Here is a 57,671-nt window from a genome sequence, read left to right as displayed (position 1 = left end):
GTACATTGGCGACCGCGTCGTAAACGACGTTGCTCCTAAAGACCGCGACATCGCAATGGTGTTCCAGTCCTACGCCTTGTATCCTCATATGAGCGTATATCAGAACATGGCATTCGGTCTGAAACTGCGCAAAGTGAAGAAAGAAGAAATCGACAAGAAGGTTCGCGAAGCTGCGAGAATTCTGGATATCGAACATCTGCTTGAGCGTAAGCCTAAAGCCCTCTCCGGTGGTCAACGCCAACGTGTCGCTCTGGGCCGCGCTATCGTCCGTGATCCACAAGTCTTCCTGATGGACGAACCGCTTTCCAACTTGGACGCCAAACTTCGTGGTCAAATGCGCGCCGAAATCACTAAACTGGTGAAACGCCTTGAAACCACTTGTATCTATGTAACGCATGACCAGACAGAAGCCATGACCATGGGCGACCGTATCGTAGTAATGTACGACGGTATCATCCAGCAGGCTGCTTCTCCTGAAGAGCTGTACAATGAGCCTACCAACCTGTTCGTAGCCGGATTTATCGGATCCCCTACAATGAACTTTATCAACGGTACTCTTTCTGAAGTGAACGGAGCCGTACGCTTCCGCGCTCAGAACCTTGATGTAGAAATTCCAGGCGGCAAAGCAACCATCCTGCGCAACAAAGGCTACATCGGTAAAGAAGTCATCATGGGTCTTCGTCCGGAAGACGTCCATGAAGAGCCGGTATTCCTGGAAGCTTCTCCGAACACGATCTTCACTTCCCTGGTAGACGTAACTGAAAACCTGGGTCATGAAATGCTGCTCTACCTGAGCGGAGTAGGCACTGGAACAGTAATCGCCCGTGTAGACGGCCGTTCCACTACCCGTGAAGGCAGCAAGCCGAAGCTGGCGATCGACATGAACAAGATCCACATCTTCGACAAAGAAACCGAACTGAACGTATTCCTGGGCTAAGATAGCCGTATTTCCCCGCTTGAAGAAGCCGCCTGAAAGGGCGGCTTTTTTGGTATTTGAGATGAAAGTACGTAGTATGGATATAGGAGTCCCCGCAAAGTATCCCGGTAAGTTCTGTAGAGATGCTTCTATATAGGGGCGCATTAAGATTGCATTCACAGACGTTATCCTTTAAGATAGCAGGAGAATTACCTGTGTCTGGAAAGGAATTATGCCGCAAACAGACGTGGTGGAAACGGATTATACCCGCGTTGACGAAAGGACGAATACACATATGCCTAAGAAGGTAAAAGTAGCGGAGCTTGTGCAACACTTTCAACTCGAAGTAATTTCTGGAAAAGAAGGCCTGAAACGGCCGATTACTGTGGATGATTTGAACCGTCCGGGTCTGGAGATGGCCGGGTATTTTGAATATTATCCCGAGGACCGCGTTCAGCTGCTCGGCAAAACGGAGTTGGCTTTCTTCTCGATGCTGCCGGAGGAGGAACGCAAGAACCGGATTCGCGGAATTTGTAATGAGAATACCCCATGCATTGTAATTACCAGAGGCTTGGAAGTGCCGCAGGAAATTATTGATGTGAGCAACGAGAAGGGGTTGCCGGTACTGCGCAGCGCCCTGGCAACAACCATCTTCTCCAGCCGGTTGACGAGCTTTCTGGAGGGCAAGCTGGCTCCGACGGCAACGATTCACGGCGTTCTCTGTGATGTGTACGGCGTAGGAATGCTGATTACAGGCAGCAGCGGCATCGGCAAGAGCGAAACTGCGCTGGAGCTGGTAAAGCGTGGACACCGCCTGATCGCCGACGATGCTGTGGAAATCCGCCAAACCTCCGATAATCAACTGCACGGAACGGCACCTGAACTGATCCGTCACCTGCTGGAAATCCGCGGTGTCGGTATCATCAATGTGATGACCCTTTTCGGGGCAGGGGCTATCCGCAACCACAAACGGATTACACTGGTCGTCCGTCTGGAGGCTTGGCAGCAAGATAAACAGTATGACCGGCTTGGCCTTGATGAAGAGACGACACGCATTATTGATACCGATGTGCCGCTGGTAACCATTCCGGTACGTCCCGGGCGAAACCTTGCCGTCATTATTGAGGTTGCCGCAATGAACTACCGACTGAAGCAGATGGGCTTTAATGCCGCACTGCAGTTTACCAACAAACTTACAGCCACCATTTCTGAAGACATGGATGATCTGGATTAGGAGAGTGGGAGCATGTTCTATCCATTAGCAATCGATCCGGTGTTCTTCTCCATCGGATCGCTGCCTGTCCACTGGTATGGGCTGATTATCGGCCTGGGCGCGCTGGTCGGCCTGCTGCTGGCGATCAGGGAAGGCAAGCGTTTCAATATTCCGCAGGAATTCTTTATGGATCTGCTGCTGCTTGGAGTCCCTTCGGCCATTATCGGCGCCCGTATTTATTATGTAGCCTTTATGTGGGACGATTATAAGGATAATCTGCTGGATGTGTTCAAGATTTGGAACGGCGGGATCGCCATCTATGGCGCCCTGATTGGGGCGATTATCTGCGCCTTCTTCTATTTCCGCTATAAGGGATATCCGTTCTGGCGTATCGTTGATATTTGCGCACCCAGCCTGCTGGCGGGACAGATGATTGGCCGCTGGGGCAATTTCGTCAATCAGGAAGCTTACGGCGGTGTGATAGAGGAGTCGTTCCTGCGCGATAAGCTGCACCTTCCCGATTTTATCGTCAACCAAATGTACATAGACGGTGCCTTTCATCACCCGACGTTCCTGTATGAATCGCTCTGGAGCCTCTTGGGCATTATTCTGCTGATGGTACTTCGCCGGCAGAGATTTGTACGTGCAGGTGAGATCTTCCTGTCCTATTTCATCTGGTATTCGATCGGCCGCTTCTTTATTGAAGCGCTTCGTACAGACAGCCTCGGCTTTCACGGAGCGGGTGGAGTCGCCTCGTTCATCAATGCGCTTTGGACGCCTATGGAATGGCTTGGCTTTGAACAGGGAAGCTTCAGTGCCGATTATGGCAATATCCGCAGTTCCCAGCTGCTTGCGCTGCTGCTCATTGTGGCCGCTGTCATCCTGATCATTGTCCGCCGGGTGACCGGACAGGCCAGCGAGCGTTATTCCGACCCTATTGTCAGCACGAAGCCGGCTGCAGCCGATTCGGTCATTCCGGATACGGCTACCCCGGTCATTAACTCTCAGGACAAACCGGCAGTTACGCCGAGATCCGGAGAAGAGGAACCAAAGGAGTAAGCAACCTCAATGATAGAATGCGTTCTTTTTGATTTGGACGGAACAATTGTGAACACTAATGAATTGATCCTTAGCTCGTTCATGCATGCTTTGCAAGAGAACAACCTGCCACTGATGACCCGGGAAGAGATGATTCCCCATATGGGGACTACGCTGCATCAGCAGCTGAGTGCTTTTTCCGGCTTGATCGATACGGCTGTGCTGGAGCGTTCCTACCGTTCCTACAACAACACACATCATGATGAACTGGTCGCCGCTTTTCCGCATGTGAATGAAACGATGCAGCAGCTGCAGCAGCGCGGGATCCGCATGGGCATTGTAACCACCAAAATCCGTCCATCCACGATGAAAACGCTGGAGATGTTCGATATGCTGCAATATATGGATACGATTGTAACAGTCAACGACGTGACTCATCCAAAGCCGCATCCGGAGCCGGTGCTTACAGCGGTACAGGCGCTCGGCGTGCGGCCGGAGCGGACACTGATGGTGGGGGACAGTCCCGTGGATATCCAGTCTGCCAAGGCGGCAGGGGTGCTTGCAGCAGGTGTGGCCTGGTCGCTAAAAGGGGAAGAGACTCTCCGTCAGTATGGACCGGATTTTATTATTCATGACATGACAGATTTACTTGAAATGCTTGGGTAGGGGACGATCCGAACGTGAGAAACATTACCCGATATCCTGTAGAGGAGCATAATTCTCTCTGGCACATCTACCGGACGGTCAGTCCGTTCAAAGGTGTGCGAAACTTTATATTTATCCAGCTCGCCCGTTATTGTCCTTATCTGCCGCTGAAGAACTGGATTTACCGGCGGATTCTCGGCATGAAGGTAGGGAAGCACACGGCATTTGGACTCATGGTGATGGTGGATGTGTTTTTTCCGGAAAAGATCACGGTAGGCGAAAACTCGGTCATCGGCTATAACACCACGATCCTGGCCCACGAGTATCTGATTAAAGAGTACCGGCTGGGAGAAGTGATTATCGGGGAGAACGTCATGATCGGCGCCAACTCGACGATTCTTCCCGGTGTAACGATCGGGGATGGCGCCGTCGTAGCGGCGGGCTCCGTTGTGCATAAGCATGTGGCAGCCGGCTCCATGGTGGGGGGCAACCCGCTGCGCGTGTTGCGTCCGGCGGCAGAATAACCGGAAGCTGAATAGACCAGGCAAGTGAAGCCTGCAGGTTCATATTGCGTATTCTTGCGCGAGGGTCTGCAGGCTTTCGTATCTGAACTGACTCCATGACAAGGCCCCACTTTGTGGGGTTATTTGATAGGGCCTTTAGAAAGCCTTTAGAATTGTTTAAGCAAGCTTTAAGTACCGGGAATAGAGCGTACGGGTTATACTTATTAAGAGGCGAGCCCAAACCCTCGCACAGGGATGCCGCGGCATCATATCAGAATGGACAATCAGCAGGGACAGGCTTCCTGATATACGGCTTAGGCTTTCCGCCTGATTTCTCAGTAACGGACTAACATTGCAGAGAAGAGGAATCTATTGTGGTGAATGCAGCCAAACAGCAACGCCTGCCCCAGCTGGATATTTTCCGCGCCTTGGCAATTATCGGGGTACTTCACGTCCATGCCTCATCCTTCGCAGCCGGAGAGCTTGCACTCTCTTCGCCGTATTATTACTGGCTGAACTGGATGAATATTTTCTTTAAATTCGGTACGCCTTCCTTTATTTTTCTGAGCAGCTTCGTGCTGTTCTACAATTATTACGGACGTCCGGTAACGCGAGGTCTGATCGGCAGCTTTTACCGGCGCAGGCTGAAGTATATTCTGCTTCCTTATTTGCTGGCATCGGCGGGATATTACGCCTTGACCCTGTATATCAACGGGGAGCTGCTGCAGCATCCGTCAGAGAATATACTGAGCTTTTTGCGCGCCTTGTTTACAGGCTCAGCCTATGCGCATCTGTATTTCGTATTTATCAGCATTCAATTCTATGTACTCTTTCCGCTGCTCCTTAAACTGCTGCAAAGCTCGCGGCAGTGGGTACGCTGGTCGTTTCCGCTCGGGCTGGCGCTGCAGTGGGGGTTCATCTTCTGGAATAAATACCAGCTGCACATCGTGGAAAAGGGAAGTCTCGCGATTTCCTATCTGGCGTACTACATGCTGGGGGCGTTCATTGCCGTACATTTTGCTGAGATTAAGAAGTGGTTTACAGGCCCACGGATCCAAAAGTCTGCTGTGCAAAAAAGATGCATCCTGCTTCTGCTCATCCTGTGGCTAGCTGCCGCCTTTGCTCATGTCCAATTGTGGTACAAAGCGCGTCATTACGGGGACTGGGTAGACTCGCTGTGGTATGAGCTGCTCTGGAATGTGCATACGCTGCTCTCAGCCCTGGTCCTGCTGGTTGCCGCCTTCTGGATCTACCGGAAAGCGCCGCAGCGGTTGGTTGCCTGGTTGACGCGGCTGGGTGAGCTTTCGTTCGCCGTTTATTTGATCCACCCGCTGTTCCTGGCCGTCTACCGGCTGCTGCAGAGTAAGCTTCAGACGGATTCCCTGCTCTATGTCGGATACGTATATGGCGGGCTGGTCATTGCGCTGGCAGTAAGCTGGCTGATTACACAGTGGACGTTCCGGCATATCCGGATCAGTTGGGTGGCGCTGGGCAATGTGCCGCGTTCGCTCGCACCTGGCGGGAAGCCGGCTCTGGGCGGCATGGGCAGCCGTGTCCGCGAGGAAGCGCAGGAAAGCGGGGTATAGCGGCTTACTGCATACGGGAACGTGAAATTTTATAGAGGGAAGCATCGCGGGATGCGGAAATGACCAGGAGGATAGCTATGGGACAAAAAGAAAGAATTCCGCAGCTCGATATTTTTCGGGCGCTGGCGATTTTTGCGGTGCTGGCGATTCACGCCACTTCGCGTACGATTGCCGAGACGCAAGGCAGCAATTTGTTTCATCCGTTTCTGTTTATCAATAAATTCAGCCAGTTTGCAGTGCCATCATTTGTGTTCTTGAGCGGATTCGTGCTGTTCTACAATTATATCGACCGCCCGCTGACCGGCAAGACGCTCGGCAAATTCTACAGCAGAAGGCTGCTCTACATTATAGTGCCTTATTTCGTGTTCTCGGTGCTGTATTTCATCCTCAAGATGAATGCGGGCAATACCTGGGGCATGCCCCTGGAGGAAATGGCGCGGAAGATGACCAAGTATCTGCTGACCGGAACGGCATATACGCATCTGTATTACATCATTATTATTATCCAGTTCTATGTGCTGTTTCCGCTCTTGCTCTGGTGCCTGCAAAAGGTGCGCCGGCTTGCCGCCTGGGCGCCGGTCATTGGCCTCGCGCTGCAATGGGGATTCGTTCTGCTGAACAAATATATGGCGAACCACGGGTATTGGCAGCTGTCCAAGGGCAGCCTGGCCATTACGTATTTCTCCTATTTCTTGCTTGGCGCAGCCATTGCGGTGTATTACAGCTCTCTAAAAAAATGGCTTGTACCTTCGCGGGAGGGATTCCGGTCCGCCAAAGGGCTGTCCTGGGTGCTGCTCTGGCTTCTCTGGCTCGCCGCCGGTGCCGTGCATGTCGAGCTGTGGTATAACAGCTATGTCCACAAGACAGTCATCAACAGCCTGTGGTACGAAGGGTTCGCCAATCTGCATGCATTGCTGTCCTGTCTGGTGCTGCTGCAGCTCTCCTTCCTGCTGTACGGAGCGGGACGCAGCCTGCTGACCCGGATGCTGGTCTCCATCGGCGCTTGCTCCTTCGGCATCTATCTGCTGCATCCGGCGCTGCTCTTCTATTACCGGAAGCTGGACTTCCACGGCGGAACGCTCGCCTACACGGCAGCAATCTTCGGCGGCTGGCTGGTCGCGCTGCTGGGCTCATGGCTGGTGGTGGCGCTGGTCTTCCGCTACGTGAAGCCGGGCTGGGTGCTGTTCGGGTCCGCGCCGCGAAAGCCTGAACGTAAAACAAAAGCATAATATAGTGAACGCCGGCACAACTGCTACTAGCAGATGCGCCGGCGTTTTTGTGTATTCCGGAGGAATGCTCCGGAGCTACAAGGCAAGCATTCCCCGCGGGTGAACGGGTAAATGTATATTGGGTTAGGTGAACTACACTTCACCGGCATGTTCGCGCTGAAAATCGGCAATCGCCGTGTACTGGCTTTCCAGACTGCGGAAGACAGAAATATAGATGGGCAGCAGCCGCTTATAGACCTTGGCATGCTCGGTGACCGGCCGGTGACGGTGCGTGGAGCCGATCATCCCGTGTACGGCATCCAGGGAGTCGATGCGGCCCAGGGCATACAGCCCGAGGACAACCGCACCGAGACAGGAGCTCTCGAAGCTCTCCGGCACCACTACTTCCTCGTCGAAAATATCGGCCATCATCTGCCGCCACAGCGAGGAGCGGGCGAAGCCGCCCGTGGCCAGAATGCGGCTGGGCCGGCCGATGTTCTCCTCCATGGCCAGCAGCACCGTATACATGTTGAAAATGACGCCCTCCAGCACCGCACGGATCATATGCTCCTTGCGGTGATTCATCGACAGGCCGAAGAAGGAGCCGCGGGCGTCCGGGTTCCACAGCGGTGCGCGCTCTCCGGTCAGGTACGGGTGAAAGAGCAGGCCGCCGCTGCCCGGAGGCACCTGCTCGGCGATCCGGGTCAGCACCTCGTACGGATCGATGCCCAGACGTTTGGCGGTCTCTACCTCTGAGGCGGCAAACTCATCGCGCACCCAGCGGAAGAGCATGCCGCCGTTGTTGACCGGACCGCCGATTACCCAGTGGTGCTCTGTCAGGGCATAACAGAAGATACGGCCCTTCGGGTCGGTCAGCGGACGGTCGACGACCGTGCGGATGGCACCGCTGGTCCCGATTGTGGCGGCAATCACTCCCCGCTCCAAGGCGCCTACGCCAAGATTGGAGAGTACGCCGTCGCTGGCGCCTACAATAAACGGTGTGTCCGGCAGCAGCCCCAGGCTCGCTGCCTCTTCGGCGGAAATTCCCGTCATGCGCTGTGTGGTAGGAACAGGCCGGGACAGCCGCTCCGCAGTAATTCCAGCCGTGCGCAGTGCCTCTTCGTCCCAATCCAGGTTCTCCAGATTGAACATACCGGTGGCTGAAGCGATAGAATGGTCAACCATATACTCCCCAAACCACTGGAAGAACAGATATTCTTTGATGGAGATAAACTTATGCGCCTGACGGAACAGCTCCGGGTGCTCGGCTCCAAGCCACATCAGCTTCGTAATCGGTGACATGGGATGGATCGGCGTGCCCGTCCGCAGATACAGCTCATGGCCGCCGGGCTCGTCCTTCAGGCGGGCCGCGTAGGGCGCACTGCGGTTGTCCGCCCAGGTGATGCAGGCGGTAAGCGGCCGCCCCTCACGGTCGACAGCGATGACGCTGTGCATCGCCGAGCTGAACGATACGAGCAGGACCGCTTCAGCCGGAACGCGGCTGTCCCGCATTACAGCGGTAATCGTGCTGCGGACTGCCTCTACGATAAGTTTGGGATCCTGTTCGGCGACGGACGGCGAGGGCTGATGAAGCGGATAGCCCTGGTTGGCCTGGGCGACAATGGCGCCGTTCTCTGCAAAGAGGACAGCCTTCGTGCTGGTGGTTCCAATATCAACGCCGATCATATAGGATGTACTCAAGTGGATGTCCTTCTTTCTGCCGGGAAATAGATTGCTGGAAGATGGAAGACAATAAACGTAATCTAAAGTATATCTAATTATAGTATCCGCAGGACACGGAGGCAAAGCGGGGGGCCGGAGAACAGGACGTTTCTGCTCTAGCCCTGTTCTATGTTAATGTAAGGCTTTATTGACGGAAAAGCCGGGTCCGTGATACGATATTGCCACTACTTTAATTTACTACCACTGTACCATAGTAAAGTGTTTTGATTAATACTCTGTATGATTGAATCGACGAGGTGAGCCTATACATGTCCAAGCCAAAAGGTTTTGAGAAGCCGGCGGGTGTGCGCGACTATCTGCCGCGTGCGGTAGCCAAGCTGCGCAAGATCGAGAAGGATGTTCTGTACTGCATGAGTCGCTGGGGCTATCAGCAGATGATTACCCCTACGCTGGAATATTACGACACGGTCGGTGTGGCCAGCTCCACCTCCGACCAGAAGCTGTATAAATTGCTGAACAACCGCGGGCAGGCGCTGGTGCTGCGCTCGGAGATGACCGCTCCGGTGGCGCGGGTAGTCTCCTCGCTGCTGAAGGATGAGCCGCTGCCGCTCCGGCTGTCTTATCACGCCAACGTGTTCCGGGCGATTGAAGAGGAAGCGGGAAGGGAAGCGGAATTCTTCCAGACCGGCGTGGAGCTGGTGGGAGACGACTCGCCGGAAGCTGATGCTGAGGTGGTGGCGCTGGCTATCGCTTCGCTCCAGGCGGCAGGTGTGAAGTCCTTCAAGATTGCAATAGGGCATGTCGGGTTCCTGGACGGCGTGTTTCAGGATGCTGTGGAAGGCCTTCCGCAAGCCCAGGAGGAGCTGAAGAATCATCTGCTGGGCCGCGATTACGTCGCTTTCCGGGAGACTTTGCAGCGTCTTGAGCTTCCAGAAGCGCAGAAGAGCGAGCTTGACGGATTATTGCGTCTGCGCGGCGGCAAGGAAATCTGCGGACAAGCGCTGGAGATCAGCAGCCATCCGCTGGCCCGCGCTTCCATTGAGCATCTGTGCAAGGTATGGGAGGTGCTGGTGGCATACGGCGTCTCCGAGCATGTGCTGATCGATCTGACCATGGTCGGAGACTTCTCTTACTATACGGGTATGACGTTTGAAGGCTATGCCGCCGAGCTCGGCTTTCCGGTGTGCAGCGGGGGAAGATACGACAATCTGCTGCAGCAGTTTGGCCGTCCCGTCCCGTCTACCGGCTTCTCGCTGAAGACGAACCGCATTCTGGATGGGGTAACCGGCAATCCGGAGGCGGAAGAGCTCCCGGTTCTGATTCAGTATGACGCGCTGCGGCGCAGGGAAGGGCTGGAGGAAGCCGCGCGGCTGCGCACCGAAGGGCAGGTCGTAGTGACCCGGCTCGTCGCAGGGCCGGAAGAGCTTGAGCAGGTAGAGCGGGTGGATGCGCAGACGGTTGAGGCTGCCGGTGTGCAATACGGCGGAATTTATACCTTTGTGTCTTTTGTCAGTGAGCATGGATGAGGATGGCCGCAGCGTGGAGAGGCAGCCGGCATTTCTAGTTTGATTTGGTAACATACTGCATACTGATTGAAACGGAGGGCTACAGCAATGGCACAAATACTGAAGGTGGCAATGCCGAAGGGCCGTATATACAAAAAAGCCGCCGAAATGTTCCGCGCAGCAGGCTTGCCGATTCCGCCGGACGGCGAGGAGTCACGGAAGCTGGTCGTTTCCTTGCCTGAGGCAGGCATGGAATTTATTCTGGCCAAGCCGGTTGATGTGCCCACCTATGTGGAGTACGGTGTGGCGGACATCGGGATCGTCGGCAAGGATGTGCTGCTGGAAGAGAACCGCGATGTCTACGAGCTGCTTGATCTCGGCATCGCCCGCTGCCGGATGTCAATTATCGGTCTGCCTGACTGGCAGCCGGGCATCCAGCAGCGGGTGGCTACGAAATACCCGAATGTCGCTTCGCGGTATTTCAAGGAGCAAGGCCAGCAGGTCGAGGTCGTGAAGCTGAACGGTTCCATTGAGCTGGCCCCGCTGATCGGGCTGGCCGACCGGATCGTCGATATGGTGGAGACCGGCCAGACGCTGAGAGACAACGGGCTGGTGGAGCTTCAGAGCATTTTTGATATAACTAGCCGGCTGGTGGCCAACCGGGTCAGCTACCGGATGAAGAACGCGGAGATTCAGCAGCTCTGCGACCGGCTGCAGACCGTGATTGCTGCGCCGGGAGTGGCTGCAGGAAACGGTAAGCGTTAAGGACGGATAAGGGGGAGAAACGGTGAAGATACAGTCGAGCAAAGATTTTAGGCTGCAGCGCGAGGTGGAATACGGTACACCGGAGCAGAACAAGGCGGTCAAGGAAATTGTGGAGGCGGTCAAAGAAGAGGGTGATACAGCGCTCCTCCGCTGCACGGAACAGTTCGATGGAGCGGCGTTGACACCGGAGCAGCTGCGGGTAACGGAAGAAGAGCTTCAGGCAGCCTACGGGCAGGTGGAGGAGTCATTTGTCGCCGCCATCCGTGCGGCAGCGGACAATATCCGGGCCTTCCATGCCCGGCAGAAGCGCAGCTCCTGGATGGATCTGCAGCCGGACGGCACTATCCTCGGCCAGATTATCCGCCCGCTGAAGCGTGTGGGCGTATACGTGCCGGGCGGCAAGGCTGCTTATCCGTCGAGCGTGCTGATGAATGTGATTCCGGCCCAGATCGCCGGGGTGCCGGAGATTGTGATGGTTACTCCGCCATCCACGGGCGGCAAGGAAGGCATTGATCCCTATATTCTCGTGGCCGCTGCGGAAGCGGGCGTACACGAGATTTACCGCGTGGGCGGCGCGCAGGCCGTCGCCGCGCTGGCTTACGGCACGGCGAGCATCGCGCCGGTCGACAAGATCTGCGGGCCGGGCAACATTTATGTAGCCCTGGCCAAGCGCGAGGTCTACGGCGTGGTCGATATCGACAGCATCGCCGGGCCGAGCGAGATCGTCGTGCTCGCCGACGATACGGCAGAGCCGGCCTACGTCGCGGCCGACTTGCTCTCCCAGGCCGAGCATGACGAGATGGCCTCGGCCATTCTGGTGACGCCGTCGCGCAGCCTGGCGGATGCGGTGGCTGCCGAGGTGGAGCGGCAGCTGCAGGAGCTTCCGCGCGAGGCCATTGCCCGCGCTTCCGTAGAGAACTTCGGCGCGATCATCGTGGTTGAGTCGCTGAAGGAAGGAATCGCGGTGGTCAACCGGCTGGCGCCGGAGCACCTGGAGATCGTAACTGCGGACCCGATGGGTCTGCTCGGTTCCATCGAGAATGCTGGGGCCATTTTCCTCGGGACCTACAGCTCCGAGCCGGTGGGCGATTATTTTGCCGGTCCCAACCATATCATCCCGACCAACGGCACGGCAAGGTTCTCTTCGCCGGTCGATGTTGACGATTTTATTAAGAAATCCAGCTTGATCTACTACAGCAAGGAAGCCTTCCTGCGCGACGGGGAGACAATTATGGAGCTGGCCCGGCGCGAAGGGCTCGAAGGGCATGCGAGAGCGATCGAGATCAGACTTACTACCGAAGGAAAAGGCGGGGACGGGAATGGACAATAATAGCGCAGAAAATGCACGTAAGGCAGGGTTAAGCCGCAAGACCAACGAGACGGATATCGCGCTCTCGCTGGCGGTGGACGGCAGCGGCGTGTCCGAGCTGGAGACGGATGTACCTTTTTTGAATCATATGCTCGATCTGTTTACAAAGCACGGCCAGTTCGACCTCTCCGTTCAGGCCAAAGGGGATATCGAAATCGATGATCACCACACGGTGGAGGATATCGGTATATGCCTCGGGCAGGCGCTGCGCGAAGCGCTGGGCGACAAGAAGGGCATCAAGCGTTACGCTAATGTCTTCATTCCGATGGATGAAGCGCTGGCCCAGGTGGTGATCGACATCAGCAACCGGCCGCATTTTGAATACCGGGCGCAGTATCCGTCGCAGCAGGTCGGCAGTTTCTCAACGGAGCTGGTGCATGAATTTCTGTGGAAATTCGCTTTGGAAGCCCGCATCACGCTGCATGTCATCGTACACTACGGCTCTAACACCCATCATATGATCGAGGCGGTGTTCAAGGCGCTGGGGCGGGCGCTGGATGAAGCTACGATGATTGATCCGCGCGTGAAAGGCGTGCCGTCAACGAAGGGAGTGCTGTAGATGACTGTAGCCATTGTGGATTACGGTATGGGCAACCTGCACAGTGTGAGCAAAGCGGTGGAACGCCTCGGCTATGAAAGCCTGGTTACCGGCGACCGTGGGCAGATTCTTGCTGCAGACAGCGTCATCTTGCCGGGTGTCGGGGCCTTCGGGGATGCCATGGCGCATCTGCGGGAGAGCGGTCTTGACCTGGTCGTCAAGGAGGCCGCCGCCGGCGGGCAGCCGCTGCTGGGCATTTGCCTCGGGATGCAGCTGCTGTTCACCGGCAGTGAAGAGCACGGTGTTCACGACGGCCTGGATTTGCTGCCCGGCTCTGTTGTGCGTTTTGCGCCTAGAGACGGCTACAAGGTGCCGCATATGGGCTGGAACAGGCTGAGCTTCCGGCAGCCGCAGAACCCGCTGCTGTCCGGTCTGGAGGAGGGACATGTGTATTTCGTCCATTCCTACCATGCGCTGGCGGAGCAGGAGGGCGATGTGCTGGCCGTTACGGATTACGGCCACCCGGTAACTGCCGTAGTAGGGCGGGACAATGTGTACGGGATGCAGTTTCACCCGGAAAAGAGCGGGGAGCTGGGCATCATGCTGCTGGGCAATTTCTTAAAGCTGCAGGAAGAGCGGGCGTAGGCCCGCTATCACTATATTGTGTCGAAAGCGGGGAGCGGAATGTCTTCTTTTGTAATCTATCCGGCCATTGATATCCGGGACGGAAAATGCGTAAGGCTGAAGCAGGGCGACTACGCCCAGGAAACGATTTATAACGAGAATCCCGTACAGGTAGCGAAGTCTTGGGAGGAGCAGGGGGGACAGTTCATTCATCTTGTCGATCTGGACGGCGCCAAGGCCGGTCATCCGGTCAATGATGCCCTGATCGGCGAGATTGCCCGCAGTGTTCAAGTACCGGTGCAGGTCGGCGGCGGCCTGCGCAGTCTGGCCGATGTGGAGAAGCTGCTCGGTCTCGGAGTTAGCCGGGTAATTATCGGCACTGCAGCGATCAGCGACCAGGCGTTCACCGAAGCGGTGCTAGCCCGGTATGGCGACAAGGTGGCTATTGGCATCGATGCCCGGAACGGCTTCGTGGCTACGCACGGCTGGCTGAATACGTCGGAGGTCCGTGCGGAAGAGCTGGCCAAGGAACTGGCTGGTAAAGGCGCGGAGACGTTCATCTATACCGACATCTCCCGCGACGGTATGATGCAGGGCCCGAACGTGGAGGGCATCCTGTCCATGGCGCAGGCCAGCGGCCGCACCGTCATCGCCTCCGGCGGCGTGACGAAGCTGGACGATCTGCTGCGTCTCAGCTCGCACAGCTGCAGCGGGATCGGCGGCGCCATTGTCGGCAAGGCGCTGTATACCGGCGACATCAAGCTGCCGGAGGCGCTTGCGGCGCTGAAGTAGGAGGAGCTCAGCATGGTGCACGCATCATGCGGCATGCAGTACCGAGTATGCAGTAAGCATATCGCATGGGGTGTGACCGGCCACTAATTAGATCAGGCGCCCATCCTCATGCTATACGGACCATACAGACCCTATCCGCCGAAAAACAAAATCTACCCGGGGATCGAAAAGCTTTCATATCATTATCAAATTTTCTATAGAGACCGGAATTTAAAAGGGGGGACCCCTAATGTTGGCCAAACGTATTATTCCCTGCCTGGACGTCAAGGACGGGCGGGTTGTCAAAGGCGTAAACTTCGTCAATCTGCGCGATGCCGGAGACCCGGTGGAGCTGGCGGCGCTGTATGACCGCGAGGGTGCGGACGAGCTGGTATTTCTCGATATCTCCGCGTCCGTGGAAGGCCGGGCCACCATGGTCGAGGTCGTGCGGCAGACGGCGGGCGAGATCGCCATTCCGTTTACAGTGGGCGGCGGCATCTCCACCGTTGAAGATATGAAACGCATCCTGCGCGCAGGCGCAGACAAGATCGGCATCAACACAGCCGCTGTTAATAACCCGCAGCTTATTGCCGAGGGCGCGCGCCGGTTCGGCTCGCAGTGCATTGTAGTGGCAATCGACGCCAAATATAATGAAAGCTGGGGCGAGTGGGAGGTCTACACACACGGCGGGCGGAAGCCCACGGGCATCCGGGCGGTGAGCTGGGCCCGCGAGGCGGAGCAGCTGGGGGCGGGCGAGATTCTGCTCACAAGCATGGACGCCGACGGGACCAAGGACGGCTTCGATCTTAAGCTGACCGCCGCTGTCAGCGACGCGCTCAGTATTCCTGTTATTGCCTCCGGGGGTGCAGGAAGAATCGGGGACTTTTACGATGTATTTACGGAAGGAAAGGCGGATGCCGGACTGGCGGCTACGATTTTTCATTACAAGGAAATCGCCATTTCCGACCTGAAGGCCGATTTGAAGCAAAAAGGGGTAGAGATCCGATGAGCAATGAACCAGAGAATAACAGCCTGAACGGGATAGATATCCGCTGGAACGAAGCCGGGCTGGTGCCGGCCGTCGTACAGGATGCGAATAGCCTGGAAGTGCTGATGGTTGCCTATATGAACGAAGAGTCGCTGCAGAAATCGCTGGAGAGTGGACAGACCTGGTTCTGGAGCCGTTCGCGCAGCGAGCTGTGGCATAAGGGCGGTACTTCGGGCAATACCCAGGCCATCACCTCCATCCATTATGACTGCGACAGCGATACGCTGCTGGTAAAGGTGGTGCCGGAAGGCCCGGCTTGCCATACCGGGGAGAACAGCTGCTTCTACCGTGAGATTCCGCTCAAGGAGCCGGCTGCTGTGCCGGTCAACGCCCAGAAGGCGTCCGAACGGTTCGCCGTGCTAGGCGAGCTGGAGCGGGTTATTGCCGAGCGTGAAATTGAGCGTCCTGAGGGCGCGTATACTACCTATCTGTTCGATAAGGGCGTCGATAAGATTTTGAAAAAGGTGGGCGAAGAAGCCTCCGAAACCATCATCGCCGCCAAAAATAAAGATAACGCCGAGCTGCGCCTGGAGGTCAGCGATCTGATCTACCATCTGCTCGTGCTGCTGCAGGAGCGCAAGCTGCCGCTCGATGAGATCATGGCCGAGCTGAGCGCCCGCCACGAACGTCCGCGCCGCGATTAGAAGGAGGCCCGAAGCATGCGTATTGATTACCACACCCACCATGAACGCTGTGGCCATGCGGTCGGCAAGCTGGAGGAGTATGTGCAGCGCGGTATAGAGCTTGGGCTGCAGCAGCTTGGCCTGTCGGACCATTTGCCGCTGATTCATGTGGACCCGGCTGAGTACTATCCCGAAATGGCGATGCCGCTGGAGGAGCTGCCGCGTTATGTGGAGGAATGTCTGTCGCTTAAAGAGCGTTACCGCGGCGTTATTGACCTCAGGGTGGGGCTGGAGGCCGATTATATTGAAGGATACGAGGGCCCTATCCGGGAACTGCTGGCCCCATACCCTTGGGACTATCTGATCGGGTCGGTGCATTTTCTCGGGGAATGGGATATTACCGATTTCCGGCAGGTGCACGGCTGGGAAGGCCGCAAGGTGATGGATGTATACCGGAAATATTATGCGGCGGTGCAGAAGTCCGCAGCTGCGGGTTTATATGATATTATAGGACATATGGACGTGATCAAAAGATTCGGTTACGGTCCGCAAACTGCGGAAGAGCGCGACGAAGTACGGGAGCTGGAGCTGCAGACGCTGCAGGCGATAAAAGAGCATGATATCGCTATGGAATTGAACGCTTCCGGACTGACCAAGCCGTGCGCGGAGATGTTTCCGGCAGAGCATGTGCTGGTTGCAGCGCTGAAGCTGGGCATTCCGCTGACGCTGGGCTCCGACAGCCACAATCCCGCGAAGCTGGGTGAGGGGCTGGATGAAGCGCGCAGCCTGCTTTACCGGCTCGGCTGCCGCGAGCTTGCCGTATTTGAGGGCCGTACACGGTCGCTTGTCCCATTTGAACTATAAAAACCAGGATCGCAGGAGGGCATTATGCATCATCAACAATTACGTATATTTTCCGGTTCTTCAAATCCCAAGCTGGCTGAAGCAGTCGCCCAGCGGCTGGGCTCTCCGCTGGGCCAGATTAAGCTCACCCGCTTCAAGAGCGGTGAAATCTATGTGCATTATGAGGAGAGTATCCGGAACTGCGACGTATTCTTGGTGCAATCCCTTTCGCATCCGATCAATGAGCTGTTTGTGGAGCTGCTGGTTATGATTGATGCGGCCAAACGGGCCTCGGCCAGAACGGTGAATATCATCGTACCGTATTACGGCTATGCCCGTCAGGAGCGTAAATCGGCGCCACGCGAGCCCATCTCGGCCAAAATGGTGGCCGATGTCCTGACCACGGCCGGAGCGACCCGCGTCATCACCGTCGATCTGCATGCTGCAGCGATTCAGGGATTCTTCAACATTCCGGTGGACCATCTGACGGCTCTGGATCTGATCAGCGGATATTTAAAGCGCAAACATATTGAGAATCCGGTGGTGGTCTCCCCGGATGCGGGGCGCGCTTCCATGGCCGAGAAGCTGGCCAGTCGGCTGGATTCGCCGTTCGCGATCATGATCAAGAAGCGTCCGGCTCACAATGAATCGGTCATTACCCATGTTATCGGCGATGTGGAGGGGCGGACACCGGTCATTATCGAGGACTTGATCGATACCGGGACGACCATCGTGAATGTGGTGGAGGGTCTGCAGGAGCGCGGGGCGCATAACAGCATCATTTGTGCCACTCACGGACTATTCTCGGGCGATGCCTTGGAGCGCATGGAGAATCCGAACATCGAGGAAGTGGTGGTAACCGATACGATCGCGCTGCCGGACGAACATTCCAGCCGATTTACGGTGCTGTCTGTCGCGCCAATGCTGGCTGAGGCTACCCGGATTATTCTGGAAGGCGGATCTATTGACAAGCTGGTCCGGGATGCGGGAATCTGATTCCCGCTTTCCTGAGTATAGAAGGGATATGACGGCGCCCTTGGCAAAAGCGCCTCAATCGGCTCCAGGTACAGCCCCACTTTGTGGGGCTGCTTTACGTTTACAGCGTTCTTTGCACCGCAAGAAGTCAGGCTATATCTAGCATTTTCCTTGCTGCAGCTTCCTCTAATGCTTGAGAATCTTCCACAGACATGTGGTATACTGGGTGAAGGCATTGAAAGCCATAACCGAAGTAGATCAGACAATCCAGGATGGGAGCGGACATGAAGTGCTGTGCCGTCTCCTATTTTGCTTGGAACGGGAAGCTGTAAAGGGGGGTGCCTTGCTTCCATGACAGAATTAACATCAGAGAAGGATACGGATCACGGCAACGTGGTTCCAATCACTCTGGATGCCAATTTTTTCTTTGAAAGAGCCGTACGGTCCTTGGACCGCTTTCAATATGATAAGGCATTACGGAATTTCCGCAAGGCTGTGGAATATGAACCGGAGAATCCGGTGAATCATTGCAATTTGGCGGGTATATTATCAGAGATGGGCGATTACGAGGCGTCCAATGACATTTTGCGGCATGTGCTGGATAAGATTGAGCCGGGAATGACCGAGTGTCACTTCTACATGGCGAACAACTTCGCCAATATGGATAATTTCGAAGCGGCTGAACAGTCGCTGGTGACTTATCTGGAAGAGGATGCAAACGGTGAATATCTGGTCGAGTCGGAAGAATTGATGGAGTTGCTGCAGTATGAGCTAGACCGGCCAGCACCACTCGTGCGCATCCGCAGCCGGGAGGGCGTTGTGGAGCACGAACGGGCCCGCCGTCTGCTGGAGGAAGGGAAATTTCAGCAGGCGGTGAAGCTGCTTGAAGAGATTCTAGATACCTCTCCCGATTTTCTGGCCGCCCGCAACAATCTGGCCCTGGCCTATTTCTACATGGGGCATTTCGCCAAATCGCGGGAGTGCCTGTCGGAAGTACTGGAGCAGGATCCGGGCAATCTGCATGCACTGTGCAACATGGCGATTCTGCTGCAGTATGCAGGCGATAAAGAGCAGCTCGCCGTGCTGGTGTCGATGCTGGAGACTACCGTACCGTTCCATCAGGAGCATGTGTTCAAAATGGCCACCACGATGGGAATTCTCGGCAGACACCGGATCGCCTACAGCCATTTTCGCCGTTTGCTTAAAGAAGCAGAGGCAGCAGGCGACGCCAGCCTTCATCATTACTGTGCGGCGGCTGCAAGCAACAGCGGCTTGTATGACGAGGCACTGCACTGCTGGCGTCAGGCCGCCAGACTCGACCCGGCTTCGCCGGTGCCGAGCTTCTTTCTGACTCAGCTGCAGGCCGCCGGCAAGGCCGGCCAGCCAATGCCTGCGATCAGCTACAATTATCAGCTGCCTTTTCAAGAGCAGCTGAAGCAGTGGGCGGAGAGCCCCGATACGCTGGCCCGGGAAGTGCAAAGCAATCCATTGCTGCGGGCCTCGTTCTTCTGGGCGCTGCGCTACGGAGACAGTGATACGCAGCGGCAGGTGACGGAAGCGCTCCGCTGGATCGGCAACAGCGGGACGGCGGAAATGCTGCGTAAGCTGATGGAACAGGAACCCTCTCTGGAGGAAGGCCTGCCGGAAACGGCGCTGCTCAGTCTGCAGCGTCTGATCGGCGGTCCAGAAGGAGAGGATGTCTCTGCGGCAGAGCAGGAACGGCTGCCATTGCCGCCCAAGGGGGCGCTGGAGTGGAAAGAGGAATGGCAGCGGATCATTGACCAGACGACCACTATGATGGACCGGCGCTTCGATGCCCATCAGAAGAAGGCTGCGGAACTGCTGTGGCAGCGGTTTGTTGACCGCCTGCAGCCGGATGTTCCGCCGTTCCGACATACCCAGGGCTGGTCGGCAGCGCTGGAATACAGAGTCGCCAAGCTGTACGGGCGTCCGGTGACTTACCGGGAGATCGCCCAGCGTTATTCGGTTACCGTCTCCATGGTCAGCCGGTATGTCCGGAGAATCGAGGAGATTTGCGAGACCTTTGACGACTTGTCCGGTTTGGGTATTTTCCCTTCATCAACGGAGAAGATATAATCTAATTAGCAACCAAGGCGTTATGAGAACCTAAAGGAGGGCAAGAGCAATGTACAAAGCGATTGTAATCGGAACAGGCCCGGCCGGGCTGACGGCCGCGATTTATTTGGCGCGTGCCAATCTGAACCCGCTCGTCATTGAAGGATTGCAGCCGGGTGGACAGTTGACTACGACAACGGAAGTGGAGAACTTCCCTGGTTTTCCTGAAGGTATTCTAGGTCCTGAGCTGATGGAGAATATGCGCAAGCAAGCGACCCGATTCGGTGCTGAGTTCCGCAATGGCTGGGTGGAGTCGGTGGATTTCTCGGCTCGTCCGTTCCGTCTTACGCTGGAGGGCAAGGTTGTGCTGGAAGCGGAGACCGTCATCATTTCCACGGGAGCTTCAGCAAGGTATCTGGGTATACCCGGCGAGAAAGAGAATGTGGGCCGGGGTGTCAGTACCTGCGCCACCTGCGACGGATTCTTTTTCCGCGGCAAGAAGATTATTGTTATCGGTGGCGGCGACTCCGCCATGGAGGAAGCCAGCTTTCTCACCCGCTTCGCTTCGGATGTGACGCTGGTTCACCGCCGCGATGAGCTGCGCGCCTCCAAGATCATGCAGGACCGCGCGCGGGAGAATCCGAAAATCTCCTGGGCCCTCAACCGGACCCCGCTGGAAGTGGCTGTAACCGAGACCGGGGTGAAGGGCCTTCAGGTCCGCAACAACGAGACCGGCGCGGAAGAACTGGTGGAAGCAGACGGAGTATTCGTGGCGATCGGCCATACACCGAATACGGCTTTCCTCGGCGGGCAGATTACAACGGATGCGAACGGGTATATCGTGGTTAATCCGGGAACAACGGAGACCAACATACCGGGCGTATTCGCTTGCGGCGACGTGCAGGATACCCGTTACCGCCAGGCGATTTCGGCAGCGGGAAGCGGCTGTATGGCCGCTATGGACGCCGAGAAGTATCTGGAAGGCAGCATGGTGCACGACTGGAGCGAGACGCTCGACAAATAAACCCGGCAGACAAGGGAAAGCATTAACATTGCTGCAATAACATCAGGGGGTGTCTTCCCGGCCGGGCGGCCGGCGCAAGGCGCCTCTTTTCTGTATACGGAATGACCGGGACGGGATAAGCCAGGCAGTACTCTTTTTTAGGAATCAGAGCTTCATTTGAAGAGGGGGATCCTTCCAGCCTTTACAATTGGCATTCCCTCTCAGTATAATTATGTGCGAGTTGTTGACATGAAGGAGGCTGTGCCCATGGGCAAGCAAAACCAAGCGGAAATTGCATACAGCAGCATTCTTCGGGATATCGAGGAGAACAAGCTGACCCCAGGCCAGCCCATCATTGAAGAAGAGTATGCTAAGAAGCTGGATATGAGCCGGACTCCCGTTCGCGAAGCCATTCGTTTGTTGTCCGTCGACGGTTTCATTACCGTATATCCCCGAAAGGGCGCTTATGTCAGCGTGCTGACCGCCCAAGACGTGAACGAATGTTATGAAATGATGGAGGGCGTTGAAGGGATGATCGCCTACCTGGCCGCCAAGCAGCCTTCCGAGGCTGATCTGAAGCAGCTTCAGGAATTAATTGACCGGATGAACGAGCAGAAGGAGCTCGCGGATTTCTACAAGTGGAAGGAGTGCGACATCGAATTCCACCGGACGCTGCACCGGATGTGTTCCAACAAACTGCTTATCAGACATGTGGAGAAGCTTTTTCACAAAACGTATCAAATTCAGACCCGGTTTGTAACGGGCTTTAATCTGGAGAAGGCTACGCTTGAGCATCAGGGCATATTAGATGCGCTAAAGGCGCGGAATCCCGAGAAAGCCAGACAATACACTCAGCAGAACTGGAACCGGGCACGACAGGAACTGCTGATTCACGGATACGGCGACAAACCCGCACAGCCACATCACACGTTGGGACAGTAACCGATTCGTCAATAGCTAACATACACGGCCGCCGCTTTACCACCCTTTTCCGGGAGTGGGAAGGGCGGCCTTTTTCTATCCTGCTCAGTTCATTGTAATATTACCTAACATAGTTTCGATAAAATTATCTTTTCACCCCCTATAATGTTACTTTTGTTGACAAAGGAGAGAGAACATCTTATATTGTATACAATAACAAAAACAATTTGTTTATCAGACATGAGGGGGAGAACCAATGGCTATTGATTTAAGCAAAATGCCCATGATTGACGACCACTGCCATCCGTTTATGCCAACGAGAGAAAAGAAGACATTCGACAACTGCTTTACGCTCTCGCTGATTCCCCCGGACAGTTACCATACGCGAAACACGCTGCTGTTTAAAATGGTACGTAAAGAGATGATCGATCTGCTTGGACTGGATCCCGCCATTTCGGACGATGCGCTGATTCAGGCGCGGAACGAACGATATGCAGCTTCGCCTAAGGCTTACGTAGACCTGCTGCTGCAGGATGCCGGCATGGAATCCATGCTGGTGGACTACGGTTTTCCTGTAATGGGAAGCCGGTTGGCCGCAGAAGAGCTGGACTGGTTCCACGAGGTCACTTCTGCCGTGCCGACGCGCCGCATCCATCGTGTGGAGGCTACCTTCCATCCTATGTTTGAGCAGAAGCTTCCTTTTGGAGAGCTGGAAGATATGTATCTCGCCGAGCTGCGCGATGAGGTCGAGAACTGTGGCACCATCGCTTATAAGACTGTGATCGCCTACCATACCGGACTTGGCATCCGCCCCATCGGACGCGCCGAAGCGGCGGCCAGTTATGAGCGCTTCCTAAGCAACCCCTCCGACCGCGCAGCCGAAAAAGACATCCGCGATTACCTGGTTCTGCAGGCATTTGAGCTTTGTATGGATTATGATATTCCGATCCAGATGCATTCCGGAGCCGGAGACGCCCCGATGATCGATGTTAAGCTGTCCAGCCCGCTGCTGATGCATGAAATCCTCAGCGATCCCCACTACCGCAGCCTCAAAATTATTTTTATACACACCGCCTATCCCTTTGTGGAAGAAGCCGGTTATCTTGTTAACCAGTATCCGTCCGTTTACCTTGACCTTTCTTCCATGATTCCTTTCAGCAGCATTGGTGTCCGGCCAAAGCTGAGACAAATTTTTGAAATGGCTCCTTTTACCAAGGTGCTGTACGGCTCAGACGGGTTTACGATACCGGAAGTCAGCTGGCTCGGCGCACGGGTCATCAGGAAGGAACTGGGTCTTCTGCTGACGGACCTTGTCGGAGAACGGATCATTGATGAGGCTTACGCTTACGATGCCGCCTCTCTGGTGCTGTCGGAGAATGCACGCGGCCTTTATATCCGAAACTGGGACAAGTATTCGAACCGTTATATGTCGGCTGACAATCTCACTATTTCGAACTGAAGAGGGGGTGAATGCAATGCGTAAACCGATCTTTGGAAAAGCGGCGGCAGGCGTGCTGGCACTGCTGATTACGGCAACCGGATGCAGCTCGAACGGCAATGATCCGGCAGCGGCTGCAGACGAGAACGGAAACGCCGGTACAGCCGGCGGCAAGCTGGTAGTCACTTCGTTCGGAGGCGCCATTGAAGAGACGCAACGTGAATATATTAAGCAGTTTGAAGAGGAGTACAATGCCAAGGTTGAAGTGGTTACCCTGTATTCTGCCGATGCGCTCGCCAGAATCCGGGCGGAGAAGAACAACCCTACGCTGGATGTCGTTCTGTTCTCCGGCGGACAGGAGCAGATTGCGGCCAAAGAGGATTTGATCGAGAAGATCGATCCTGACCAGATGGATAACCTGGGGGATCTGTATCCTGATGCGCTGAACGCTGACGGATATGCCCCATATTTCGGATATGAAGCGCTTGGAATCATTTATAATCATGAAGCTATACCAGCCGCTCCGACCTCCTGGAAAGATTTGTGGAAGGATGAATACAAAGGACAGGTGGGCCTGGTCGACATCTCCAACACTTACGGCAATCAGTTTCTTGTTGCCGCCGCCCGGATGAACGGAGGCGGTGAGGATAACATTCAGCCCGGGCTAGATGCGATCAAGGAGCTCCTCCCTAATACGGCGGCTATCGTTAAATCCAGCCCCGAGGTCGGCAATCTGTTCGCGCAAGACGAAGCATGGATTGCCCCGTTTGACTCCGGTTATGCTTATACTTTCGGCAAGCAGGGTGTGCCGATCAGCTTCGCCCTTCCCGAAGAAGGTGCAGTAGGCATTTATATGACCGCTCAGGTAGTCAAGGGAAGTCCGAATTCAGAGCTTGCCAGGAAATATGTGGATTTCCTGCTTCGTCCCGACATCCAGGTTAAGACCGCAGAGGGCGGCGGATATTCGCCGACGAACAGCAAGACGGAATTGACGGATGAGCTTAAGGCCATTCTGCCCTACGGAGAAGAAACCTTTAACGGGCTGACCCGGTTGGACCTCGAGTTGGTAAACAACAATAAAGCGGAGTGGATGGAAGAGTGGAGCAAGTTAATTACACAGTAGTTACTCCGAAGGTCAGGGAAGGGGGAGGCAAATCCATGCTGAGGCGGATACCACCATACTGGATTCTGCTTTCTCCCGGCCTGCTGATCCTTCTGCTGGTGTTCGTTGTTCCGCTCGGTAGGCTGCTGGTCCTCAGTTTTTACCGTACGGATCCTTCGGGTGCGATGCAGGCGGCTTTTGCCATGGAGCAATACATCAGATTTTTTAGTGATCCGTTCTATATGCAGATGCTGTGGCGCTCTGTATATATCGGCATTATCGTCAGCTTTGTCTGTCTGGTGCTCGGTTACAGCCTTGCCTATGGGGTCGCCAGGGCCCGTCCCGAGCGCCGGTTCATGCTGCTGATGCTGATTGCGCTGCCGCTTCTGACGAGCGCAGTGATTCGCAACTTCGGCTGGATTATTATTTTGGGGCGAAAAGGGATACTTAACGAAACGCTTATAGCCATCGGTTTGATCTCACAACCGCTGGATTTGCTCTATACGCCTGCCGGTGTCATTATCGCCTTGGTTCATGTCATGCTCCCGTATATGGTCCTTGTCCTGTATTCGGTTCTGGAAGGACTCGACCGCAATCTGGAGAGTGCGGCTTCCAATCTGGGGGCGTCGGGTCCCAAGGTGTTCTGGTTCGTCACGCTGCCGCTGTCCATGCCGGGAATTATCGCCGGAACGCTGCTCGTCTTCTCGATTACGCTCAGCTTCTTCGTTACACCGTCGCTTGTCGGCGGCGCCAAAGTCAAGCTGATGGCGACGGAAATTTATAACCAGACCATCAATATGCTCAACTGGCCCTACGCGTCGGCCATGGGCGTCATTCTGCTGGTGACCATGCTCCTCGTTACCGGATTGTACAAGCGGATTTTGAACCGCCGGGGTCCGAAAGGAGTGAATCTGGGATGAAGCGGAAGTTCCCCCTGCTGACCGCCGTAAACACGCTGATCTATCTGTTTATAATGGCTCCGCTGCTAGTCATCGTGATATCCTCCTTCAACCCGGGAGAGTATCTTGTATTTCCGCCGGAGGGCTTCTCTCTAAAATGGTACGAGGCTGTTCTGACGGGCGGTAAGTATACCGAGCCGTTCTGGAACAGCATTAAGCTGGCTGTCGCCACAACGGCAGTGGCCCTGCCGGTCGGAACGATGGCGGCTTACGCCATCCAGCGCTTCGAGTTTCGGTTTAAACAGGCGCTGCTGTCCTTGTTTCTGTCGCCGCTGGTTATTCCGACGCTGCTCTTCGGCATCGGCCTGCTGATTTTCTTCAGCTCGCTGGGTGTGCAAATGTTCTTTATGCGTCTTCTGCTTGCACATATCGTGCTTATCGTGCCTTATGTCATCCGGACAATGCTGGCCGGTTTCTCGCGGATGGAGCGTTCAGTAGAGGAGGCATCCATAGTACTGGGGGCATCTCCGGTACGAACCTTCTTTCTGGTTACGCTCCCGCTGGCCAGACCGTCTCTTCTCGCCAGTGCGTTCCTCAGCCTGGTGCTGTCCTTCGATGAGCTCGTCATCGCCCTTTTCCTGACGGGACCGGGAATTACGACGCTGCCGATGACGATTTACTCAGACATTCAATTTAATCTGTCGCCGTCGCTTGCGGCCATTTCTTCTATAATTATTGCCGGAACCGTCCTCGTCGGCCTGATCGGTATCCTGATGACCAAACGAAGCGGCAGAACTTAACAAGGGAGGTGCACAGGAATGAGCCAACTCATCATACAAGACCTGGTCAAACAATACGGCAGCAACACAGTGGTCCAAAATCTGAATATTGCAGTGGAAAGCGGTGAAATGCTGTCTCTCCTGGGCCCGAGCGGCTGCGGCAAAACAACGACCCTGCGCATGATCGCGGGCATGCACTCCCCGACCTCCGGATCCATTCAGCTGGACGGGCGCGAGCTTACACATGTACCGCCGCATAAGCGCGATGTCGGGCTGGTGTTTCAAAATTACGCTCTGTTTCCTCATTTAACGGTATTTGAGAATGTAGCCTTCGGGTTGAAGCGGCACGGTGTGCCGAAGGGGGAGATCAAGGGCCGGGTAATGGGAGCCCTGGAGTCCGTACAGCTTGCTAACCTTGCCGAGCGTTATCCGGCGCAAATGTCGGGCGGACAGCAGCAGCGTGTCGCTTTGGCCAGGACGCTGGTGCTGAAGCCGCCGCTCGTGCTGTTCGACGAGCCGCTCAGCAACCTTGATGCGAAGCTCCGGCAGGCGCTGGGGATCGAAATCCGCGCTCTGCAGCGGGAATACGGCTTTACCGGCATATTCGTGACCCATGATCAGGAAGAGGCAATGACCATTTCGGACCGGATTGCCGTCATGAATGGCGGGCGGATTGTTCAGATGGGGACACCCCAGGAAATTTATATGCACCCTGCCGATCCGTTCGTTGCCGATTTCGTGGGTGAGTCCAACCTGTTTCCCGTATCGGCCGTACAGCCGGCCGCTGGCTATTGGCGGTTTGAACTGCCCGGCGGGCATAGGCTGTCCGCAGAGAACGCCGGGAACGGCCCATCCGCTCCTCCTGCCCACGCCATGATCCGGCCGGAAGCCGTTCTGGTACAACGTCAGCCTCAGGATGCAGGGGACACCGAGCGCCAGGGATACAATCGTCTAATCGGAGAAGTAGCCTTCATCAATTACACAGGCTCCTCTTATTTGATCGGCCTGAATGTCAAAGGGCTCGATTCGCATTTTATCGTACGAATGCAAAATACAAGAAAGCAATTCGATCTCCGTCTTGGAGAGGCTGCGGTCGTCGAGTGGCCGATTCACGAGACACTGACATTTTAACGGTGCAGGATTCATCAAACCGCGGATGCCAAGCCCCAGCCCCACATAGTGGGGCTTTTTTTTATATTTGTGACTGCAATCACAAAGAGCGACTTACGCATATGCTAAGCTTCAATTGAGAAATGTTCTCAATAACTGGACCGTTGGTATTATCACTTCGAAAAGGGGAAGCAGTCATGTCCAAAACGCTGAGCTTACAGGAATCGGTCTACGATCTGGTCACGCGCCATCCTGAAATCACCGGGATTATGGTGGAACTGGGATTCCATGATATCGCGAAGCCGGGGATGCTGCAGACGGCAGGACGTTTTATGAACCTGAGCAAGGGAATGAAATTGAAAAAAATCGATCCGGAGACCGTACGGCAAGCTTTTGAACGCCACGGCTTTACGATCGTCGAATAGAGGGGAAGCGCAGGTGCTGCGCAATGCAAATCATAAAGGAGAGGGATAACAATGAGTGAACTGATTAACAACCGCGAAGTAGATGTGCCAGAGCAGACCCGCCGCCAGAACCTGCTGAAGGAGATCATCAAGGAATTGCATGCCGGTAAAAGTGTAGAGGAGGTCAAGGCGCGCTTTGAAGAAGCTGTGGGCGATGTGACTGTTGCCGAAATTTCGGCCATGGAGAATTCGCTCATGATGGAGGAAGGCATTCCGGTTGCCGAAGTGCAGCGCTTATGTTCCGTGCATACCGCCATCTTCAAAGGCTCCATCGAGCAGATTCACCGATCCAATCAGCCGGAGGAGCAGCCCGGGCATCCGGTGCATACCTTCAAGCTGGAGAACCGGGAGATCGAACGGCTGGTGAATTTCCGTCTGGACCTGCATGCAGGCAAATTCATGAAGCAGGACAGTGCGGACAACATTTATAAGCTGCTGGAGGACCTGAGCCTGCTGCTGGATCTCGACAAGCATTATAGCCGCAAGGAAAATCTGCTCTTTCCCTATCTGGAGAAGTACGGAATTTACGGGCCGACCAAGGTCATGTGGGGTGTCGATGACGGCATCCGGGCTATGATAAAAGCGGCCAAGGCGGCACTCAGTGATTACCAGGGCAATGCTGCAGAAATCGATGCCATGCTGAAGGACATCATCCGTGAAGTCAATGAAATGATCTTTAAGGAAGAAAATATCCTGCTGCCGATGGCGCTGGAGAAGCTGACCGAGGACGAGTGGGTCAAAATCGCCCGCGAGAGCGCCGAAATCGGCTTCTGCCTGGCGGCACCGGAGCAGGAATGGATCCCGGAACGCTCACCCGAACCGGAAGGCGCGTCCGAAGACGCCGAAGACGGCAAAGAAGGAACAGCACCGGCGCAAGGCTTTATCCGCTTCGAAACGGGAATTTTGTCGCTGCATCAGCTGGAGACGGTACTCAATCATCTGCCTGTCGATTTGACGTTTATTGACGAGAACGATGTCGTCCGCTATTTCTCGCATGGGAAGGAACGCATCTTTGCCCGCACCAAGGCCGTGATCGGCCGCACGGTGCAGAACTGCCATCCGCCGCAAAGCGTGCATGTGGTGGAGAAGCTGCTGGAGGATTTCAAATCGGGGCGGAAAGATGCCGAGGATTTCTGGATCAATATCCGCGATAAATTTATCTACATCCGTTATTTTGCGGTCCGCGACGAGCAAGGCAAGTATATGGGTACACTCGAGTTCACCCAGAACATTGCGCCGATCCGCGCACTCGAAGGACAAAAACGGATATTGTCAGAGTAAAGTGCCGCATAGGCGGGATTTACGGTTTCCTTGCCGCAGCGCAGGGAAGCCGTTTTCTTTATCCCCGCAGATCGACAAAAATTTCATCCACCCGGGTGTGTCGCCTTTCCTTGACCGGAGGGGAGGCTTCTATTATAGTGGGTACGTAGGATTAACTATTTTAGCATAGAAAAAGGTGGCTTGTTACATGTCTGAGAATATCTACGTTGGCGTGGATTTAGGCGGAACCACAATTAAAGTGGGAATCTGCAATGCCGAAGGCAAATTGCTGCATACTTACGAGGGACCTACGGGAACTGCCGACGGCGTCGATACTGTCATTGACAACATCGAGAAATATGTGCGCCAGATTGTGGAGGACTCTCCGTACTCCTGGGAGCAGCTTGCCGGCGTTGGTGCCGGTCTGGCCGGATTTACCAATATTCGTGAAGGCATCATTATCCATGCGCCTAACATAGGATTTAGAGATGTGCCGATCCGCTCCATTCTGGAGAATCGGCTGAACAAGCCTGTCAAAATAGACAATGATGCCAACGTAGCGGCTCTGGGCGAGGCTTGGAGCGGTGCGGGACGCGGCGTAGAGAATTGCGTCTGCTATACGCTGGGAACCGGCGTCGGCGGCGGTATTATCATTAATGGCAGCGTATACCAGGGGTTCGCCGGACTGGCCGGGGAATTAGGGCATATCTCTGTTGTGCCTGACCTGGAAGCCATTCAATGCGGCTGCGGCAAGATGGGTTGTCTGGAAACCGTTTCCTCGGCAACCGGCATCATTCGTATGGCCAATGACGCCGTAGCGCGCGGCGACCGCACTTCGCTGTCGCTTGTGGAGAAGATTGCGGCCAAGGAAGTATTCGACGCCGCCAAGGCCGGAGATGAAGTGGCGCTACGCATCGTCAACCGCGCCGCATTCTACCTGGGCAAATCCATGGCTGCAGTGGCTGCTGTACTCAACCCTGAAGTGTTCATCGTAGGCGGCGGCGTATCCAAAGCCGGCGATATTCTGTTCGAAGAAGTGCGCCGCGTGTTCGCGAAGCTGGCTCCCGAGCCGCTGCAGAAGGGCGTAACGATCGTCCCTGCTGAGCTTGGCAATGACGCCGGCATTATTGGTGCCGCAGGTCTCTTGCTGCGTTCTTAATCAGCGGGATTTATTCATATATTATACCTGTGGGGAGGGACGCTGTAATGACCGACATGGAACAAACGGTGCCTGGTGGAGCCACCTTGATTATTATTACGGGGATGTCGGGTGCCGGGAAGACCATAGCCGTGCAAAGCCTTGAAGATCTGGGCTTTTTCTGCGTCGATAATCTGCCGCCCGTTCTCATTCCTAAGTTTGCCGAACTGATTGAACAATCCAAGGGGAAGATCGCTAAGGTGGCACTTGTCATCGACCTTAGAGGCAGGGAATTCTTCACCGCTTTGTCGGAATCGCTGAATTACATCAAGACCGAATCCAGCATCGGCTGTGAGATTCTCTTCCTGGACGCTACCGACTCTGTACTGGTCCAGCGTTACAAGGAGAGCCGGCGGCACCATCCCCTGGCTCCCAAAGGGATGCCGCTCGACGGTATCCGGCTGGAGCGCCAGATGCTCGAGGATCTGAAGAACTCCGCCACTCTGTGCCTGGACACAAGCAATATGAAGCCGGCGCAGCTCAAGGACAAAATTGTCTCCCGGTTCTCCCAGCTCGGCAAGAACACACTCTCCGTCAACATCACTTCGTTTGGCTTCAAGTATGGTATTCCGATTGACGCCGATCTTGTGTTTGATGTCCGTTTTCTGCCCAATCCGCATTATGTGGACCAGCTGCGCCCGAAGACAGGTCAAGACAACGATGTATACGACTATGTAATGAAATGGCCTGAGACGCAAGCCTTCCTGACCAAGCTGCTGGATATGCTGCAATTTCTGATTCCCCAATACCGCAAGGAGGGCAAAGCCCAGATTATTATCGGTATTGGCTGCACGGGCGGGAAGCACCGTTCTGTGGCCATTGCCGAGTATTTGGGCAAAATGCTGGGGGTCAGTGAAACGGAATCGGTATCGGTCAGCCATCGGGATTCTGAGCGTGATCGGCATTAACGAGAGAAGGGATCATTAGTGGCTAAGGAACAGAGAGGGCGCCCGCGCATCGTTGTGATGGGCGGCGGCACCGGGTTATCTGTCATGCTGCGCGGCCTGAAAGAGAAGCCGCTCGATATTACGGCCATCGTTACCGTGGCCGATGACGGAGGCAGCTCCGGCATATTGCGCAGCGAGCTGCAGATGCCGCCTCCCGGCGATATCCGCAACGTGCTGACGGCTATGGCCGATGTGGAGCCGCTGATGGCCGAGATTATGAAATACCGCTTTAGTGCCGGGGAAGGGCTGGCCGGGCACAGTCTCGGCAATTTGATCCTGGCGGCGCTTACAGATATTTCCGGCGACTTTGTCACGGCTGTCCGTGAGCTTAGCCGCGTATTCGCCGTTCGCGGGCGGGTGCTGCCCGCGGCCGGAGAAGCCGTGGTGCTGCATGCGGAGATGGCTGACGGAACCATTGTTACCGGGGAGTCGAAGATCCCGGAGGCGGGGGGGAAGATCAAACGCGTCTTCCTGGACCCTCCCGATGTGGAACCGCTGCCGGAGGCGCTGGAGGCCATTGCGGAGGCGGATGCCATTCTCCTTGGTCCCGGCAGTCTTTACACAAGCATTCTACCGAACCTGCTCGTGCCGAAGCTGGCAGAGGCAGTGGTATCGTCCAAGGCGATCAAGATTTTTGTCTGCAATGTGATGACCCAGCCCGGAGAGACAGACAATTATACGGTCAGCGATCATCTGCAGGCGGTGTACGACCACATCGGTCTGCATTTATTCGATTACGTCATCGTCAATGACGGGGACATTCCCGAGCAGGTGCAGAGCAAATACGCCGAGAAGGGCGCGCGGCCGGTACAGCTGGACCGGGAAGCCCTGGATGGCAGATATAAAGTGATTGCCGACAAGCTGGTACTGTTTAAGACGTACCTCAGGCATGATACCAACAAATTAAGCCATCATATATATCAGCTGGTGGAGAACTGGATATCCAGATAACGATACTGAATTGACATGAAAGAGGTGAGCCCCTTGTCTTTTGCGGCCCTTACCAAAAAAGAGCTGACGATGGTGGAGAGCCAGCCTTGCTGCGAGAAAGCGGAGATGTCGGCGTTGATCCGGATGAACGGATCGGTGCAGCTTACCAGCAAAAAGGTTGTTCTCGACATTTCGACGGAGAATGCCGCGATTGCAAGGCGGGTATATTCTTTGCTTAAGAAATATTACCAGGTCCATATCGAGCTGCTCGTGCGTAAAAAAATGCGTTTGAAGAAAAATAACGTCTATATCGTCCGCATTCCTACTTCGGTGCAGGAAATTCTGAAGGATCTGCGGATCGTCTCGGAAGGGTTTATCTTTACAGATGGCATCGACGAGGAGATTGTCGCCAAGAACTGCTGCAAACGCGCTTATCTGCGCGGAGCATTCATGGCCGGAGGTTCGGTCAACAATCCGGAAGGTTCTTCGTATCATCTGGAGATCGCGTCGATGTATGAGGAGCACTGTAAGGCGCTGGTGGAGCTGGCTGGGGAATTTCACCTCAACGCCCGCTGCATAGAGCGCAAGAAAGGATTCATCCTATACATCAAGGAAGGCGAGAAGATCATCGAGTTCCTGAGCCTGATCGGCGCACACCAGGCCTTGTTCAAGTTCGAGGATGTGCGGATCATGCGCGACATGCGCAACTCCGTCAACCGTATCGTCAACTGCGAAACGGCGAACCTTAACAAGACGATCGGGGCCGCCGTACGGCAGATTGAGAATATCAAGCTGCTGCAGCGCGAAATGGGACTGGAGAATCTGCCGGATAAACTGCGCGAAGTGGCGGAAATCAGACTGGCCCATCCGGAGATTAACCTCAAGGAAGTCGGCGAGATGCTGAAAGGCAATGTCAGCAAATCAGGCGTGAACCACCGCCTGCGCAAAATCGACGAATTGGCGGACAAGGTCCGGAACGGCTGAATTATTTTTTTTCTAGTGTGGAAGAAGTTATAATGATATAATATTATAAAATTAATGTGAAATTTTTGGGCAGATCTCAAATAGGGGGTAAGCGTTTCATGACAAAGCACCCGGTAGTTGTACGTTTGAAGACGGGGCTCCATGCACGGCCGGCAGCGCTCTTCGTGCAGGAAGCGAACAAGTTTTCATCGGAAATCTTCGTGGAAAAAGACGATAAAAAAGTGAACGCCAAAAGCATCATGGGCATTATGAGCCTCGCGATCAGCTCCGGCACGGAGATTTATATCAGCGCGGACGGTGCAGATGCCGACCAGGCTGTAACCGCTTTGACCAGTCTTGTCAGCAAGGAAGAACTGGAGAACCAGTAATTTGTAACTTCTTAACATTGTGCATGAGGAGATAATGGCTGTCCTCCTGGCGGGAGGCGGCCGTTTCTGCCAGAAATATAAGGATTCTGGTACATCAGGTAGAATACCGTTTTCGAAGTTCGTCTGAAAGCCCCTTTGGGGCTTTTTTTATTGCAATCAGGAAAAAATATATTCTAACGGCTCAAGGGAGATATGCAACATTATCCAAGCTGCTCCGTCTATAGGGTACCAAAGCAAATTACGAAATCTGAAAGGGGATGCAAGGTATGAACAAATGGGGCAAGATGGTTGGTTCGGTACTGCTGGCAAGCAGCTTATTGGTAGGGGGAATGGCATTGAACGGTGCGTTTACAGGGCCGGAAAAGGCGTACGCCGCTGAGGAAATGCAGAAGAATATCGTTAGTGTGGTAGGCAAAGGCGAGCTGTCGATCAAGCCGGACGTCGTTTATTTGTCGGTAGGGGTCAGTACTTCGGCAGCTACTGCGGAGGAAGCGCAAAAGACCAACGGGGCGAAGATTTCCAAGATTACCGCTCTTCTGAAGAGCACTTGGGGCATTGCAGACAAGGATATTCAGAGCACCCAGTTCTATGTTCAGCCTAACTACAGTTACTCTGAAAAAGACGGACAGCAGGTAAAGGGCTACATCGCCCAGCACACGCTGGAGGTAACGTACCGTGATCTCGCCAAGGTCGGATCGCTGCTGGATGCCGTCTCCACCGCCGGCGCCAACAATATCGGCAATGCACGGTTTGCGATTGAGGATCCTTCCGCTTTTGAAGCTCAGGTGATTGAGAAAGCAATGGCCAACGCCGATGTCAAAGCAGGAGCCATTGCCAAAGCGGCCAAGCGCAGCCTGGGTCAAGTGGTGACTGTGATCCAAAGCGACGACGGCAACAACCCTGTGACTTATGTCGAAATGAACTCGATGGCTAAAGCGGCAGCCGATGCGGGCGCAGCAACTTCAGTGGAAGCGGGCGAAGTGAAAGTAACCACCCAGCTTAATGTAACGTACGAACTGAAATAACAATGGATTTCGCGGGAAGCGCAGGACTTGGCCGGTAGGGCCGGTGCGGCGCTTCTCTTTTCTTTTTGCAAGGCTGATGTGTGAAATCTCTCATAATGTTTAAGGATAGGTTACAAGCTATCAGGCAATTGGCCGATTTGCTTAAGAAACTGTAAGGTCCATTGTAACAACCGCAGTCTGCATATTCTTTATAATGGAAAGAGTGAGAAGGGGCGGAACGCCCTTGAAGCATTGGTACACTACATCTTGAACATCATAACTGCCAGTGGGAGGGGACGGAATTATGAATATTATGCTGAAGGAACAGGTACGCAAATGGAGCGCGGGAGTATTGGCGGCGGGTATGCTGCTTAGCGGCGGATGGCTGCCGGGAGAAACCGGGGAGGCTGCGGCTGCTCCGGATCCTGCTGCTCAGTCGAAAGCGGCGAATTCGGTTATTGTGCTGAAGGCCGATGGAAAGGTTACGAATCAAACAGGGCTGTATCAGGACGGTAAGGTATGGGTGCCGGTAACCTTCCTGCGGGATTCCCTCGGTATGGGCATCTCGTATGACAAAGCGAACAACGCCTACACAATCGGCAAAGGCTATAATCAGGTCCGGATTGAAGTATTGGAGTATGGAATATCCACCTACGTGAACAATTATTATCTCGGGGACTATGACGGCCGAATGATGAATAACCGACTGTATGTACCGGCTGAGTTATTGAGCGATTATTTGGGCTATAAAGGTGACCTCAGCCTGGCTACCGGACGTTTGAATGTGCTGAAGCAGGCACAAAACGCGATTACAATCACTACGGAGGTTTATGCGAGCGATCGTGAGGATGCACCTATCCGTATTGAATATCCGCAGATCAGCGGGCTGGCGAACAGCGAGGCGCAGCAGACCATGAATTCTATGATTAAGCAAAGCGTTCAGAAATTTGCCGATGCTTCAAAAGAACAGATCTCCCGCAAAGCGGAGGATGAGCGGCCCTACGAATTCGACGGCGGCTATGTTATTACGTATAACCGGAATGGCGTGCTGAGTCTTGTGCTCGACCAGTACAGCTACACCGGAGGTGCACACGGAATGAGTTACCGGGATGCATATACCTTCTCCCTGAAGGACGGTAAACGCCTGTTGTTGGGCGATCTGTTCGGGGCTAACCCGAATTACAAGAAAGAATTAAACGCCAAGCTCTCCAAACAGCTGAAGGCAGAGGGTGGCTATCTGGGCGGCTTTACCGGACTGAATACAGAGAAATGCTTTTACTTGAAAGATGGCAGAGCAGTGCTCTTCTTCCAGGTCTATGAGTATACCGCCTATGCTTCTGGATTCCCTGAATTCACGTTCACCTTCAGGGAGTTACTGCCGGACGGCAGCAGCCCGTTTGTTAAGTTGAAGTAACTGCTTCGTTACGAATACAGGCCCTTCGCTCCCTGGCCGGAGTGAGGGGCTTATTGTTGTGTGGTGAGATTATAGGGAGCCCCTTGAGGAGGGGTATTCTTTCTGGCCTACGACAAAGCCATACAAGACGATTTCCTGACCGAGATACTGCGAGGCCTCTTGCTCCTGTACAGCCCAGAGATCCATATACATATGGTCCAAAAGCATATCTTTGGTCAAAGTGTACTTGGAAGGCTCTCCCTCGCGGGAATGGATGGTATACCCTAGCTTCGCATCAAACTCATTATAGTAAAGAAAATAACGGCAATAGATCCTGAGATATTATCTCAAATAATCCCAGAAATATGAATACGCTTTCCAAAGGTTATATCTAAATAATTATTGAATGATTGTTATTTTTAAGTAACACAATCAGTTACCTGCCGTTACGCCTTCACCCTGTCCCTCATAAGCTGAAGCAAGGAGCGGCTTATTTTAACAGGAGGAGGATACGGATGAGCTATCAATATGCGGCGATCGGCGATTCTCTGACGACGGGCTTCGGGGCGCTACCGGGGAACGGTTTTGTTCCGGCTTACCGCCGGATGGCGGAGAGGAGGCTCGGCACACCGGTCAGCCTGACGAATCTGGGCGTAAACGGCATGACTACCGAGGGGCTGGAGCAGCGGCTGAAGAACGATTATAATTATCGAATGGCGGTCCGGGACGCCGAGCTGATTACGATTTCCATCGGGGGCAACGACCTGATCAAGGCAGCCAAGGCAGCGGGGAGCCGTCCCGGTGATTTATCACCGCTGCTGCAGAAAGCGTTCAGAAACTGTAGGCGGAATTTCGGGGATATCATGGGCACGATAGCGCAACTGAAGGCGGGATTGCGTAGTCCCTACATTATCCGTATAGTCGGGCTGTACAATCCTTACCCGCAAGTGGATGAAGCCACAGATTGGGTAAAAGCGTTTAACCGGTACGCCGCGGGCTACAGCAGTCCGGTCTGCGGTTTTGCTTCCATATATAATGAGTTTGCCGGCCATGAGCAGGCGCTGCTGTTCATCGACCGCCTGCATCCGAACGGACGGGGATATCAGGTTATTGCGAGTAAGCTGAATGGGCTTGGATATGGAAGACTTGGCTGAGTACCGCTACATCAAAATAGGCTGTCCTGACCTTTAACGGTCGGGACAGCCTATTGATGTTCTTGGCGATTATACGCCGGCAGGCAGCGTCTTCTCGATGACTTTGTCGACGATGCCGTATTCGGCAGCGTCGGCAGCGCTCATAAAGTAGTCGCGGTCCGTGTCCTTCTCAATGCGTTCCAGCGGCTGGCCGGTACGCTCGGAGAGAATGCGGTTCAGCTTGTCGCGCAGCTTGAGGATGCGGCGGGCGCGGATTTCGATATCCGTAGCCTGGCCCTGGGCGCCGCCCAGCGGCTGGTGAATCATGATTTCACTGTTCGGCAGGGCAAAGCGTTTGCCCTCGGCGCCGGCATTCAGCAGGAATGCTCCCATCGATGCGGCCATGCCGACACAGATGGTGGATACATCCGGCTTAATATATTGCATGGTATCAAAGATCGCCATACCGGCCGTGATCGAACCGCCGGGGCTGTTGATGTACAGATGAATATCCTTCTCCGGGTCCTCGGCGGCCAGGAAAAGCATTTGCGCGATGATGGAATTGGCTACCACGTCATTAACCTCCGTTCCAAGGAAAATGATGCGGTCCTTCAGCAGGCGGGAATAGATGTCATAAGCGCGCTCGCCGCGGTTGCTTTGTTCTACTACCATAGGAATATAACTCACGTGGAATACCTCCTTGAATTGGTTCTTCAAATGTGTTCATTTTTACTGTTACCGTATTAACCACATGATAAACAAAATCAAACAAAAAGTCAAAGAAAGTCAAACTTAGTTTCAAAAAAAAGAGCCATTCCATGGCTCTTTGGTTAATAACTATATAACTGTTGCTAAATTATGTACAATCGTGAAAATAATGGCGCGCCCGCCAAGAATCGAACTTGGATCTCAGGCTTCGGAGGCCTACGTCATATCCATTGGACCACGGGCGCAACAGAATTTATTATAATATACTTCTTTTCAAAATGCAACAATGTATCCAGGCCGAAGAGCAATTTCTTCATTCCGCTTTCTATAGACAAGCTATCAGAGTCTGAAAGCGGACCGGGAGACGAAATGTATAAGATGAAAACGGGTGGAGAATTATACTCTCGGAAGACTTGCACTCCGCGTAAGATTTGGGTAGAATATGGGTGGGACTTAAAAAGTTAACCCGGGACATTTTAAGACCACGAACAAGGGATATAGAGGAAGACGAAGTTGCAGGAGTGAAAGCATGCGTAATTTATTGGAAATCCAAAAGCAGCTTCTGCCTGATCTTATGGAAACCCTTAAGAGACGATACACGATTCTACATCAGATCATGCTCTCCGATATTATCGGGCGCAGGACGCTGGCAGCATCGATGGATATGACCGAGCGTGTGCTGCGCGCCGAGACAGATCTTCTGAAATCGCAAGGGCTTATTGAGATCGAAAGTGTTGGCATGCGCATCAGCGATGCCGGGCGCAGGCTGTTAGACCTGCTGGAGCCGATCGCCAAGAGCTTGTTTGGCTTGGATGATCTGGAAGAGAAGATCCGCACGACGTACAATTTAAGCAAAGTTATTGTAGTCCCCGGCGATTGCGAGACATCGCCGTTTACGAAGCGGGAACTTGGGCGCGCAGGCGCCAGAGCACTGCTGGGCGCGCTGAAAGGCAGCGATACCGTTGCCGTTACCGGAGGAACAACGCTGGCCGAAGTGGCCGACCAGTTGACTCCGCCGCTGTCCTTGTCTTACAAGAACGCGTGGTTTGTACCGGCCAGAGGCGGCCTGGGGGAAAGCATGGAAATCCAGGCGAATACGATCGCTTCGACCATGGCCAAACGGATCGGCGCCAATTACCGGCTGCTGCATGTGCCCGATCTGCTCAGTGAGGATGCTTATCAGTCGCTGGCGATGGATGCCAACATCGGGGAGATCGTCCAGATTATCCGCAAGTCGCGTATTATTGTGCATGGCATCGGGGACGCCATGGAAATGACCCGCCGCCGCAGGCTGGATGAGGCGACGATTGCCGACATCCAAGGTGAAGGCGCAGTTGCCGAATCGTTCGGCTATTATTTTAATGAAGAAGGCCAGGTTGTCCATACGATGCTGACGATGGGCCTCCGTCTCGAGGACATTATCCGCACCGAGGTTGTCATCGGCATTGCCGGCGGCAAGCGCAAAGCAAAGGCCATTCATGCCATGCTGCGTTTCGGCCAGGAGGATATCCTCGTCATCGATGAGTCGGCTGCTGTCGAAATCGGCAAGGAAATCGACATGCAACTACAGCAAGTGTTATAAATTCCAGCATATGGGGAGCATTCGCTGTTATTATGCATTATACTTAACATGTTGTCTTGACGGGTCTAATCCGCCTGTCTTGAATAAATAAAACGAAATTTAGGAGGAACTATTCAATGAGTGTAAAAGTTGGTATTAATGGTTTTGGACGTATTGGACGCCTCGCTTTCCGCCGTATCCAGAATGTAGAAGGTATCGAAGTGGTGGCCATCAACGACCTGACTGACGCTAAGATGCTCGCTCATTTGCTTAAATATGATACAACTCAAGGTAAATTCCAGGGAGACGTTGAAGTACATGACGGCTTCTTTAAAGTAAACGGCAAGGAAGTTAAAGTTCTGGCTAACCGCAACCCTGAAGAGCTGCCTTGGGGCGAGCTGGGCGTTGACATCGTTCTGGAGTGCACAGGCTTTTTCACAACTAAAGAAGCTGCTGAGAAGCACCTTAAAGGCGGAGCCAAGAAAGTAGTTATCTCCGCTCCGGCTACAGGCGACATGAAGACCGTTGTTTACAACGTTAACCATGACATCCTCGACGGCTCTGAAACTGTAATCTCCGGCGCATCTTGCACAACGAACTGCCTGGCTCCTATGGCTAAGGTTCTGAACGACAAGTTCGGCATCGTTGAAGGCCTGATGACTACAATCCATGCTTACACTGGCGACCAGAACACTCTGGATGCTCCGCATGCCAAAGGCGACTTCAGACGCGCCCGCGCCGCTGCTGAGAACATCATTCCTAACACTACAGGTGCTGCCAAAGCAATCGGCCTGGTTATCCCTGAGCTGAAAGGCAAACTGGACGGCGCCGCACAACGCGTGCCTGTACCAACTGGTTCCCTGACTGAGCTGGTTACTGTTCTGGAAAAGAACGTAACTGCCGACGAAATCAATGCAGCCATGAAGGAAGCTTCCGATCCGGAAACTTACGGCTACACTGAAGACGAAATCGTATCCTCCGACATCAAGGGCATCACTTTCGGTTCCCTGTTCGACGCTACTCAGACTAAAGTGCTGACTGTAGGCGACAAACAACTGGTTAAGACCGTTGCTTGGTACGACAACGAAATGTCCTACACTGCACAGCTGGTTCGCACGCTGGAGCACTTCGCAAAACTGGCTAAGTAATAACGATTGCCTATAAGCAGCATCTATAGAGCGGAAACAGAATCTCCTTGTTTCCGCTCTTTCTGAATGGATTCGTAACGAAACCAATTTGGGTGTGGAGGATATATAATCATGAACAAAAAAAGTGTGCGTGATGTAGAAGTTAAAGGCAAACGCGTATTCGTGCGCGTGGATTTCAACGTGCCTGTAGAAGACGGTAAAATCACCGACGATACCCGCATCCGTGAAACCCTGCCTACGATTAAATATCTGATTGAGAACGGCGCGAAGATCATTCTGGCCAGCCACATGGGACGTCCGAAGGGTCAGTTCGTGGACTCCATGCGTCTGACCGTTGCCGCTGAACGCCTGTCCGAGCTGCTCGGCAAGCCGGTAGCCAAAGCCGATGAGGCGATTGGCGAAGCGGTTAAAGCGCAGATCGCCGAACTGAACGAAGGCGATGTACTGGTACTCGAGAACGTCCGCTTCTACCCGGGCGAAGAGAAGAACGATCCGGAACTGGCGAAGCAATTCGCTGAGCTGGCGGACCTGTTCGTCAACGACGCTTTCGGCGCGGCTCACCGTGCGCACGCATCGACAGAAGGCATCGCCCATCACCTGCCGGCTGTATCCGGTCTCCTGATGGAGAAGGAACTGTCCGTTCTGGGTAAGGCGCTCTCGAACCCTGAACGTCCTTTCACTGCCATCATCGGTGGTTCCAAGGTTAAAGACAAAATTGACGTCATCAACAACCTCTTGAACCTGGCTGACAATGTTCTGATCGGCGGCGGCCTTTCTTATACATTCACCAAAGCTCAAGGCTACGAAATCGGCAACTCGCTGGTAGACAACGAGAAGCTCGACGTGGCACTCGGATTTATCGAGAAGGCCAAGGAACTGGGCAAGAACTTCCTGCTTCCTGTTGACGTTGTCGTTGCCGACAAGTTCGGTGCGGATGCCAACACCAAGATCGTTGATGTTACGGAAATTCCAGCCGAATGGGAAGGTCTGGACATCGGACCTAAGACCCGCGAGCTGTATGCCGATGTAATCAAAAACTCCAAGCTGGTCGTATGGAACGGACCGATGGGCGTATTTGAAATTGACATCTTCGCTGAAGGCACCAAGGCAGTAGCACAGGCTTGTGCAACTACAGAAGGCTATACAGTAATCGGCGGCGGCGACTCTGCAGCTGCTGCAGAGAAGTTCCACCTGGCCGACCAAATGGATCATATCTCCACCGGCGGCGGTGCATCCCTGGAATTCATGGAAGGCAAAGCACTTCCTGGCGTAGTGGCACTGAACGACAAGTAAGACCAGAAGGAGGCAATGCAACACTATGAGTAGAACCCCAATTATTGCAGGCAACTGGAAAATGTTCAAAACCGTTCCGGAAGCCGAGAGCTTCATCGCCGAAGTAAAAGGTGCAGCTGAAGTGGAAGGCGTGGAAACTGTAATTTGTGCGCCATTCACGAACCTGCCTGCACTTGTAGCAGCGGTGAAGGGCACGACGATCAAGATCGGTGCACAGAACCTGCACTTCGAAGATAACGGTGCGTACACAGGCGAAATCAGCGGCGTAATGCTGAAGGACCTTGGCGTAGAATATGTCATCATCGGACATTCCGAACGCCGGGCATACTTTGCTGAAACCGACGAAATCGTCAACAAGAAAATGCATGCGGCATTCCGCCATGGCATCACTCCGATTGTCTGCGTAGGCGAAAAGCTCGAAGAGCGCGAAGCTGACCAGACTAAGGACGTATGCAAAGTGCAAACCGAGGCTGCTTTTGCCGGCCTGAGCGCTGAACAGGCGGCACAGGTAGTTATCGCTTATGAACCGATCTGGGCGATTGGCACAGGCAAATCCTCCACATCCCAGGATGCTAACGAAGTTATTTCCTATATCCGCACCCTGGTTAAGGATCTGTATGATCAGGCAACAGCTGATGCGGTACGTATCCAGTACGGCGGCAGCGTGAAGCCGGAGAACGTAACGGAGTACATGAGTCAAAGCGACATCGACGGCGCACTCGTCGGCGGTGCCAGCCTGCAGCCTGCTTCCTTCGTTTCACTCGTTGAGGGGGCGAAGTAAGATGGCAGCACCAAGACCGGTAGCCCTGATCATCATGGACGGATTCGGGCTGCGCAATACGGATGAGGGTAACGCTGTTGCCCAAGCCAACAAACCGAACTATGACCGTTATCTGAAGCAATATCCCAACACTACGCTTACCGCGAGCGGAGAAGCTGTGGGTCTGCCCGAAGGGCAGATGGGGAACTCCGAAGTAGGTCACCTGAATATCGGTGCAGGCCGCATTGTATACCAGGACCTGACCCGTATCGACAAGTCGATCCGCGACGGAGAGTTCTTCGAGAACGAAACGCTGGTTGCTGCCGTAAGAAGCGCTAAATCGACCAGCAAAAAGCTGCACTTGTACGCGCTCGTCTCCGACGGCGGGGTGCACAGCCATATCAACCACCTGTTCGCGATGCTCGACCTGGCCAAGAAAGAAGATATGCATGATGTGTTCATCCATGCCTTCATGGACGGCCGGGACGTACCTCCGGACAGCGGCCAAAAATTCATTCAATCGCTGATTGCCAAGATCGAAGAAGTCGGCGTAGGTACTATCGCTACTGTCTCGGGACGTTATTATGCAATGGACCGCGACAAGCGCTGGGAACGCGTAGAGAAAGCTTACCGTGCCATGGTTTACGGCGAAGGCCCGAAATATACCGACGCACTGCAGGCTATCACTGCATCCTACCAGAACTCTGTGTATGATGAATTCGTTGAGCCAAGTGTCATCGTCGACAATGAAGGCAACCCGGTAACGAAGGTGGAAAGCGGCGATTCCGTTATATTCCTTAACTTCCGTCCGGACCGTGCGATTCAGCTGTCGCAGGTGTTCACGAACTCGGATTTCCGCGGTTTCGACCGTGGACCGCTCTTCCCGCAGAATCTGCACTTCGTATGCTTGACCACCTTCAGTGAGACTGTTCAGGGGTATGTGGCTTATTCGCCGAAGAATCTGGACAACACGCTGGGTGAAGTGCTTGTTCAGCAGAACAAGAAGCAGCTGCGCATTGCGGAAACCGAGAAATATCCGCATGTTACCTTCTTCTTCAGCGGTGGACGCGATGAGGAGCTGCCGGGCGAGACCCGCATCCTGATCAACTCGCCGAAAGTGGCAACCTATGACCTTAAGCCGGAGATGAGCGCTTACGAAGTGGCGGCGGCCTGCGTAGCGGAAATCGAAGCTGAGAGACAGGATGCCATCATTCTTAACTTCGCCAACCCTGATATGGTAGGACACTCCGGTATGCTGGAGCCTACGATCAAGGCTGTGGAAGTAACCGACGAATGTGTAGGCAAAGTTGTCGATGCCGTTGTCGCCAAAGGCGGCGTAGCGATCATCATTGCCGACCACGGCAATGCGGATATGGTATTTGACGAAGAAGGCCGTCCGTTCACGGCACATACGACCAACCCGGTTCCGTTCATCGTGACCAGCGAGAACGTCGTTCTGCGTGAATCCGGCATTCTGGCCGACGTGGCTCCAACCATCCTGGATCTGATGGGACTTCCGCAGCCTGCGGAAATGACCGGACAATCCATGATTGCCAGCCGCAAATAAAGGAAACAACTGTACTAAAGCTACAACCAAATCAATTGTTTAAAGGAGATTACTTAACATGACTATTATTTCTGATGTGTATGCACGCGAAGTCCTGGACTCCCGCGGTAACCCTACTGTAGAAGTTGACGTATATCTGGAATCCGGCGCTAAAGGCCGCGCTATCGTTCCTTCCGGCGCTTCCACAGGCGCTCATGAAGCTGTAGAGCTTCGCGACGGCGACAAAGACCGCTACCTGGGCAAAGGCGTACTGAAAGCCGTTGAGAACGTCAACGAAATCATCGCTCCAGAAGTTATCGGCATGGACGCTCTGGACCAGCTGGGCATCGATAAGCTGATGATCGCCCTGGACGGAACGCATAACAAAGGCAAACTGGGCGCCAACGCTATCCTGGCTGTATCCATGGCCGTAGCCCGCGCTGCTGCAGCAGCACTGGATGTGCCTCTGTATGTATACCTGGGCGGATTCAACGCTAAACAGCTTCCGGTTCCAATGATGAACATCGTTAACGGCGGCGCTCATGCCGACAACAACGTTGACGTTCAAGAATTCATGGTTCTGCCTGTTGGCGCACCTAGCTTCAAAGAAGCTCTGCGTACAGGCGCTGAAATCTTCCACGCTCTGAAGACTGTACTGAAAGGCAAAGGCCTGAACACTGCAGTTGGCGACGAAGGCGGCTTCGCTCCTAACTTCACTTCCAACGAAGACGCATTGTCCTCCATCATGGAAGCCATCGAAAAAGCCGGCTACAAGCCAGGCGTTGACGTATTCCTGGGCATGGACGTTGCTTCCACCGAGTTCTTCAAGGACGGCAAATACCACCTCGAAGGCGAAGGCAAATCCTTCACGCCTGCTGAGTTCGTAGACCTGCTCGCTTCTTGGGTGGATAAGTACCCAATCATCACAATCGAAGACGGCTGCTCCGAAGACGACTGGGAAGGTTGGAAGCTGCTCACTGAGAAGCTGGGCAACAAAATCCAGCTGGTTGGCGACGACCTGTTCGTAACCAACACTGAGCGTCTGGCTAAAGGTATCGAAGACGGCATCGGTAACTCGATCCTGATCAAGGTTAACCAAATCGGTACCCTGACTGAAACCTTCGACGCTATTGAAATGGCTAAACGCGCAGGCTACACTGCCGTTGTCTCCCACCGTTCCGGTGAATCCGAAGACAGCACAATCGCTGATATCGCCGTGGCTACCAATGCCGGCCAGATCAAGACAGGTGCTCCTTCCCGTACAGACCGTATCGCCAAGTACAACCAATTGCTCCGCATTGAGGACGAACTGGGCGAACTGGCTCAATACAACGGCCTGAAATCCTTCTACAACCTGAAAAGATAATCTCGCTTATTAATCTAAGCCGGGAACGGACACCCCGCAGCTATGCGCATAGCTGCGGGGTGTTTTTTTCCATATTAATAACAGATATATTGTACTACTTGCATGCCTGTGATATAATAAGAATGCTGTTTATGAAACGAGAATTCTATTTTTGTATAGATAGCGATGCTCGCACGTAGGAGGTGGAAGTGAATGGATATTTTTTTGAAAATTGTGCTTCTGATTTTTGCCGTAGGCCTGATCGCGGTCGTTCTTCTGCAGAAAGGGAAAAGCGCGGGTCTCTCCGGTGCCATCTCCGGCGGTGCTGAGCATCTTTTTGGCAAGACCAAGGCGCGCGGTATGGAGCTTGTGCTGCAGCGTGTGACTGTTGCATTGGCAGCTGGCTTCTTCATCATGTCAATTGTCGTAGCCATTTTTGTAGATTAGTTGTAGCCGGTAAGCCTTCGCTCTATTCATCGTGAATGGGGTGAGGGCTTTTTTGATGGCTGCAGAAGACCCTGCAAAGTGTTTGGCTTGGCTGTACGGCCCGGCTGCGCTTTGTGGGGTTGTTTATTTCCGGCAGGGATGCGGGGGATTGATTTCGTGTATACTAGGGTATGAGTATAAAGAGGTAATATTTACTTAAAGCACAGCAGATGACGGGGCAATATATATCATTGCCGGCAGCCGGGAAGCGGCTGCGAAAGGGCCGAGGTGAAGAGATTGATTACACAGGATACATTACTCGATTTTATGCGGGAGACCGCTTATAAGCCGCTGACCTATGACGAATTGGTCGGCCATTTTGGAATAGAGGACAGCGAGGCCTTCAAAGGCTTTGAGGAGCTCCTGAGAGAGCTGGAACAAGATGGACGGATTGTGCTGACCCGTAATGGACGCTATGGCGTGCCCGAGCGGATGGATTTGCTGCGCGGAAGACTGCAGGCGCATGCGAAGGGTTTCGCTTTTTTGATTCCCGATGACCGCGACCATCCGGATGTGTATATTCACGCCAATGATCTCAAAGGGGCAATGAACGGGGACATCGTGCTCGTGCGGATTACGTCAAAGAGCCCTTCCGGCGGACGGATGGAAGGGGAAGTCGTGCGGATCGTCAGACGCGGTGTGCTGCAGACCGTCGGCGTATTCCAGAGCTTCGAGACCTACGGGTTCGTGCTGCCGGATGACAAGCGGATTAACCGCGATATTTTTGTGCCGAAGCAATCCTTCATGGGGGCGGTTGACGGCGAGAAGGTTGTCGTTCGCATCGTTAATTATCCTGAAGGACGCGCAGCGGCCGAGGGTGAGATCATTGAGATCCTCGGACATAAGGATGATCCGGGGGTTGATATTCTGTCGGTGATCCGCAAGCATCAGCTGCCGGAGGCTTTTCCGGCGGAGGTGATGCAGGAGGCGGAAGCGGCGCCGGATTCCATTACGGAGGAAGAAATCGTGCAGCAGGGGCGGCGCGATCTGCGCGGTCTGAATATTGTCACCATCGACGGCGCCGATGCCAAGGACCTGGATGACGCCGTCAATGTGCAGCGGCTGGAGAACGGGCATTACAAGCTGGGCGTGCATATTGCCGATGTCGGCTATTATGTGCGCGAAGGCTCCGAGCTGGACAAAGAGGCTTATGACCGCGGCTGCAGCGTCTACCTGGTGGACCGTGTGATTCCGATGCTGCCGCACCGGCTGTCTAACGGGATTTGCAGCTTGAATCCGCAGGTTGACCGGCTGACCTTGTCCTGCGAGATGGAATTCAATGAGCACATGAAGGTTGTGAAGCACGATATCTTCACCAGCGTGATCCGGACTAAAGAACGGATGACCTACGCTAATGTGCGCAAAATTCTTGAAGAAGAGGACCCTGAGCTGCTGGAGCGTTACAAGCCGCTGATTCCCGACTTCCACCTGATGAAGGAGCTGGCGATGAAGCTGCGCGGTGCGCGGATGCGCCGGGGAGCGGTGGATTTTGATTTTGAAGAGAGCAAGATCATCGTCGATGAGAACGGTAAAGCGGTCGATATCGTCAAGCGCGAGCGTTCGGTGGCCGAGCAGATTATTGAAGAGTTCATGCTGGCGGCCAATGAGACGGTGGCGGAACATTTCCACTGGCTGAAGGTGCCGTTCCTGTACCGGATTCATGAGGACCCGGACCAGGAGAAGCTGCAGAATTTCATGGCTTTTGCCGCTAATTTCGGCTACCACATCAAGGGACGCGGCAATGCCATCCACCCGCGTGCGCTGCAGAGCCTGCTTGAGGACATTCAGGGTACCAAGGAGCAGACCGTTATCAGTACGATGATGCTGCGTTCGATGAAGCAGGCGAAGTATGATGCCGAGAGCACCGGTCATTTCGGCTTAGCCGCCGAATATTACAGCCATTTCACCTCGCCGATCCGCCGGTATCCCGATCTGGTCATTCACCGGGTCATCCGGGAAGTGATTGAGAGCGGCGGCGCACTGAACCAGAAGCGTCACGACTATCTGGCCAGCCGGATGCCGGATATTGCCCAGCAATCCTCCGAGCGTGAGCGCGTTGCGGTGGAAGCTGAGCGCGATACTGAGCAGCTCAAGAAAGCAGAGTACATGCTGGACAAGGTCGGCGAGGAGTTCGACGCGATGATCAGCAGCGTAACCAGCTTCGGGATGTTCATTGAGCTGGAGAATACGGTGGAGGGTCTGGTCCGGCTGAGCGCCTTGACCGACGATTACTACCACTTCGATGAGGCTCATATGATGCTGATCGGTGAACGCACTTCGAAGCTGTTCCGCATCGGCGACGAGGTGAAGATCCGCGTCGCCAAGGTCAACATGGACGACCATACGATCGACTTCGAGCTGGTCGACATGAAGCCGCGCGCGGCGGGCGAGCACCGCAGCTACGGCGGCCGCGGCGGCAAAGGCGGCCGCCCGGGTGCAGGCGGCTTCGGCAAGCCGCCTAAGGGCAAAGCCGCCGCCGGCAAGGGCCGCGGCGGCAAAGGCAAGCCCGGCAGCGGCGGAGCTGCTGCAGGCAAAGGCAAGCCTGGCAGCGGCGGGGCTGCTGCAGGCAAGGGCAAGGCCGGCGCTGCCTGGCGCGCCGGCGAAGCGCCTGCGGCCGAATACAGCGGCCGCGAGAAGCAGGGGCGCGGCCCGGCAGAGGCCGCGCGCAGAGCCTTCGCCGCGCTGAACGGCGGCGAAGGCGGGGCTGCGCCGCAGGGGCGCAGCGGCGCAGGGGCCGGAAGCGGTGCCGGGGGACGCGGCATCAGCTTCGGCTTTGGCTCCGGCAAGGGCGGCTATGGCGCCCATGGCGGAGGTGAGCTGCCGGGTGTCGACGCGAACACCCGGTTCCGCAGCCGCGAGGACCTTGGAGGCGGCTTCCGCTCCGAGGGACCGGGCGGCCCGGGAGGCAAGGGCCGCCGCAAAAAGACCAAGGGCGGCGTCTTCATCAACCCTGAGGTGACGCCGGGTACCGGAGAAGGCGGCGGCGGTGGGCGCCGCAAGAAGAAGAAGCGGTGAACCAGCCGCTTCGATAAGCCAGGCACCGCCTTGCAGCGGTGTCTGGAGTACTAACAGCGCTGCTTCCTGACGAAGCGCGCTGTTTTTATTTTGCATGGTTTAGAGCCTTTGTTCCTGTTTGGATCTTCCGCTTTCAATCCAACACTTCCTGACATACAGTTGTCAAATTGGCGTTAGAATGCGGCAAGGCGGCTTCTTGCTTTACACCGTTTTCTTTTGATACAATAAAGATCTGACGCTAGGATGAAATAGTTGGGTTTAGGCTGTGAAGCAACTATCCATCCGGATGTTGGAATATGATTCAAGGAGTGATCGTCATGGGTAAAAAAGCCGAAGGGAAAGTGCTCGCCCAGAACAAAAAAGCTTCCCATGATTATTATATTGAGGACACCTATGAAGCCGGTCTAATCCTGACAGGCACTGAGATCAAGTCGCTGCGCAACGGCCGTGCGAATATCGGTGATGCGTTTGCCACAATCCGCAACGGCGAGATTTTTGTACACAATATGCATATCAGTCCGTTCGAGCAGGGCAACCGCGCCAATCCGTCCGACCCGACCCGTACACGCAAGCTGCTGATGCACAAGGAGCAGATTCACAAGCTGCTCGGACAGTCCAAGCGTGAGGGCTTTACGATCGTGCCGCTGAAGGTCTATGTGCGCAATGGCTACGCCAAGCTGCTGATTGGCCTCGGTAAAGGGAAGAAGGAATACGACAAGCGCGATTCCGCCGCCAAACGCGATGCTCAGCGCGATATCCAGCGGGCTTTGCGTGATAAGCAAAAGATCGCGAGGTAGTTTCAGGCGAGGCGAGAACTCACCAGCAGGGTACATTTGCAAGCTTCTAGGAAGTCTGCAGTATGTTTCCACAAGCCTTGTAAAGCAAATACCAGCCAGTGTTACTGCTGTACCAGGATCCACCTGCAATTCCTCTAACCTTCATGTTAAAGTGCTGCAGAATATGTTATAATAATTTCTGTTAGTAAGCTTTCTGCTTCAGATATGGCTTCTTACCAGGAAGCTGTGGACCAATGCATTCTTGCTTGACTGGTCCGCCTGATCCGAAGCGCCCTTTTCTAATGAGGGGCCGTTCTTGGATTCGACGGGGGTAGTTCGAGCATGGGTAGCGAGTAGTGGGGACGCGTCCGCTTCATCAACGCTAACGCCAATTAAACGGCAAACAAAACAACAACTACGCTTTCGCAGCTTAATAACCTGTGAGCGTGCTTCTACCCTGCATCGCCCATGTGACAGGGATAGGGGCTAACAAGTAGTGGGATACGCTGTCTGGTCTCCGCCTGGGGTCAGCAGAAGAAGATAATCAGGCTGACCCAACGTAGAGCCGGTTACGGGGCGCTACTCGGGTGACATCAAAACTGTGACTACACTCGTAGAAGCTTATGTGGCGTTACCTTCGGACAGGGGTTCGACTCCCCTCGGCTCCATATGGAGTAAAGTGAAAGGCACCTTTAGGGGTGTCTTTTTTCGTTATAGGTATTTTCTTTCGAAGCCCATTTCAAATGAAAAATGTTATAATAAATATTAAAGAATGGAGCTGATGCCGATGGAATTACTCGACCCGCGTGTGGATTTTGTGTTCAAACGGATATTTGGCAGCGAGAATAATAAGGATGTGCTGCTGGCATTTCTTAACCGCATTTTTACAGAGGCTGGCGAGCCGCCGCTGACCGAGATCATTCTAATGAATCCCTATACGGACAAAGACGATCACTCGATAAACAATCCATTTTTGATGTTTATGCCAAGACCTCTGAAGGCAAACTGATTGATATTGAGATGCAGCTTTTCAATAAGTATGATATAGAGAAACGAACGCTTTTTTACTGGAGCAAACGATATGCGAGTCAACTCAGTGAGGGTGAGAAGTATCTAGAGTTGAAGAAATGCGTAACAATCAACATTCTAAACTATTCGTTCTTGAAGAACGATCAATATCATAACGTATTTCATCTGCGGGAAGATCGGACAGGGATATCCTTGATTGACGACATTGAGGTTCATTTCTTGGAGTTGCCGAAGCTGGATGAACATAGTGTTCCGTCCGAAGGCGGATTGATCAATTGGCTGTTGTTCCTGAAAGGTGCCGATACATCACAATGGGAGGTGCTAAAGATGAATGAGCCGGGTTTGGAAAAGGCCATGGATACTCTGCAATATCTGAGTCAGGATTCAGAGGCTAGACGGTTGTATGAGGCCAGGCAGAAGTATTTGCATGATGAGGCTTCTATGCTGGGAAGTGCAGAAATGGCGGGTATAAAAAAAGGTAAAATAGAAGTTGCCCAGAATTTGTTGGCTATGGGAATGGATCATGCTGCTGTCGCTAAAGCAACTGGTCTAAGTGAAGATGAAATTCGGTCTATAAGGTTTTAACATCCCTATTCTTTCAGCCGATCATGTGACAGGGATAGGGGCTAACAAGTAATGGGATAGGCTGTCTGGTCTCCGCCTGGGGTCAGCAGAAGAAAATAATCAGGCTGACCCAACGTATAGCCGGTTACGAGGCGCTACTCGGGTGACATCAAAACTGTGACTACACTCGTAGAAGCTTATGTGCCGGTACCTTCGGACAGGGGTTCGACTCTCTCTCGGCTCCATATGGAGTAAAGCAGAAGACACCTTGAAGGGTGTTTTTTTCTTTTATAAAGATTTTGACCGAAATTATATTGATTCAAAAACTTAGGGATCATACGTTCGTAAAAATCGTTTATTTTCTTCACATTTTGTGTATAATAAAGGTGATTGTCCAACTTATTCCAAAGGGGATGAAGAATGATGTCAATCTGCTTGAACCCGTATCTTGTCTTTAATGGCAACGCAAGAGAAGCTCTGTATTTCTATGAAAAAGCGCTGCGCGGGAGCGTGGTAGGAATCATGACGTTCGGGGATTTGCCGGAAGATCCGGAGCATCCGCTGACCGGTGAGATGAGAACCCTTGTGATGCATGCGCTTTTGAGGGTTGGTAATGCAGATCTCATGTTCTCCGACACGTTTCCGGGTACGCCGCATCAGGCGGGCGGAGATATGGTTCAGATTGCGATTCATCCTACGGAGGAGGCAGTCGCACGTGAGATTTTCGGAGCACTGGAAGACGGTGGGCAAGTGGTCATGCCTCTGCAGAAGACGGATTGGAGCCCTTTGTACGGAATTGTTAAGGACAAGTTCGGGGTTACCTTTCAGGTGAATGTCCCTAAGGAATAGGCAGCTGAGGAGGAATGACTTGTGACAAATGCGAATCAGAGAATCGTGCCGCATCTATGGTATGACAAAGAAGCGGTAGAAGCGGCTGATTTTTACGCCACTGTGTTCCCCGAATCCAAGGTTACTAGTGTTACGACACTGCACGGCACGCCGTCAGGTGACTGTGACCAGGTTTCTTTTGAAATATGGGGACAGAAGTTTATGGCTATCAGCGCAGGGCCGTATTTTAAGTTGAATCCTTCCGTGTCTTTCTTCGTTAATTTTGATCCATCACGCGACTTGGACGCAGCCCAGAAAATAGATGAGGTCTGGAACAAATTATCTGAGGGTGGGCAAGCCTTGATGCCGCTTGATAAGTATCCGTTCAGTGAGCGGTACGGCTGGATTCAGGATAAATATGGTGTGTCCTGGCAGCTGATCCTTACCAACCCGGAAGGTGAGGAGCGGCCGGCTATTATTCCCTCGTTACTGTTTGTCGGTGAACAGTGCGGTAAGGCCGAAGAGGCGATGGCTTTCTATCTATCCGTGTTTGGCCACTCGCAGCAGGGAACGATTGCCCGCTATCCCCAAGGCTCGGAGCCTGACCAGGAAGGAACTATTATGTTCTCTGACTTCATGCTGGAGAAGCAGTGGTTCACCGCAATGGACAGTGCGCACGATCATCAATTTAATTTCAACGAAGCCATCTCCTTTATGGTGAAATGCGATACGCAGGAGGAGATTGATCACTACTGGGAAAAGCTTTCTGCAGTTCCCGAGGCTGAGCAATGCGGCTGGCTAACCGATAAGTTTGGTGTGTCGTGGCAGATTGTTCCGGCCGCGATGGACGAGATGCTGGAGAAAGGAACACCGGAGCAGATTGCGCGTGTTACGGAGACTTTTCTGCAGATGAAGAAATTCGACCTTTCAGCATTGCATAAGGCTTATAAGGGCGAGTGAGCGGATAAGTCCTATCCTTTGCCCGGGGAAGCAGGGGGATATTAATGCAAAAAGCGGTGAGAGAAAACCCTCACCGCTTTTTGATGTGCTTTGCAGCGGATCATTTTGGATGACAACCTTTTGGTACTGAGCAGGTGTTAGGCAGTCCAATGTTCCGTGAACGCGGTGCTTGTTGGGCCCGCAACTATTTTCCATATTATGGCGTATAATAAAGAGAAAAATTAAAGGAGTGGGATATTAAATGAAGACAATTGCAAGTATTGCAGTAATTGTTCTTATTTCAAGTTCACTGGTTGGTTGTGGGGACACAAAGAATCAAGCGAATAACGACCAACCACCTGTTCAGACACAGCAAGCAGGAAATCCGGTAAGCAAACCAGATGAAAATAATCCATCTTCAACCCAGGAGGATCATAATAATCAAGATACTAATCTATCCCGTTACTTTAAGCCGGGGCAAAGCGCTGAAATAAACTCTACCCCAGAACAAACCACATGGAAAATGGGGGATGTCGAATTTGTTGCAAAGAAGTCCACAACTTCCATTACCGCTATTCAAGTGAGCCATGATGGAAGCCCATTCGACATCAATATTCCAAGGGATATTAGCGAAAATGGAAGCGAAATCACATCGGTTGCCTTATCATCAAGTGGAGATTACTTATCCATCAACATATTTATTACAAATGTCGGAAATCAGTTGATTGTCGTTGATCTGAAAAATGGTGAAAGTAACACCATAAATAATTTGACCGGTCTTTCATATGAGACAATTCACGCTTATAATTGGTCGCCTATGGATAACAGGCTTGCTTTTGCATATGGGGATACCAGCAGCAGTAATTTAGCTGTCCTTGATGTTAATCTTAATGAGTTATTAAAAATACAAAATAACAAAACGTTAATAAACACTTTATTCATTATGTGGGAGAAACAAGGGGATGGATTTGATTTTATAAGTGAGACAAGTTCAGATCAATTTGATCTATTGAGATATGAAGAAAGCACAGAAAACGTAACCGAACTAACTCAAATTCCTTCCGGTGAATTATCGAAGTACAGTGAGTTTGGCCCCAACAATCTTTGATCCGGTAAAAAGTATTTATCTTTCTAAAGAAGAGGATAGGAACCTCATAGGCCCCTATCCTTTTTAAGATGTTTAACCAATGTTATTAACCGTTACTTTACCACTGCCGCCCACTGCGGCGATTTTATTAATCAATGCATTTTGATTAGAGTTCGAAATGCGAACACAACCGTATGTTGGACGCAATGGATACCAGGATGCGTTAGTTTCTTTAGATGCGTCTCCGCCATGAATCATAATCCCAAAACGTCCGTTATTTTCTGCAAGCAGGGCATTACCACTAGTGGGGTCCATTGCAACTCTCTGATAAGATCCGTAAGAAGACGTCGGAGTCCCAGGGTCAATTACCGAAGCTGCATAGACACCAGTTGGAGTATCCGAATTTTCCTCGATCCAATTGGTGTGGTCGTAACCGTTAGATGCCATATTCGTACCGCGCCCCAGCGCTTCAACCGGGCCAAATACCAAAGCACCGCTTCCGTCATACATTTTGAGAGATCCCTTATTATCCCGATTAGCAGGCAAATTTACAATAATATGATAGCTCATTATATTACCTCCACTTAATATGATTGAGGGAAATTGAGGGAGCAATACTTGAATAACTGGCTCCACAATCATTCAAGTTATTATCAAAATTTCCTTCTCATAGAGTAGGTAGATAAAAAGAGATGAATTACAACTATCATGTCTATCATGTCTGTTATTTTGGTTGTTGATTCTTTTAGTAATGTGGGGCAAGGGCATGACAGAATGGTCGGTTCAGAGACGAAAATAGCTGCCAATACACGGTAACTGAGGCTTGTTGTTAAGTTACTTTCAGCCAACTTTCAGTTCTAAATAAGCTTTCTTTAAGAAAAGCTATTTATACTAACCGTATAACCCTACTGAAAGGAAGTGATAGAGTATGCTGAAACGTACAATGTCTCTGATGCTTGTCTTAATCTTAACCATGTCTAGTGCAGCCGGGATCGCTTCTGCTAGTACAACTACGAAGGAAACGGCGATTAACCTTTCTGATTCAGAAGTAACCGTGGACGGACAAAAAGCGTCTATGGGTTCATCAGCAGCTGTATATACTGGAGCTACTATTGTCTATTATGAGGACGGACATGACAGCAGCTATGGAGAAGGCACAGCTCCGGATGCGCACAGTGCTGAGGAAGCAGCTGCTCATACAGTTGTAACCATCACGCAACCAGGAACTTATCGTGTATCCGGCACGTTGTCGAAAGGGCAGTTGGCCATTGATTTGGGAGAGGATGCAGCTTCTGATCCTACTGCGGTTGTAACACTTATTTTAGACGGAGTAAATATAACGAATACCGTTGCACCGGCAGTTATTTTTTATAATGTGTATGAACCGTACTCCAATGCAGAAGATACAAAAGGAATTGTCGATCTTAGTAGTCATGCAGGGGCCCAGGTCAGATTGGCGGACGATTCGGTCAATCATGTAAGCGGCTCTTATGTTGCGCGAATTTATAAAGAGGGCTCTACGAAGAAGCTGCATAAATATGATGCGGCTTTCTATTCTAAGATGTCCATGAACATCACTGGAGAAGCAAAAGGAACAGGAGAGCTACATATTACTGCTGAGAACGAAGGGCTCGGTTCTGAGCTTCATCTGGCTTTAAACGGCGGTAAGGTCTATATAGAATCTCAGGATGATGGTATTAATACAAATGAAGATGGGATTTCAGTAACAAGTATCAATGGTGGATATCTCTACGTTAATGCAGGTCTGGGAGCAGAAGGTGATGGTATAGACTCCAATGGCTACTTGACTATTAACGGAGGAACTATTGTGACTATGGCTAACGACCGCAGTCCTGACGGCGGTATTGATGCTGATAGTGATATTATCATTAATGGCGGTACAGTACTTGCGCTAGGAACACGTAATGATGCATCTTCTTCGGTATCTAAGCAGCCGTTTATGGAGCTATCCTTTGCATCGACCCAAGCGGCAGGAAGTACGATCTCAGTAACAGACGCGGCAGGAAATGAATTATTTAACCATACTGCAGAGAAGAATTTCCAAAGCGTAACCTTTTCATCGGCTGATCTTAAGCTCAATACAGAATATACACTGAAAATTAATGGTAAACAGCAGCAGTATACAGGAAACTCCTTTGGCATGATGGGTGGCGGCTTTGGCGGCAACCGTCCTGACAATGGCAACGAACCATTGGATCAGGCTGCTCCTCCAACAGGAAACCGTCCGGCTACTGGAGAAATGCCAGAGGGTACGCCTCCTGCACTGCCGGAGGGTGGATTTAATTCAGGCGGCCAAAGCACAACGGTAAGCGGTGAAGGTTCTACAGCATTCGTATTAACAGAATCTGTGCATAGCTTCTCGGGTATTTCCGAGGCAACTGACAATAGCGGCAAAACTAAAGTCACTTTTACGGTTAATGACGGTGCCGGCATTAAAAGTGTAGCTTCTGGTAAAAGCATTGTCTTTGAGGGAGTTACAGCAAGTGCGGCTGTTCCTGAAAGTGATATCCAATTAACGGTAACAGACATGCCTTCAGAGAGCTATTCTGAAACGTATCTTTTATCCGAGTTAAAAGGTGATTTATCTAAAATTATGCCTGAGGCGGACGGGAGATACCGGCTTACCATTGCGGTAGTATCCTCTAATGAAACCTACACCGGGGTGGCTGAATGGCCATTTGCAATCGGTGTGCTGCCCTTCACCGATGTGAATTCTAACGATGCTTCCTATAATGCAATCAAGGCTCTGTATGAAAAGGGAATTATGGTAGGAACGAGCTCGACTCAGTTTTCACCGAATTCACCAGTCACACGCGCAGCTGCGATTACAACTCTTGGCAGACTTCTAAACATAGAGCAAGCTGAGTCCAGCTCCTTCAATGATGTTGCGAAAAATAGCTGGTACAATGGATATGTGGGTTGGGCAGTGGAAAACGGACTTGTTATTGGAGATGGAAAAGGGAATTTCATGCCCAATGCTAGCTTGACTGTTGAGCATATGAAGCTTGTTATAACAAGATATATAGAATTAAGCGGATCAACGATTTCAGTAGACGATCTTTTCCCGGATACTCTTACCGGTACAATGTCCCGCGCAGCGCTTGCCACTCTATTAAGCAAGCTGCTATAGCCGCTTTGTGAATAGAGCCTTCTGTTAATACGCAGCAGATGCATTTTCAAGAACAAATTGTTGTTCTCGGCTCCATACAAAACACCCGCTCCTGAAGCGGGTGTTTTATTTCGGTAAGATATATTTTGTTTACGGTCAGCGCGGATTCTTTGTTTTTTGCGAGTGATTGAACAGCTCTTTCATATCATCCAGACTATCCAGTGCACCCCAATCTGCCGCCTGCAAGGTTACGGTCTCAGTCTCTATATTCGTCTTGTACTGCAGGTGGATGACTGTCATCTGAAGGCCGTTAAGCTTAGCGGTAAATGGAAGCACCCTGGTGTAGGCCTCATAGATTTCCGCAAGGGCCTCATCTCTTTGTTCCGCTGTTATCGTATGGCTTACCACATAACCTTCAAACTTGGTCAGGTCATTCGCCGGGAATTGAAGATCGAACGTTCTTTGCCAGTCCGGGTTCTCTGCTTCGAAAGCGTAGACCACCCGATCCGCAATCTGTATGCCAATTCTCTCCACCAGCTCCGCCTTGAGCTCCTCTTCGGTCAGAGGGCGGAAGCCCTTACCCCAGTGCTCCCC

Annotated in this window: 52 protein-coding genes, 1 tRNA gene, 1 other RNA gene and 1 pseudogene (2 of these 55 cut by a window edge); 50 read left to right on the top strand and 5 right to left on the bottom strand. The window is 53.2% G+C overall.

Annotated elements, in window-relative coordinates; translation table 11 throughout:
• The 7 genes from F1381_RS26030 to F1381_RS26000 all read left to right on the top strand — a co-directional run.
• On the top strand, positions 1-937 hold the 3' portion of the coding sequence (locus tag F1381_RS26030) for an ABC transporter ATP-binding protein (protein WP_151737748.1). 185 nt of this gene lie to the left of the window's left edge; 937 of the gene's 1,122 nt are visible here — the last part of the coding sequence; its start codon lies beyond the left edge, outside the window; its stop codon occupies positions 935-937.
• 274 nt (positions 938-1,211) lie between these two features.
• Positions 1,212-2,150 (top strand): HPr(Ser) kinase/phosphatase, encoded by a 939-nt coding sequence (gene hprK, locus F1381_RS26025; RefSeq protein WP_151737747.1) that lies wholly within the window; start codon positions 1,212-1,214, stop codon positions 2,148-2,150.
• A gap of 12 nt (positions 2,151-2,162) precedes the next feature.
• Entirely contained in the window at positions 2,163-3,188 is a 1,026-nt protein-coding gene (gene lgt / locus F1381_RS26020) for a prolipoprotein diacylglyceryl transferase (protein WP_151737746.1), read from the top strand.
• Positions 3,189-3,197: 9 nt separating this feature from the next.
• Entirely contained in the window at positions 3,198-3,833 is a 636-nt protein-coding gene (ppaX, locus tag F1381_RS26015) for a pyrophosphatase PpaX (RefSeq protein WP_151737745.1), read from the top strand.
• A gap of 14 nt (positions 3,834-3,847) precedes the next feature.
• The gene (locus F1381_RS26010; RefSeq protein ID WP_151737744.1) at positions 3,848-4,336 is read left to right on the top strand and encodes an acyltransferase; all 489 of its coding nucleotides are present in this window, start codon (positions 3,848-3,850) and stop codon (positions 4,334-4,336) included.
• A gap of 356 nt (positions 4,337-4,692) precedes the next feature.
• Positions 4,693-5,901, top strand: a complete 1,209-nt coding sequence (locus tag F1381_RS26005) for an acyltransferase (RefSeq protein ID WP_151737743.1) — start codon at positions 4,693-4,695, stop codon at positions 5,899-5,901.
• A gap of 77 nt (positions 5,902-5,978) precedes the next feature.
• On the top strand, positions 5,979-7,130 hold the full coding sequence (locus tag F1381_RS26000; RefSeq protein ID WP_151737742.1) for an acyltransferase: 1,152 nt from the start codon (positions 5,979-5,981) through the stop codon (positions 7,128-7,130).
• Positions 7,131-7,262: 132 nt separating this feature from the next.
• Here the strand turns inward: F1381_RS26000 and gntK are convergent, their stop codons facing one another.
• A complete protein-coding gene (gntK, locus tag F1381_RS25995; RefSeq protein ID WP_187355577.1) occupies positions 7,263-8,795 on the bottom strand; it encodes a gluconokinase in 1,533 nt (510 codons plus the stop codon).
• Between the two features lie 305 nt (positions 8,796-9,100).
• On the opposite strand from gntK, the gene F1381_RS25990 reads away from it, so the two are divergent.
• The 28 genes from F1381_RS25990 (at position 9,101) to F1381_RS25855 (ending at position 36,883) form a co-directional block, all read left to right on the top strand.
• Positions 9,101-10,318 carry an ATP phosphoribosyltransferase regulatory subunit gene (locus tag F1381_RS25990; protein ID WP_151737741.1) on the top strand — a complete coding sequence of 406 codons (1,218 nt, stop codon included), beginning with the start codon at positions 9,101-9,103 and terminating at the stop codon, positions 10,316-10,318.
• Positions 10,319-10,405: 87 nt separating this feature from the next.
• On the top strand, positions 10,406-11,062 hold the full coding sequence (gene hisG / locus F1381_RS25985; protein ID WP_151737740.1) for an ATP phosphoribosyltransferase: 657 nt from the start codon (positions 10,406-10,408) through the stop codon (positions 11,060-11,062).
• Between the two features lie 22 nt (positions 11,063-11,084).
• Positions 11,085-12,392 (top strand): histidinol dehydrogenase, encoded by a 1,308-nt coding sequence (hisD, locus tag F1381_RS25980; RefSeq protein WP_151737739.1) that lies wholly within the window; start codon positions 11,085-11,087, stop codon positions 12,390-12,392.
• A complete protein-coding gene (gene hisB / locus F1381_RS25975; RefSeq protein WP_151737738.1) occupies positions 12,382-12,990 on the top strand; it encodes an imidazoleglycerol-phosphate dehydratase HisB in 609 nt (202 codons plus the stop codon). Before hisD ends, hisB begins: the two co-directional genes overlap by 11 nt.
• On the top strand, positions 12,991-13,614 hold the full coding sequence (gene hisH, locus F1381_RS25970; protein WP_151737737.1) for an imidazole glycerol phosphate synthase subunit HisH: 624 nt from the start codon (positions 12,991-12,993) through the stop codon (positions 13,612-13,614).
• A 39-nt stretch (positions 13,615-13,653) separates the two neighbouring features.
• Positions 13,654-14,385, top strand: coding sequence for a 1-(5-phosphoribosyl)-5-[(5-phosphoribosylamino)methylideneamino]imidazole-4-carboxamide isomerase (gene hisA / locus F1381_RS25965; protein ID WP_151737736.1), 732 nt, complete (start codon positions 13,654-13,656; stop codon positions 14,383-14,385).
• A gap of 229 nt (positions 14,386-14,614) precedes the next feature.
• Positions 14,615-15,373 carry an imidazole glycerol phosphate synthase subunit HisF gene (hisF, locus tag F1381_RS25960; RefSeq protein ID WP_151737735.1) on the top strand — a complete coding sequence of 253 codons (759 nt, stop codon included), beginning with the start codon at positions 14,615-14,617 and terminating at the stop codon, positions 15,371-15,373.
• Positions 15,370-16,056 carry a bifunctional phosphoribosyl-AMP cyclohydrolase/phosphoribosyl-ATP diphosphatase HisIE gene (gene hisIE, locus F1381_RS25955; protein ID WP_151737734.1) on the top strand — a complete coding sequence of 229 codons (687 nt, stop codon included), beginning with the start codon at positions 15,370-15,372 and terminating at the stop codon, positions 16,054-16,056. Before hisF ends, hisIE begins: the two co-directional genes overlap by 4 nt.
• A 15-nt stretch (positions 16,057-16,071) precedes the next feature.
• Complete coding sequence (gene hisJ / locus F1381_RS25950) at positions 16,072-16,899, top strand: histidinol-phosphatase HisJ (RefSeq protein WP_151737733.1); 828 nt, start codon at positions 16,072-16,074, stop codon at positions 16,897-16,899.
• Positions 16,900-16,923: 24 nt separating this feature from the next.
• Positions 16,924-17,874: a ribose-phosphate diphosphokinase gene (locus F1381_RS25945; protein ID WP_151737732.1), complete on the top strand. Its 951-nt coding sequence runs from the start codon at positions 16,924-16,926 to the stop codon at positions 17,872-17,874.
• Positions 17,875-18,204: 330 nt separating this feature from the next.
• Positions 18,205-19,950, top strand: a complete 1,746-nt coding sequence (locus F1381_RS25940) for a tetratricopeptide repeat protein (RefSeq protein WP_151737731.1) — start codon at positions 18,205-18,207, stop codon at positions 19,948-19,950.
• A gap of 49 nt (positions 19,951-19,999) precedes the next feature.
• Positions 20,000-20,953: a thioredoxin-disulfide reductase gene (gene trxB, locus F1381_RS25935; RefSeq protein ID WP_151737730.1), complete on the top strand. Its 954-nt coding sequence runs from the start codon at positions 20,000-20,002 to the stop codon at positions 20,951-20,953.
• Positions 20,954-21,199: 246 nt separating this feature from the next.
• Entirely contained in the window at positions 21,200-21,874 is a 675-nt protein-coding gene (locus tag F1381_RS25930; RefSeq protein WP_187355575.1) for a GntR family transcriptional regulator, read from the top strand.
• Between the two features lie 235 nt (positions 21,875-22,109).
• Entirely contained in the window at positions 22,110-23,312 is a 1,203-nt protein-coding gene (locus F1381_RS25925) for an amidohydrolase family protein (RefSeq protein WP_151737728.1), read from the top strand.
• A 16-nt stretch (positions 23,313-23,328) separates the two neighbouring features.
• Positions 23,329-24,414, top strand: a complete 1,086-nt coding sequence (locus F1381_RS25920; protein WP_187355574.1) for an ABC transporter substrate-binding protein — start codon at positions 23,329-23,331, stop codon at positions 24,412-24,414.
• Positions 24,390-25,313 (top strand): ABC transporter permease, encoded by a 924-nt coding sequence (locus tag F1381_RS25915; RefSeq protein WP_151737726.1) that lies wholly within the window; start codon positions 24,390-24,392, stop codon positions 25,311-25,313. Before F1381_RS25920 ends, F1381_RS25915 begins: the two co-directional genes overlap by 25 nt.
• Positions 25,310-26,092 (top strand): ABC transporter permease, encoded by a 783-nt coding sequence (locus F1381_RS25910; RefSeq protein ID WP_151737725.1) that lies wholly within the window; start codon positions 25,310-25,312, stop codon positions 26,090-26,092. Before F1381_RS25915 ends, F1381_RS25910 begins: the two co-directional genes overlap by 4 nt.
• An 18-nt stretch (positions 26,093-26,110) precedes the next feature.
• The gene (locus tag F1381_RS25905; RefSeq protein WP_151737724.1) at positions 26,111-27,202 is read left to right on the top strand and encodes an ABC transporter ATP-binding protein; all 1,092 of its coding nucleotides are present in this window, start codon (positions 26,111-26,113) and stop codon (positions 27,200-27,202) included.
• A 176-nt stretch (positions 27,203-27,378) separates the two neighbouring features.
• Positions 27,379-27,606, top strand: a complete 228-nt coding sequence (locus tag F1381_RS25900) for a DUF1858 domain-containing protein (protein ID WP_151737723.1) — start codon at positions 27,379-27,381, stop codon at positions 27,604-27,606.
• Positions 27,607-27,657: 51 nt separating this feature from the next.
• Positions 27,658-28,926 carry a DUF438 domain-containing protein gene (locus F1381_RS25895; RefSeq protein ID WP_151737722.1) on the top strand — a complete coding sequence of 423 codons (1,269 nt, stop codon included), beginning with the start codon at positions 27,658-27,660 and terminating at the stop codon, positions 28,924-28,926.
• Positions 28,927-29,113: 187 nt separating this feature from the next.
• On the top strand, positions 29,114-30,064 hold the full coding sequence (locus F1381_RS25890) for an ROK family glucokinase (protein WP_151737721.1): 951 nt from the start codon (positions 29,114-29,116) through the stop codon (positions 30,062-30,064).
• A 47-nt stretch (positions 30,065-30,111) separates the two neighbouring features.
• A complete protein-coding gene (gene rapZ / locus F1381_RS25885) occupies positions 30,112-31,011 on the top strand; it encodes an RNase adapter RapZ (protein ID WP_151737720.1) in 900 nt (299 codons plus the stop codon).
• A 57-nt stretch (positions 31,012-31,068) separates the two neighbouring features.
• Positions 31,069-32,001: a gluconeogenesis factor YvcK family protein gene (locus tag F1381_RS25880; protein WP_187355576.1), complete on the top strand. Its 933-nt coding sequence runs from the start codon at positions 31,069-31,071 to the stop codon at positions 31,999-32,001.
• A gap of 33 nt (positions 32,002-32,034) precedes the next feature.
• Positions 32,035-32,964, top strand: a complete 930-nt coding sequence (gene whiA, locus F1381_RS25875; RefSeq protein WP_151737718.1) for a DNA-binding protein WhiA — start codon at positions 32,035-32,037, stop codon at positions 32,962-32,964.
• A 98-nt stretch (positions 32,965-33,062) separates the two neighbouring features.
• Positions 33,063-33,332 carry an HPr family phosphocarrier protein gene (locus F1381_RS25870; RefSeq protein ID WP_019914358.1) on the top strand — a complete coding sequence of 90 codons (270 nt, stop codon included), beginning with the start codon at positions 33,063-33,065 and terminating at the stop codon, positions 33,330-33,332.
• Between the two features lie 266 nt (positions 33,333-33,598).
• On the top strand, positions 33,599-34,357 hold the full coding sequence (locus tag F1381_RS25865) for an SIMPL domain-containing protein (RefSeq protein ID WP_151737717.1): 759 nt from the start codon (positions 33,599-33,601) through the stop codon (positions 34,355-34,357).
• 283 nt (positions 34,358-34,640) lie between these two features.
• Positions 34,641-35,750: a PdaC/SigV domain-containing protein gene (locus F1381_RS25860; protein WP_151737716.1), complete on the top strand. Its 1,110-nt coding sequence runs from the start codon at positions 34,641-34,643 to the stop codon at positions 35,748-35,750.
• 494 nt (positions 35,751-36,244) lie between these two features.
• The gene (locus F1381_RS25855; protein WP_151737715.1) at positions 36,245-36,883 is read left to right on the top strand and encodes a GDSL-type esterase/lipase family protein; all 639 of its coding nucleotides are present in this window, start codon (positions 36,245-36,247) and stop codon (positions 36,881-36,883) included.
• A 69-nt stretch (positions 36,884-36,952) separates the two neighbouring features.
• Here the strand turns inward: F1381_RS25855 and clpP are convergent, their stop codons facing one another.
• Together clpP and F1381_RS25845 are read right to left on the bottom strand one after the other, a co-directional pair.
• The gene (gene clpP, locus F1381_RS25850) at positions 36,953-37,549 is read right to left on the bottom strand and encodes an ATP-dependent Clp endopeptidase proteolytic subunit ClpP (protein ID WP_151737714.1); all 597 of its coding nucleotides are present in this window, start codon (positions 37,547-37,549) and stop codon (positions 36,953-36,955) included.
• Between the two features lie 191 nt (positions 37,550-37,740).
• Positions 37,741-37,815 (bottom strand) — tRNA-Arg (locus F1381_RS25845).
• A 284-nt stretch (positions 37,816-38,099) separates the two neighbouring features.
• Here F1381_RS25845 and F1381_RS25840 point away from each other — a divergent pair.
• The 14 genes and pseudogenes from F1381_RS25840 (at position 38,100) to F1381_RS25775 (ending at position 53,968) form a co-directional block, all read left to right on the top strand.
• Entirely contained in the window at positions 38,100-39,152 is a 1,053-nt protein-coding gene (locus tag F1381_RS25840) for a sugar-binding transcriptional regulator (RefSeq protein ID WP_151737713.1), read from the top strand.
• A 116-nt stretch (positions 39,153-39,268) separates the two neighbouring features.
• Complete coding sequence (gene gap / locus F1381_RS25835; protein ID WP_151737712.1) at positions 39,269-40,279, top strand: type I glyceraldehyde-3-phosphate dehydrogenase; 1,011 nt, start codon at positions 39,269-39,271, stop codon at positions 40,277-40,279.
• A 111-nt stretch (positions 40,280-40,390) separates the two neighbouring features.
• Positions 40,391-41,572, top strand: coding sequence for a phosphoglycerate kinase (locus F1381_RS25830; protein WP_151737711.1), 1,182 nt, complete (start codon positions 40,391-40,393; stop codon positions 41,570-41,572).
• A 25-nt stretch (positions 41,573-41,597) separates the two neighbouring features.
• Positions 41,598-42,353, top strand: a complete 756-nt coding sequence (gene tpiA, locus F1381_RS25825; protein ID WP_151737710.1) for a triose-phosphate isomerase — start codon at positions 41,598-41,600, stop codon at positions 42,351-42,353.
• A gap of 1 nt (position 42,354) precedes the next feature.
• Positions 42,355-43,899, top strand: a complete 1,545-nt coding sequence (gpmI, locus tag F1381_RS25820; RefSeq protein WP_151737709.1) for a 2,3-bisphosphoglycerate-independent phosphoglycerate mutase — start codon at positions 42,355-42,357, stop codon at positions 43,897-43,899.
• 58 nt (positions 43,900-43,957) lie between these two features.
• Positions 43,958-45,244 carry a phosphopyruvate hydratase gene (gene eno / locus F1381_RS25815; RefSeq protein WP_151737708.1) on the top strand — a complete coding sequence of 429 codons (1,287 nt, stop codon included), beginning with the start codon at positions 43,958-43,960 and terminating at the stop codon, positions 45,242-45,244.
• A 192-nt stretch (positions 45,245-45,436) separates the two neighbouring features.
• Complete coding sequence (gene secG / locus F1381_RS25810) at positions 45,437-45,670, top strand: preprotein translocase subunit SecG (protein ID WP_151737707.1); 234 nt, start codon at positions 45,437-45,439, stop codon at positions 45,668-45,670.
• Between the two features lie 276 nt (positions 45,671-45,946).
• Positions 45,947-48,724: a ribonuclease R gene (gene rnr, locus F1381_RS25805; protein ID WP_151737706.1), complete on the top strand. Its 2,778-nt coding sequence runs from the start codon at positions 45,947-45,949 to the stop codon at positions 48,722-48,724.
• A 317-nt stretch (positions 48,725-49,041) separates the two neighbouring features.
• A complete protein-coding gene (gene smpB / locus F1381_RS25800; protein ID WP_151737705.1) occupies positions 49,042-49,521 on the top strand; it encodes an SsrA-binding protein SmpB in 480 nt (159 codons plus the stop codon).
• 285 nt (positions 49,522-49,806) lie between these two features.
• Positions 49,807-50,171: a transfer-messenger RNA gene (ssrA, locus tag F1381_RS25795) on the top strand.
• Positions 50,172-50,287: 116 nt separating this feature from the next.
• A pseudogene (locus F1381_RS25790) lies at positions 50,288-51,114 on the top strand (Rpn family recombination-promoting nuclease/putative transposase).
• 402 nt (positions 51,115-51,516) lie between these two features.
• The gene (locus F1381_RS25785; RefSeq protein WP_151737752.1) at positions 51,517-51,942 is read left to right on the top strand and encodes a VOC family protein; all 426 of its coding nucleotides are present in this window, start codon (positions 51,517-51,519) and stop codon (positions 51,940-51,942) included.
• Between the two features lie 21 nt (positions 51,943-51,963).
• A complete protein-coding gene (locus F1381_RS25780) occupies positions 51,964-52,881 on the top strand; it encodes a VOC family protein (protein ID WP_151737704.1) in 918 nt (305 codons plus the stop codon).
• A gap of 241 nt (positions 52,882-53,122) precedes the next feature.
• The gene (locus tag F1381_RS25775; protein ID WP_151737703.1) at positions 53,123-53,968 is read left to right on the top strand and encodes a hypothetical protein; all 846 of its coding nucleotides are present in this window, start codon (positions 53,123-53,125) and stop codon (positions 53,966-53,968) included.
• Between the two features lie 72 nt (positions 53,969-54,040).
• Here the strand turns inward: F1381_RS25775 and F1381_RS25770 are convergent, their stop codons facing one another.
• Positions 54,041-54,517 carry a L,D-transpeptidase gene (locus F1381_RS25770; protein WP_151737702.1) on the bottom strand — a complete coding sequence of 159 codons (477 nt, stop codon included), beginning with the start codon at positions 54,515-54,517 and terminating at the stop codon, positions 54,041-54,043.
• Positions 54,518-54,875: 358 nt separating this feature from the next.
• Between F1381_RS25770 and F1381_RS25765 the strand changes: the two genes are divergently transcribed.
• A complete protein-coding gene (locus F1381_RS25765; RefSeq protein ID WP_151737701.1) occupies positions 54,876-57,098 on the top strand; it encodes a carbohydrate-binding domain-containing protein in 2,223 nt (740 codons plus the stop codon).
• Positions 57,099-57,233: 135 nt separating this feature from the next.
• Here F1381_RS25765 and F1381_RS25760 read toward each other — a convergent pair whose 3' ends face one another.
• On the bottom strand, positions 57,234-57,671 hold the end of the coding sequence (locus F1381_RS25760; protein ID WP_187355573.1) for a hypothetical protein. The gene runs 585 nt beyond the window's last position; only the last 438 of its 1,023 coding nucleotides appear in the window; its start codon lies beyond the right edge, outside the window — the gene reads right to left on this strand; it ends in the stop codon at positions 57,234-57,236.

The organism is Paenibacillus tengchongensis (genome assembly GCF_008973665.1).
GTDB classification, from domain to species: Bacteria; Bacillota; Bacilli; order Paenibacillales; family Paenibacillaceae; genus Paenibacillus_AQ; species Paenibacillus_AQ tengchongensis.
This window is presented reverse-complemented; position numbering and strand designations above follow the sequence as displayed.

What these genes read in the sequence shown, in the direction of transcription:
- hisF (WP_151737735.1), top strand. Translation starts at nt 14,615, where the DNA reads ATGTTGGCCAAACGTATTATTCCCTGCCTGGACGTCAAGGACGGGCGG.
- F1381_RS25940 (WP_151737731.1), top strand. Translation starts at nt 18,205, where the DNA reads ATGACAGAATTAACATCAGAGAAGGATACGGATCACGGCAACGTGGTT.
- smpB (WP_151737705.1), top strand. Translation starts at nt 49,042, where the DNA reads ATGGGTAAAAAAGCCGAAGGGAAAGTGCTCGCCCAGAACAAAAAAGCT.
- hprK (WP_151737747.1), top strand. Translation starts at nt 1,212, where the DNA reads ATGCCTAAGAAGGTAAAAGTAGCGGAGCTTGTGCAACACTTTCAACTC.
- F1381_RS25945 (WP_151737732.1), top strand. Translation starts at nt 16,924, where the DNA reads ATGCATCATCAACAATTACGTATATTTTCCGGTTCTTCAAATCCCAAG.
- F1381_RS25840 (WP_151737713.1), top strand. Translation starts at nt 38,100, where the DNA reads ATGCGTAATTTATTGGAAATCCAAAAGCAGCTTCTGCCTGATCTTATG.
- eno (WP_151737708.1), top strand. Translation starts at nt 43,958, where the DNA reads ATGACTATTATTTCTGATGTGTATGCACGCGAAGTCCTGGACTCCCGC.
- F1381_RS25855 (WP_151737715.1), top strand. Translation starts at nt 36,245, where the DNA reads ATGAGCTATCAATATGCGGCGATCGGCGATTCTCTGACGACGGGCTTC.
- F1381_RS25880 (WP_187355576.1), top strand. Translation starts at nt 31,069, where the DNA reads ATGGGCGGCGGCACCGGGTTATCTGTCATGCTGCGCGGCCTGAAAGAG.
- F1381_RS26000 (WP_151737742.1), top strand. Translation starts at nt 5,979, where the DNA reads ATGGGACAAAAAGAAAGAATTCCGCAGCTCGATATTTTTCGGGCGCTG.
- F1381_RS25830 (WP_151737711.1), top strand. Translation starts at nt 40,391, where the DNA reads ATGAACAAAAAAAGTGTGCGTGATGTAGAAGTTAAAGGCAAACGCGTA.
- F1381_RS25895 (WP_151737722.1), top strand. Translation starts at nt 27,658, where the DNA reads ATGAGTGAACTGATTAACAACCGCGAAGTAGATGTGCCAGAGCAGACC.
- lgt (WP_151737746.1), top strand. Translation starts at nt 2,163, where the DNA reads ATGTTCTATCCATTAGCAATCGATCCGGTGTTCTTCTCCATCGGATCG.
- gpmI (WP_151737709.1), top strand. Translation starts at nt 42,355, where the DNA reads ATGGCAGCACCAAGACCGGTAGCCCTGATCATCATGGACGGATTCGGG.
- F1381_RS25775 (WP_151737703.1), top strand. Translation starts at nt 53,123, where the DNA reads ATGAAGACAATTGCAAGTATTGCAGTAATTGTTCTTATTTCAAGTTCA.
- rapZ (WP_151737720.1), top strand. Translation starts at nt 30,112, where the DNA reads ATGACCGACATGGAACAAACGGTGCCTGGTGGAGCCACCTTGATTATT.
- secG (WP_151737707.1), top strand. Translation starts at nt 45,437, where the DNA reads ATGGATATTTTTTTGAAAATTGTGCTTCTGATTTTTGCCGTAGGCCTG.
- hisJ (WP_151737733.1), top strand. Translation starts at nt 16,072, where the DNA reads ATGCGTATTGATTACCACACCCACCATGAACGCTGTGGCCATGCGGTC.
- tpiA (WP_151737710.1), top strand. Translation starts at nt 41,598, where the DNA reads ATGAGTAGAACCCCAATTATTGCAGGCAACTGGAAAATGTTCAAAACC.
- gap (WP_151737712.1), top strand. Translation starts at nt 39,269, where the DNA reads ATGAGTGTAAAAGTTGGTATTAATGGTTTTGGACGTATTGGACGCCTC.
- F1381_RS25910 (WP_151737725.1), top strand. Translation starts at nt 25,310, where the DNA reads ATGAAGCGGAAGTTCCCCCTGCTGACCGCCGTAAACACGCTGATCTAT.
- F1381_RS25925 (WP_151737728.1), top strand. Translation starts at nt 22,110, where the DNA reads ATGGCTATTGATTTAAGCAAAATGCCCATGATTGACGACCACTGCCAT.
- F1381_RS25990 (WP_151737741.1), top strand. Translation starts at nt 9,101, where the DNA reads ATGTCCAAGCCAAAAGGTTTTGAGAAGCCGGCGGGTGTGCGCGACTAT.
- F1381_RS25890 (WP_151737721.1), top strand. Translation starts at nt 29,114, where the DNA reads ATGTCTGAGAATATCTACGTTGGCGTGGATTTAGGCGGAACCACAATT.
- trxB (WP_151737730.1), top strand. Translation starts at nt 20,000, where the DNA reads ATGTACAAAGCGATTGTAATCGGAACAGGCCCGGCCGGGCTGACGGCC.
- hisA (WP_151737736.1), top strand. Translation starts at nt 13,654, where the DNA reads ATGTCTTCTTTTGTAATCTATCCGGCCATTGATATCCGGGACGGAAAA.
- F1381_RS25920 (WP_187355574.1), top strand. Translation starts at nt 23,329, where the DNA reads ATGCGTAAACCGATCTTTGGAAAAGCGGCGGCAGGCGTGCTGGCACTG.
- F1381_RS25905 (WP_151737724.1), top strand. Translation starts at nt 26,111, where the DNA reads ATGAGCCAACTCATCATACAAGACCTGGTCAAACAATACGGCAGCAAC.
- hisB (WP_151737738.1), top strand. Translation starts at nt 12,382, where the DNA reads ATGGACAATAATAGCGCAGAAAATGCACGTAAGGCAGGGTTAAGCCGC.
- F1381_RS25865 (WP_151737717.1), top strand. Translation starts at nt 33,599, where the DNA reads ATGAACAAATGGGGCAAGATGGTTGGTTCGGTACTGCTGGCAAGCAGC.
- hisH (WP_151737737.1), top strand. Translation starts at nt 12,991, where the DNA reads ATGACTGTAGCCATTGTGGATTACGGTATGGGCAACCTGCACAGTGTG.
- F1381_RS25770 (WP_151737702.1), bottom strand. Translation starts at nt 54,517, where the DNA reads ATGAGCTATCATATTATTGTAAATTTGCCTGCTAATCGGGATAATAAG.
- F1381_RS25930 (WP_187355575.1), top strand. Translation starts at nt 21,200, where the DNA reads ATGGGCAAGCAAAACCAAGCGGAAATTGCATACAGCAGCATTCTTCGG.
- gntK (WP_187355577.1), bottom strand. Translation starts at nt 8,795, where the DNA reads ATGATCGGCGTTGATATTGGAACCACCAGCACGAAGGCTGTCCTCTTT.
- F1381_RS25900 (WP_151737723.1), top strand. Translation starts at nt 27,379, where the DNA reads ATGTCCAAAACGCTGAGCTTACAGGAATCGGTCTACGATCTGGTCACG.
- F1381_RS25765 (WP_151737701.1), top strand. Translation starts at nt 54,876, where the DNA reads ATGCTGAAACGTACAATGTCTCTGATGCTTGTCTTAATCTTAACCATG.
- hisG (WP_151737740.1), top strand. Translation starts at nt 10,406, where the DNA reads ATGGCACAAATACTGAAGGTGGCAATGCCGAAGGGCCGTATATACAAA.
- F1381_RS25785 (WP_151737752.1), top strand. Translation starts at nt 51,517, where the DNA reads ATGTCAATCTGCTTGAACCCGTATCTTGTCTTTAATGGCAACGCAAGA.
- ppaX (WP_151737745.1), top strand. Translation starts at nt 3,198, where the DNA reads ATGATAGAATGCGTTCTTTTTGATTTGGACGGAACAATTGTGAACACT.
- hisIE (WP_151737734.1), top strand. Translation starts at nt 15,370, where the DNA reads ATGAGCAATGAACCAGAGAATAACAGCCTGAACGGGATAGATATCCGC.
- F1381_RS25860 (WP_151737716.1), top strand. Translation starts at nt 34,641, where the DNA reads ATGAATATTATGCTGAAGGAACAGGTACGCAAATGGAGCGCGGGAGTA.
- F1381_RS25870 (WP_019914358.1), top strand. Translation starts at nt 33,063, where the DNA reads ATGACAAAGCACCCGGTAGTTGTACGTTTGAAGACGGGGCTCCATGCA.